This window comes from Nocardioides silvaticus, assembly GCF_003160695.1.
GTDB classification, from domain to species: Bacteria; Actinomycetota; Actinomycetes; order Propionibacteriales; family Nocardioidaceae; genus Nocardioides; species Nocardioides silvaticus.
This window is the reverse complement of record NZ_QGDD01000001.1, coordinates 57672-112221: the sequence shown is the minus strand read 5'-3', so window position 1 is coordinate 112221 and position 54550 is coordinate 57672. Positions and strand designations below refer to the sequence as shown.

General features: G+C 72.4%; 61 protein-coding genes (1 of these 61 running past the window's edge). 33 read left to right on the top strand and 28 right to left on the bottom strand.

Features of this window, described 5'->3' with window-relative positions; all coding sequences use genetic code 11:
- Positions 1–551, top strand: the 3' end of a protein-coding gene (locus DJ010_RS00565) for a pyridoxal phosphate-dependent decarboxylase family protein (protein ID WP_211318593.1). Its footprint begins 862 nt before the window's first position; the window shows 551 of its 1413 coding nt (coding positions 863–1413); its start codon lies off the left edge, out of view; it ends in the stop codon at positions 549–551.
- Here the strand turns inward: DJ010_RS00565 and DJ010_RS00560 are convergent, their stop codons facing one another.
- The 4 genes from DJ010_RS00560 to DJ010_RS00545 all read right to left on the bottom strand — a co-directional run bounded on the left by DJ010_RS00560 (position 552) and on the right by DJ010_RS00545 (position 5532).
- A complete protein-coding gene (locus DJ010_RS00560; RefSeq protein WP_109691691.1) occupies positions 552–827 on the bottom strand; it encodes a DUF3253 domain-containing protein in 276 nt (91 codons plus the stop codon).
- 5 nt (positions 828–832) lie between these two features.
- Positions 833–1756 carry a glutathione S-transferase family protein gene (locus DJ010_RS00555; protein WP_109692447.1) on the bottom strand — a complete coding sequence of 308 codons (924 nt, stop codon included), beginning with the start codon at positions 1754–1756 and terminating at the stop codon, positions 833–835.
- Between the two features lie 47 nt (positions 1757–1803).
- Positions 1804–3483 carry a PP2C family protein-serine/threonine phosphatase gene (locus DJ010_RS00550; protein WP_146207204.1) on the bottom strand — a complete coding sequence of 560 codons (1680 nt, stop codon included), beginning with the start codon at positions 3481–3483 and terminating at the stop codon, positions 1804–1806.
- Positions 3484–3555: 72 nt separating this feature from the next.
- Positions 3556–5532 (bottom strand): FAD-dependent oxidoreductase, encoded by a 1977-nt coding sequence (locus DJ010_RS00545; RefSeq protein ID WP_109691689.1) that lies wholly within the window; start codon positions 5530–5532, stop codon positions 3556–3558.
- 34 nt (positions 5533–5566) lie between these two features.
- Here DJ010_RS00545 and DJ010_RS00540 point away from each other — a divergent pair, with 34 nt between their 5' ends.
- Positions 5567–6451: a TIGR03619 family F420-dependent LLM class oxidoreductase gene (locus DJ010_RS00540; protein ID WP_211318592.1), complete on the top strand. Its 885-nt coding sequence runs from the start codon at positions 5567–5569 to the stop codon at positions 6449–6451.
- On the opposite strand, the gene DJ010_RS00535 is transcribed toward DJ010_RS00540, so the two are convergent.
- Positions 6417–7271, bottom strand: a complete 855-nt coding sequence (locus DJ010_RS00535; protein ID WP_109691688.1) for an SDR family oxidoreductase — start codon at positions 7269–7271, stop codon at positions 6417–6419. The genes DJ010_RS00540 and DJ010_RS00535 overlap by 35 nt on opposite strands.
- Before the next feature lie 83 nt (positions 7272–7354).
- Here DJ010_RS00535 and DJ010_RS00530 point away from each other — a divergent pair, with 83 nt between their 5' ends.
- The 6 genes from DJ010_RS00530 (at position 7355) to DJ010_RS00505 (ending at position 12180) form a co-directional block, all read left to right on the top strand.
- Positions 7355–7558: a (2Fe-2S)-binding protein gene (locus DJ010_RS00530; RefSeq protein WP_109691687.1), complete on the top strand. Its 204-nt coding sequence runs from the start codon at positions 7355–7357 to the stop codon at positions 7556–7558.
- A 52-nt stretch (positions 7559–7610) separates the two neighbouring features.
- Positions 7611–8096, top strand: a complete 486-nt coding sequence (gene bfr, locus DJ010_RS00525; RefSeq protein ID WP_109691686.1) for a bacterioferritin — start codon at positions 7611–7613, stop codon at positions 8094–8096.
- Positions 8097–8100: 4 nt separating this feature from the next.
- Positions 8101–8742, top strand: a complete 642-nt coding sequence (locus tag DJ010_RS00520) for a LysE family translocator (protein ID WP_109691685.1) — start codon at positions 8101–8103, stop codon at positions 8740–8742.
- Positions 8739–9143 carry an MmcQ/YjbR family DNA-binding protein gene (locus DJ010_RS00515; protein ID WP_109691684.1) on the top strand — a complete coding sequence of 135 codons (405 nt, stop codon included), beginning with the start codon at positions 8739–8741 and terminating at the stop codon, positions 9141–9143. The genes DJ010_RS00520 and DJ010_RS00515 overlap by 4 nt, the downstream gene beginning before the upstream one ends.
- Positions 9144–9275: 132 nt before the next feature.
- Positions 9276–11423, top strand: coding sequence for a DEAD/DEAH box helicase (locus DJ010_RS00510; RefSeq protein WP_342769455.1), 2148 nt, complete (start codon positions 9276–9278; stop codon positions 11421–11423).
- 22 nt (positions 11424–11445) lie between these two features.
- On the top strand, positions 11446–12180 hold the full coding sequence (locus DJ010_RS00505; RefSeq protein WP_109691683.1) for an acyltransferase: 735 nt from the start codon (positions 11446–11448) through the stop codon (positions 12178–12180).
- Between the two features lie 4 nt (positions 12181–12184).
- On the opposite strand, the gene DJ010_RS00500 is transcribed toward DJ010_RS00505, so the two are convergent.
- A complete protein-coding gene (locus tag DJ010_RS00500) occupies positions 12185–12658 on the bottom strand; it encodes a MarR family winged helix-turn-helix transcriptional regulator (protein ID WP_158282871.1) in 474 nt (157 codons plus the stop codon).
- Positions 12659–12721: 63 nt separating this feature from the next.
- Here DJ010_RS00500 and DJ010_RS00495 point away from each other — a divergent pair, with 63 nt between their 5' ends.
- Positions 12722–14212: an MFS transporter gene (locus DJ010_RS00495; RefSeq protein WP_211318591.1), complete on the top strand. Its 1491-nt coding sequence runs from the start codon at positions 12722–12724 to the stop codon at positions 14210–14212.
- Between the two features lie 8 nt (positions 14213–14220).
- On the opposite strand, the gene egtD is transcribed toward DJ010_RS00495, so the two are convergent.
- Together egtD and egtB are read right to left on the bottom strand one after the other, a co-directional pair.
- On the bottom strand, positions 14221–15195 hold the full coding sequence (egtD, locus tag DJ010_RS00490) for an L-histidine N(alpha)-methyltransferase (protein ID WP_109691681.1): 975 nt from the start codon (positions 15193–15195) through the stop codon (positions 14221–14223).
- Entirely contained in the window at positions 15192–16571 is a 1380-nt protein-coding gene (gene egtB, locus DJ010_RS00485; RefSeq protein ID WP_109691680.1) for an ergothioneine biosynthesis protein EgtB, read from the bottom strand. The genes egtD and egtB overlap by 4 nt, the downstream gene beginning before the upstream one ends.
- A 128-nt stretch (positions 16572–16699) precedes the next feature.
- Here egtB and DJ010_RS00480 point away from each other — a divergent pair, with 128 nt between their 5' ends.
- Both DJ010_RS00480 and DJ010_RS00475 read left to right on the top strand, forming a co-directional pair.
- Complete coding sequence (locus DJ010_RS00480; protein ID WP_109691679.1) at positions 16700–17281, top strand: DUF4396 domain-containing protein; 582 nt, start codon at positions 16700–16702, stop codon at positions 17279–17281.
- A gap of 26 nt (positions 17282–17307) precedes the next feature.
- Positions 17308–18063 carry an SDR family oxidoreductase gene (locus DJ010_RS00475; RefSeq protein WP_211318590.1) on the top strand — a complete coding sequence of 252 codons (756 nt, stop codon included), beginning with the start codon at positions 17308–17310 and terminating at the stop codon, positions 18061–18063.
- Positions 18064–18158: 95 nt separating this feature from the next.
- Here the strand turns inward: DJ010_RS00475 and DJ010_RS22345 are convergent, their stop codons facing one another.
- Both DJ010_RS22345 and DJ010_RS00460 read right to left on the bottom strand, forming a co-directional pair.
- Positions 18159–18707 carry an MmcQ/YjbR family DNA-binding protein gene (locus DJ010_RS22345; protein ID WP_211318589.1) on the bottom strand — a complete coding sequence of 183 codons (549 nt, stop codon included), beginning with the start codon at positions 18705–18707 and terminating at the stop codon, positions 18159–18161.
- Between the two features lie 36 nt (positions 18708–18743).
- Entirely contained in the window at positions 18744–19580 is an 837-nt protein-coding gene (locus tag DJ010_RS00460; RefSeq protein WP_109691678.1) for an aldo/keto reductase, read from the bottom strand.
- Between the two features lie 50 nt (positions 19581–19630).
- Here DJ010_RS00460 and DJ010_RS00455 point away from each other — a divergent pair, with 50 nt between their 5' ends.
- Positions 19631–20281: a class II aldolase/adducin family protein gene (locus DJ010_RS00455; protein WP_211318588.1), complete on the top strand. Its 651-nt coding sequence runs from the start codon at positions 19631–19633 to the stop codon at positions 20279–20281.
- Between the two features lie 5 nt (positions 20282–20286).
- Positions 20287–21213 carry a carbohydrate kinase family protein gene (locus DJ010_RS00450; RefSeq protein WP_109692440.1) on the top strand — a complete coding sequence of 309 codons (927 nt, stop codon included), beginning with the start codon at positions 20287–20289 and terminating at the stop codon, positions 21211–21213.
- A gap of 3 nt (positions 21214–21216) precedes the next feature.
- Here the strand turns inward: DJ010_RS00450 and DJ010_RS00445 are convergent, their stop codons facing one another.
- On the bottom strand, positions 21217–22854 hold the full coding sequence (locus DJ010_RS00445) for an MXAN_6640 family putative metalloprotease (RefSeq protein WP_146207203.1): 1638 nt from the start codon (positions 22852–22854) through the stop codon (positions 21217–21219).
- Positions 22855–22967: 113 nt separating this feature from the next.
- On the opposite strand from DJ010_RS00445, the gene DJ010_RS00440 reads away from it, so the two are divergent.
- Positions 22968–24080, top strand: coding sequence for a baeRF2 domain-containing protein (locus DJ010_RS00440; protein ID WP_109691675.1), 1113 nt, complete (start codon positions 22968–22970; stop codon positions 24078–24080).
- Position 24081: 1 nt separating this feature from the next.
- On the opposite strand, the gene DJ010_RS00435 is transcribed toward DJ010_RS00440, so the two are convergent.
- A complete protein-coding gene (locus tag DJ010_RS00435; protein ID WP_146207202.1) occupies positions 24082–25530 on the bottom strand; it encodes an MXAN_6640 family putative metalloprotease in 1449 nt (482 codons plus the stop codon).
- Positions 25531–25598: 68 nt separating this feature from the next.
- Between DJ010_RS00435 and DJ010_RS00430 the strand changes: the two genes are divergently transcribed.
- Both DJ010_RS00430 and DJ010_RS00425 read left to right on the top strand, forming a co-directional pair.
- Complete coding sequence (locus DJ010_RS00430; RefSeq protein ID WP_245927113.1) at positions 25599–26870, top strand: DUF445 domain-containing protein; 1272 nt, start codon at positions 25599–25601, stop codon at positions 26868–26870.
- A gap of 9 nt (positions 26871–26879) precedes the next feature.
- Complete coding sequence (locus DJ010_RS00425; RefSeq protein WP_109691672.1) at positions 26880–27125, top strand: RNA-binding S4 domain-containing protein; 246 nt, start codon at positions 26880–26882, stop codon at positions 27123–27125.
- Between the two features lie 12 nt (positions 27126–27137).
- On the opposite strand, the gene DJ010_RS00420 is transcribed toward DJ010_RS00425, so the two are convergent.
- On the bottom strand, positions 27138–28265 hold the full coding sequence (locus DJ010_RS00420) for a helix-turn-helix transcriptional regulator (RefSeq protein ID WP_109691671.1): 1128 nt from the start codon (positions 28263–28265) through the stop codon (positions 27138–27140).
- Positions 28266–28405: 140 nt separating this feature from the next.
- On the opposite strand from DJ010_RS00420, the gene DJ010_RS00415 reads away from it, so the two are divergent.
- Complete coding sequence (locus DJ010_RS00415; RefSeq protein ID WP_109691670.1) at positions 28406–29800, top strand: FAD-binding oxidoreductase; 1395 nt, start codon at positions 28406–28408, stop codon at positions 29798–29800.
- A gap of 43 nt (positions 29801–29843) precedes the next feature.
- Here the strand turns inward: DJ010_RS00415 and DJ010_RS00410 are convergent, their stop codons facing one another.
- Genes DJ010_RS00410 through DJ010_RS00400 form a run of 3 tightly spaced genes read right to left on the bottom strand, consistent with a single transcriptional unit; the run spans position 29844 to position 31571 of the window.
- Positions 29844–30212 carry an FKBP-type peptidyl-prolyl cis-trans isomerase gene (locus DJ010_RS00410; RefSeq protein WP_109691669.1) on the bottom strand — a complete coding sequence of 123 codons (369 nt, stop codon included), beginning with the start codon at positions 30210–30212 and terminating at the stop codon, positions 29844–29846.
- Between the two features lie 44 nt (positions 30213–30256).
- Positions 30257–30688, bottom strand: a complete 432-nt coding sequence (locus DJ010_RS00405; RefSeq protein WP_109691668.1) for a CBS domain-containing protein — start codon at positions 30686–30688, stop codon at positions 30257–30259.
- 10 nt (positions 30689–30698) lie between these two features.
- Complete coding sequence (locus DJ010_RS00400) at positions 30699–31571, bottom strand: inositol monophosphatase family protein (protein ID WP_109691667.1); 873 nt, start codon at positions 31569–31571, stop codon at positions 30699–30701.
- Positions 31572–31672: 101 nt separating this feature from the next.
- Between DJ010_RS00400 and DJ010_RS00395 the strand changes: the two genes are divergently transcribed.
- Positions 31673–32122 (top strand): DUF2231 domain-containing protein, encoded by a 450-nt coding sequence (locus tag DJ010_RS00395; protein ID WP_146207201.1) that lies wholly within the window; start codon positions 31673–31675, stop codon positions 32120–32122.
- Positions 32123–32136: 14 nt separating this feature from the next.
- Here DJ010_RS00395 and rsgA read toward each other — a convergent pair whose 3' ends face one another.
- From rsgA to DJ010_RS00380, 3 genes are all read right to left on the bottom strand, one after another.
- Positions 32137–33156, bottom strand: coding sequence for a ribosome small subunit-dependent GTPase A (gene rsgA / locus DJ010_RS00390; RefSeq protein WP_109691665.1), 1020 nt, complete (start codon positions 33154–33156; stop codon positions 32137–32139).
- Positions 33156–34460, bottom strand: a complete 1305-nt coding sequence (aroA, locus tag DJ010_RS00385) for a 3-phosphoshikimate 1-carboxyvinyltransferase (protein ID WP_109691664.1) — start codon at positions 34458–34460, stop codon at positions 33156–33158. Before aroA ends, rsgA begins: the two co-directional genes overlap by 1 nt.
- 75 nt (positions 34461–34535) lie before the next feature.
- A complete protein-coding gene (locus tag DJ010_RS00380; protein WP_109691663.1) occupies positions 34536–35660 on the bottom strand; it encodes an Ig-like domain-containing protein in 1125 nt (374 codons plus the stop codon).
- Positions 35661–35893: 233 nt separating this feature from the next.
- On the opposite strand from DJ010_RS00380, the gene DJ010_RS00375 reads away from it, so the two are divergent.
- From DJ010_RS00375 to DJ010_RS00350, 7 genes are read left to right on the top strand one after another with little or no spacing between them, the layout of a single operon-like run.
- Positions 35894–38899 (top strand): AAA family ATPase, encoded by a 3006-nt coding sequence (locus DJ010_RS00375; RefSeq protein ID WP_158282870.1) that lies wholly within the window; start codon positions 35894–35896, stop codon positions 38897–38899.
- 57 nt (positions 38900–38956) lie between these two features.
- Positions 38957–39079 (top strand): hypothetical protein, encoded by a 123-nt coding sequence (locus DJ010_RS22840; RefSeq protein ID WP_281271103.1) that lies wholly within the window; start codon positions 38957–38959, stop codon positions 39077–39079.
- Complete coding sequence (locus DJ010_RS00370) at positions 39076–39759, top strand: hypothetical protein (protein ID WP_109691661.1); 684 nt, start codon at positions 39076–39078, stop codon at positions 39757–39759. Before DJ010_RS22840 ends, DJ010_RS00370 begins: the two co-directional genes overlap by 4 nt.
- The gene (locus DJ010_RS00365) at positions 39756–40685 is read left to right on the top strand and encodes an ATP-grasp domain-containing protein (RefSeq protein WP_211318587.1); all 930 of its coding nucleotides are present in this window, start codon (positions 39756–39758) and stop codon (positions 40683–40685) included. Before DJ010_RS00370 ends, DJ010_RS00365 begins: the two co-directional genes overlap by 4 nt.
- Positions 40682–41074 carry an MAPEG family protein gene (locus tag DJ010_RS00360; protein ID WP_109691660.1) on the top strand — a complete coding sequence of 131 codons (393 nt, stop codon included), beginning with the start codon at positions 40682–40684 and terminating at the stop codon, positions 41072–41074. The genes DJ010_RS00365 and DJ010_RS00360 overlap by 4 nt, the downstream gene beginning before the upstream one ends.
- 1 nt (position 41075) lies before the next feature.
- Positions 41076–42155 (top strand): glutamate-cysteine ligase family protein, encoded by a 1080-nt coding sequence (locus DJ010_RS00355; RefSeq protein ID WP_109691659.1) that lies wholly within the window; start codon positions 41076–41078, stop codon positions 42153–42155.
- The gene (locus tag DJ010_RS00350) at positions 42152–42844 is read left to right on the top strand and encodes a gamma-glutamyl-gamma-aminobutyrate hydrolase family protein (RefSeq protein WP_158282869.1); all 693 of its coding nucleotides are present in this window, start codon (positions 42152–42154) and stop codon (positions 42842–42844) included. The genes DJ010_RS00355 and DJ010_RS00350 overlap by 4 nt, the downstream gene beginning before the upstream one ends.
- Here the strand turns inward: DJ010_RS00350 and DJ010_RS00345 are convergent.
- Positions 42825–43358 carry a DoxX family membrane protein gene (locus tag DJ010_RS00345; protein WP_109691657.1) on the bottom strand — a complete coding sequence of 178 codons (534 nt, stop codon included), beginning with the start codon at positions 43356–43358 and terminating at the stop codon, positions 42825–42827. The genes DJ010_RS00350 and DJ010_RS00345 overlap by 20 nt on opposite strands.
- A 63-nt stretch (positions 43359–43421) precedes the next feature.
- On the opposite strand from DJ010_RS00345, the gene DJ010_RS00340 reads away from it, so the two are divergent.
- The 5 genes from DJ010_RS00340 to DJ010_RS00320 are packed head-to-tail and all read left to right on the top strand — an operon-like array spanning position 43422 to position 46765.
- Positions 43422–44225: an SOS response-associated peptidase gene (locus tag DJ010_RS00340; protein ID WP_109691656.1), complete on the top strand. Its 804-nt coding sequence runs from the start codon at positions 43422–43424 to the stop codon at positions 44223–44225.
- Positions 44222–44884: an alpha/beta hydrolase family protein gene (locus DJ010_RS00335; RefSeq protein WP_109691655.1), complete on the top strand. Its 663-nt coding sequence runs from the start codon at positions 44222–44224 to the stop codon at positions 44882–44884. Before DJ010_RS00340 ends, DJ010_RS00335 begins: the two co-directional genes overlap by 4 nt.
- Positions 44885–44899: 15 nt before the next feature.
- Entirely contained in the window at positions 44900–45610 is a 711-nt protein-coding gene (locus DJ010_RS00330; RefSeq protein WP_109691654.1) for a sigma-70 family RNA polymerase sigma factor, read from the top strand.
- The gene (gene rsrA / locus DJ010_RS00325; RefSeq protein ID WP_109691653.1) at positions 45610–45885 is read left to right on the top strand and encodes a mycothiol system anti-sigma-R factor; all 276 of its coding nucleotides are present in this window, start codon (positions 45610–45612) and stop codon (positions 45883–45885) included. Before DJ010_RS00330 ends, rsrA begins: the two co-directional genes overlap by 1 nt.
- Before the next feature lie 34 nt (positions 45886–45919).
- Positions 45920–46765, top strand: a complete 846-nt coding sequence (locus DJ010_RS00320) for an oxidoreductase (RefSeq protein ID WP_109691652.1) — start codon at positions 45920–45922, stop codon at positions 46763–46765.
- Positions 46766–46828: 63 nt separating this feature from the next.
- Here DJ010_RS00320 and DJ010_RS23055 read toward each other — a convergent pair whose 3' ends face one another.
- From DJ010_RS23055 to DJ010_RS00305, 4 genes are read right to left on the bottom strand one after another with little or no spacing between them, the layout of a single operon-like run.
- Positions 46829–46903, bottom strand: coding sequence for a 50S ribosomal protein bL37 (locus DJ010_RS23055; RefSeq protein ID WP_369797015.1), 75 nt, complete (start codon positions 46901–46903; stop codon positions 46829–46831).
- Between the two features lie 44 nt (positions 46904–46947).
- A complete protein-coding gene (locus DJ010_RS00315; RefSeq protein ID WP_109691651.1) occupies positions 46948–47346 on the bottom strand; it encodes a thioesterase family protein in 399 nt (132 codons plus the stop codon).
- Positions 47346–49016, bottom strand: coding sequence for an acetolactate synthase (locus DJ010_RS00310; RefSeq protein ID WP_109691650.1), 1671 nt, complete (start codon positions 49014–49016; stop codon positions 47346–47348). Before DJ010_RS00310 ends, DJ010_RS00315 begins: the two co-directional genes overlap by 1 nt.
- 47 nt (positions 49017–49063) lie before the next feature.
- Positions 49064–49930, bottom strand: a complete 867-nt coding sequence (locus DJ010_RS00305; protein ID WP_109691649.1) for a DUF2785 domain-containing protein — start codon at positions 49928–49930, stop codon at positions 49064–49066.
- 92 nt (positions 49931–50022) lie between these two features.
- Between DJ010_RS00305 and DJ010_RS00300 the strand changes: the two genes are divergently transcribed.
- Positions 50023–51513: a PAS domain-containing sensor histidine kinase gene (locus tag DJ010_RS00300; protein WP_109691648.1), complete on the top strand. Its 1491-nt coding sequence runs from the start codon at positions 50023–50025 to the stop codon at positions 51511–51513.
- Between the two features lie 14 nt (positions 51514–51527).
- On the opposite strand, the gene DJ010_RS00295 is transcribed toward DJ010_RS00300, so the two are convergent.
- Positions 51528–51782 carry a WhiB family transcriptional regulator gene (locus DJ010_RS00295; RefSeq protein WP_109691647.1) on the bottom strand — a complete coding sequence of 85 codons (255 nt, stop codon included), beginning with the start codon at positions 51780–51782 and terminating at the stop codon, positions 51528–51530.
- 213 nt (positions 51783–51995) lie between these two features.
- On the opposite strand from DJ010_RS00295, the gene DJ010_RS00290 reads away from it, so the two are divergent.
- Positions 51996–52400, top strand: a complete 405-nt coding sequence (locus tag DJ010_RS00290) for a hypothetical protein (RefSeq protein WP_109691646.1) — start codon at positions 51996–51998, stop codon at positions 52398–52400.
- Between the two features lie 45 nt (positions 52401–52445).
- Here DJ010_RS00290 and DJ010_RS00285 read toward each other — a convergent pair whose 3' ends face one another.
- The 3 genes from DJ010_RS00285 to sodN are packed head-to-tail and all read right to left on the bottom strand — an operon-like array spanning position 52446 to position 54039.
- Positions 52446–53246, bottom strand: a complete 801-nt coding sequence (locus DJ010_RS00285) for an RNA polymerase sigma factor SigF (protein ID WP_109691645.1) — start codon at positions 53244–53246, stop codon at positions 52446–52448.
- Positions 53243–53641, bottom strand: coding sequence for an ATP-binding protein (locus DJ010_RS00280; protein WP_109691644.1), 399 nt, complete (start codon positions 53639–53641; stop codon positions 53243–53245). The genes DJ010_RS00285 and DJ010_RS00280 overlap by 4 nt, the downstream gene beginning before the upstream one ends.
- Positions 53638–54039, bottom strand: coding sequence for a superoxide dismutase, Ni (sodN, locus tag DJ010_RS00275; protein ID WP_109691643.1), 402 nt, complete (start codon positions 54037–54039; stop codon positions 53638–53640). Before sodN ends, DJ010_RS00280 begins: the two co-directional genes overlap by 4 nt.
- On the opposite strand from sodN, the gene DJ010_RS00270 reads away from it, so the two are divergent.
- Complete coding sequence (locus DJ010_RS00270; RefSeq protein ID WP_439331680.1) at positions 53995–54438, top strand: S24 family peptidase; 444 nt, start codon at positions 53995–53997, stop codon at positions 54436–54438. The genes sodN and DJ010_RS00270 overlap by 45 nt on opposite strands.
- The last annotated feature ends 112 nt before the right edge of the window (positions 54439–54550 follow it).

Sequence of the window (54550 nt, the reverse complement as noted above, 5' to 3'; positions counted from 1 at the left end):
GCGGGGCGGTGCTGTTCCGCGACCCGGCGGTGGCGCGGCACTACCTGCACGACTCGCCCTACACCTACTTCACCTCCGAGGACCTCCACCTCGGCGAGATCTCGCTCGAGTGCTCGCGCGCCGGCGCCGCGGCCGCCGCGCTGTGGCTGACCCTGCGGCTGCTGCCGCTGACGCCCGACGGACTCGGTGCGGTGCTGCGCCCGGGTCGGCAGGCGGCGCTGGACTGGGCGGCGCTCATCGAGCAGAGCGAGGAGCTGCGGCTCTACCAGCCGCCCCAGCTCGACATCCTGACCTGCTACCCGGTCCGGCCTCGGCTGTCCGAGGTCGACGCCGTCAGCGCCACGGCGATGACGGCCGGCATGACCCGGCCACCCGCCGAGTCGGTCCACCTCGCGACCTACACCGTCGACGCCGCTGACCTCGCCGCTCGCGGCCATGCCGTCGAGGCGGACGTCCCGACCGGCCGGATCCTGCGCAGCGTGCTGATGAAGCCGGAGCACCAGGCAGCCGTCCCCTGGCTGCACGAGCAGGTGCTCGGGCTGGTGCGCTGACTAGTCGTCGCCAGGCCGCAGCCGCAGCCGGATCGGCCCTCTCGCCGCGGCCAGGTCCACGACCTCGCCGCCCTGCGTCACGTCGAGCCGGCCGGCGGCGACCAGCCGCCGGGCGGCTTCCCGCGCCGGCTCCATGAGGTCGCGCCAGCCCTCGTCGTCCTCGCCGCGCACGGAGCGAGCCGCCTCGGACGGGCAGATCGTCCGGCCCGTGTCGCGCTGCGCGAGCAGCTCGAGGATGCGCTCCTCGAGCGCGCGGACGCGGTCGTCGCGAGCCACCGGCGTCAGAGCCGGTCGCGTCCGTGCGCCGTGAGCCAGACGGACGGATCGGGCCCCTTCGGGACGATGCCGGTCGGATTGATGTCCTCGTGGACGACGTAGTAGTGCCGCTTGATCTGGTCGAAGTCGATGGTGTCGCCGAAGCCGGGGGTCTGGAACAGGTCGCGGGCATAGCCCCACAGCGCGGGCATCTCGGTCAGCTTGTTGCGGTTGCACTTGAAGTGGTTGTGGTAGACCGCGTCGAACCGCGCGAGCGTGGTGAAGAGACGCACGTCGGCCTCCGTGATCCGGTCGCCCATCAGGTAGCGGCGGTCGGTCAGCCGCTCCTCGAGCCAGTCCATGGTCGACCAGAGCACGTCGTAGGCCTCGTCGTACGCCTCCTGGGAGCCGGAGAACCCGCACCGGTAGACGCCGTTGTTGACGTCGGTGAAGACCCGCTTCATCACCGCCTCCATCTCCTCCCGGCAGTCGTCGGGCCAGAGGTCGGGCGCGTCCGGGCGGTGGTGGTCGCGCCACTCGAAGAACAGGTCGTGGGTGATCGAGGGGAAGTCGCTGGTGACGACCGCCCCCGACGGGACGTCGACGATCGCGGGGACGGTGATGCCCTTGTCCCAGCCCGGGTCGCGCGCGAGGTAGGCCTGCTGCAGCCGCTCGTAGCCGAGCACCGGGTCGACGCCGCCGGGATCGAGGTCGAAGGTCCAGCTGCGCTCGTCGTGCGTGGGACCGGCCAGCCCCATCGAGAGCACGTCCTCGAGCCCGAGCAGGCCGCGCACGATGATCGCCCGGTTGGCCCACGGGCACGCCCGCGCGGCGACCAGCCGGTAGCGGTCGGGCTCCACCGGCCAGGTCGGTACGTCGAGCTCGTGCCCGCCGTACCCGTCCTGGGTGTGGCCCGGCTTGCTCGTGATCCGGTCGGGGACGTAGGTCATGTCCCGCTCGTAGGACTTGCCCTGCTCGCTGTAGGTCGGCACCCGGGTCAGGTACCCGAACCTCCCGGGGCGGAACCGGGGGCGCCGAGAGTGCTGCGACGCAGGGCGAGCACGGCGGTGTCGTCGGCCACCTCCTTGTCGTGCAGCGCGGCCAGGACCGACGTCACCAGGTCGGCCAGCGGCTCGTCGCGGTGCTCCTCCACGGCGTCGACCAGACGCTCCATGCCGACGTCGATGTCCTCGCCGCGGCGCTCGACAAGCCCGTCGGTGAACGCGAACAGCGTCGACCCGGGCGGCATGGTGACGGTGACGGACTCGTAGGTCGACTCGCCGACCCCGAGCGGCGGGCCGACCGGCATCGTGACGTAGTCGCTGCCGGCCTCCGTCATCAGCAGCGGCAGCGGGTGGCCGGCGTTGGCGACGACGACCTCGCCGGTGGCCCAGGTCCCGAGGCCGACGATGACGGTGACGATGTGCTCGTCGACCGCGATGTCGAACTGCGAGGAGCACTTCTCCAGAGCCTCGGCCGGTGTCTTGCCGTCGAGCAGGTAGGCGCGCAGGGTGAACCGGGCCCGCGCCATCTCGGCGACGGTGTCGACGCCCTTGCCGGAGACGTCGCCGACGACGAAGCCGAAGTGGTCCTCGCCGACGTCGACGATGCTGTACCAGTCGCCCCCGATCTCGATGCCCTTGGTGCCGGCGACGTACGACGAGGCGATCTCCAGCTCCGGGATGGTCGGGATCACGTGAGGAAGCAGGGCGCGCTGCAGCCGCAGGAACAGGGCCCGCTGCTCCTCGTAGAGCTCGTTGTTCTTCTCGTAGAGCCGGGTGATCGTCGCTGCGTCCTCCTCGGCGCGATTCCCTCGGTTGGACAGCGTGCGCGTGATGAGGGCGCTGGCAGCCGTCAGGACCAGGCCGCTCAGCAGCAGGATCAGCGGGAGCCACTTGCTCAGGCCGCTCCCGAGGTGCCGGTTGGGACGGGTGACCAGAGTCAGCACGGTGTCGCCGAACGCGATCGTCGTCCGCGCGGTCGATCCCTCGAGCGGTAGGTCGTCGAGCTCCACGCTGGTCGTCGTCAGGTCGTCGAGCCGGGTCTGGTCCCCGATGTAGATGGCGTAGTCGAGGTTCGAGAACGCCGAGTCGTCGTCCACCACGGAACGACGATCAGCCGGCAGCTCGCGCTCGATCTTGATGACGAAGCCCGTGTCCGGATCAGCTTGGGCGTAGACGAGCCGGACCCGGTCGCCGACCTCGACCTTCTCCACGACCGGCGTCGTCACGGCAAGAGCACGCAGGACGAGCTCCTCGGCCCGGGCGCCGTCGGGGTCGAGGGCGGGCTCGGAGCCCACGGTGCTGAGGCGGGTGAGCTCCTCTTCGCCACCTTCCTCGGCGCGCCACAGGGAGGCCGACGCGAACAGCGGGTCCTCGCTGATGTTGGCGGCGAACGTCCGACGGAAGACAGCGGGGTTCCCGTCCATGCCGGCGTTGGCCTGGACCTGCAGGCCTGTCGTCAGCGGCAGCTGGATGATCGCGATTGCGGTCGAGAGCACGGCCGCCGCCTGCTCGGTCTGCGTCTCGAGGAGTCGCTCTTCTGTCGAGCGGTCGACGCGATGGGCGACCACGGAGGACGCCGCGGTCAGCACCAGGCCGATCACCACCACCAGCGCGACCGCTCGGGTCGTCCGGTTGGCGCTGGCTCTCGAGGAGCCTGGGAACGACCGAGTCACGAGACCCCCTTCTTCGACGGCCGGTGGCTTGGCCGAACCGTAGACCGCCGGGACAGGGTGAGTCCCGCGATCTTAGAAAAGACTCTGCAGCACCCGCGCCGCCCCGCCGGTGGCTCCGCGGATCAGTCCGGGCCCGAGGTCGGCGTCGCCGACGGTGTGGACGGCGACGCCCGCCAGCCGCGCGACGATCGCGTCAGCCAGCGCGGGGGAGGGGACGACGGTGCCGGCGAGCACGACGGCGTCCGCGGGGAGCAGCCGGCTGGTGCCCCGGGCGGGGACGTAGCGCACGCCGTCGGAGCTGATCCTCTCGACGACGCACCCGACATGGACGGTGATGCCCAACCGGTCGATCCGGTCGAAGTGCTCCGTGCGCCGCTTCAGCCCGACCTCCGGGGCGATCTCGGAGCCGGCCTCCAACATCGCGACCAGCCGGCCGGCGCGGGCCAGCATCTCGGCGTACTCGAGAGCAGCCAACCGGCCGCCGACGACCACGACCCGCCGCCCGGAGGGCACGCGGTCGGGGTCGAGACCGCGCGACACGTGCGGCAGGTCGTCGCCGGGCACGGCCGGCAGGACGACCTCGCCGCCGGAGGCGACCACGACGGCGTCGGGCGCGAGTCCGGCGACGACCTCGGGAGTCGCCTCCGTCCCCGTCCGTACGTCGACCGCGGACCGGTCGACCTCGGCGAGCAGCCAGTCGAGGTAGGGCCGGTTCTCGGGGTGCACAGCCGAGGCCGCGACCAGCGCCCCGCCGAGGGCGGGCGATCGCTCGAGGAGCACGACCTGGTGGCCGGCGGCGGCGGCCCGCCACGCCGTCTCCATCCCGGCCGGACCACCACCGACGACGACCACGCGTCGCCCCGGCGCGTTCGGACGAGCCGGGTCGACGAGGTACGGCGCCGGCGAGGTCGGGACCACGAGCTCGCGCTCGTGCCCGGTCAGCGGGTTGACGGCGCACTCGGCGGCGAGCTTCTCCTCGAGCGTGTCGATGCAGTTCTCGCAGGAGATGCAGCGACGCACCCGCTCGGCCTCGCCCGCGGCGAGCTTGCGCGGGAGCTCGGGATCGGCCAGCAGCGGGCGTCCGAGCGCCACGAAGTCGGCCCGGCCGTCGGCGAGCACGGACTCGGCGAGGACGGGGTCGTGCAGACGGCCGACCGCGATCACCGGCACGTCGACGGCTTCCTTGACCGCGGCCGCGGCGCCGACGTTGAGGCCGTCGCCGTCGTCGGCGGCGTTGACCATCCGGGTGACGAGCCGGTCGATGACGCCGCCGCTGACGTGGAACGCGTCGACCCCGGCTTCGACGAGCAGCGGCGCGATCGAGGCGGTGTCGTGGACCGGCCGGCCGGCAGCCACCCGCTCGTAGCCGGAGATCCGCAGCGTGATCGGGAAGTCGGTACCGACCTCCGCCCGGATCGCGGCGAGCGCCTCGAGCACGACCCGGGCCCGCCCCTCGACCGACGTGCCGCGGTAGCGGTCGCCGCGCCGGTTGCGCTGGGGCGCCAGGAACGACCCGAGGAACATGTAGCCGTGCGCGGCGTGCAGCTCGATGCCGTCGTACCCGGCATCCCGCACCCGCACCGCCGCGGCCCGGAACTGGTCGAGGACGGTCGCGATCTGCTCCTTGGTGACCTCCGCCGACGGTCGCCCGGTGAGGTACGACGGGATCACGCTCGGGCCCAGCGACGTCACACCGTGCAGCTCGGGCCCGAGCCCGTCGGGACCGGCGTGCACGACCTGCGGCTGGATCCGGGCACCGTGCTCGTGCACCGCGGTGACCAGCTCCCGGTGCGCGGCGATGGCGTCGTCGGTGCCGATCTGGAGGCCGCCCGGAGTTTCGGGGTGCAGGGGGTCGATGCCGGTGGCCCCGACGGTGACCAGGCCGACGCCGCCGGCGGCGCGAGCTGCGAAGTAGGCGATCGTGCGCTCCGAGGGATGTCCTTCCGGGGTGCCGTACATCGTCTCCATCGGTGACATGACGATCCGGTTGCGGGTGGTCATGGCGCCGATCCGGCCGGGGGAGAGCAGGTGGCCGAACGGAGCAGACATAGAACATGTTCTACTCCACCCCTACGCTGGGCGCGTGGACTTCGCCATGGTGGCCGCCTACCAGCCCGTCGACCAGCTCGTCCCGCTCGCCCGCGCCGCGGAGCAGGCCGGCTTCCGCGCGTTCAGCCTCGCCGACCACGTCGTCGACCTCGAGGAGATCACCACGCCGTACCCCTACACACCCGACGGGCGGCGCCGGTGGAAGCCCGACGTGGACTGGCCGGACCCGTGGGTGACCGTCGGCGCGCTCGCCCAGGTCACCACCCGGCTGCAGTTCTTCACCTCCATCTACGTCGCGGCGATGCGCAACCCCTACGTGGTCGCCAAGGCGGTCGGCACGGCCGCGGCCCTGTCCGGCGGTCGGGTCGCGCTGGGTGTCGGCGTGGGGTGGAGCCGTGACGAGTTCGACCTGCTGGAGCAGGACTTCGGCACCCGCGGCCGGCGCACCGACGAGGCCCTCACGCTGATGAAGGAACTGTGGAGCCCGGGCTGGACCGAGTTCGACGGCGAGTTCTACTCCTGCCAGCGGCTGGTGATGAAGCCCGACCCGCCGGCGCCGATCCCGGTGTGGGTGGGTGGCATCTCCGACGTCGCCTACCGCCGGGCCGCGCGCCACGACGGCTGGGTCAGCGACATGTGCACCGTGGACGAGGCCGCGGAGGTGGCCACGAGGTTGGCCGCGCTGCGCGCGGACGCCGGCCGCGACCCGGAGGCGCCGTACGACGTCGTGGTCGCGCTGACCGACGCGCTCACGGTCGACGACTTCGCCCGCGCCGCGGCGGGCGGGGTGACGCTGGTGATGACGATGCCGTGGCTCTACTACTTCGGGCCCGGCGCGTCCCTTGAGCAGAAGCTCGAGGGGATCGCCCGGTTCCGGGAGGACGTCATGGTGCCGCTCGGAACTCCTTCATCCGCCTGAGGTAGCCGCGCAGCCGGCGCGCCGGGACCCCGCGCGGCCAGTCGTCGGCTCGGAACCACGCGTCGGAGCCGCCGTCGACGAACACCACGCTCCCGCACAGGAAGTCGGCGGCGTCCGACAGCATGAAGACCACCCAGTCGGCCAGCTGTCCGGGGTCGCCGAAGCCGCCGATCGGCACCGGGAACCGCCTGATCTGCTTGGCCTCGGCCGGTGTCGCGAGCTGCTGCTCCAGCAGCGGCGTCAGCACGGCGCCGGGCGCGATCGCGTTGAGACGGATCCCGGCACCCGCCCACTCCTTCGTGACCGCCGTACGACGGACCCAGCGGCTGATCGCGATCTTGCTGGCTGCGTAGGCGAAGGTCGGCGCCTGCTTGCCGAAGACGCGGAGCGTCCTGAGCACCCGCTCGATGTCGCCCTCGAGGAACCCGCGCACGGCGCGTCCCGGCACCATCGGGACGGTCGAGCTGGAGTTGCTCGAGAACACGACGACCTTCGCCGCGTCGGCAGCCGCGAGGGCCGGGCGCCAGGCCTCGAGGAGGTCGACCACGCCGAAGTAGTTGACCTCGGCGATGAGGCGCGGCCGGTCGCGACCGGGCGCCGGGCCGAGTCCGGCGGCGAGGACCGCCCCGTCGAGCCTGCCTCCGCAGCGCTCGAGCACCGCCGTCGCCGCGGCCCGCCTCCCGGCGGGGGTCGACAGGTCCGCGCGGACCGTCGCCTCGGCGATGTCGACGGTGATGACGGTGTGTCCGCCGGCGGCCAGCTTGTCGGCGACGGCGCGGCCCATCCCGCTGGCGGCGCCGGTCACGGCGTAGGTGCTCACGACCGTGAGACTAGAACACGTTCCTGTTCGTGTGACGGGACCCACCTTCCCGCAACAGGGAAGGTGAGGTTAACCTTACTTTCGTGATCGTCTGCCAGTGCCGGGTCGTCAGCGACAGCGCGGTCGACCGCGCCCTCGCTGATGGAGCGCGCACGGTCGGCGCGGTCTGCCGGACGACCGGTGCCGCCCAGGACTGCGGGTCGTGCATCTTCACCGTCAAGGCGCTCGTGTGCCAGCACCACGAGCGGGAGGACGCGCTCCTGGCCGCCGACGGGGCAGCCAGCTGATTCGCTGCTGAGTCTGGCCTTAGCCGGGGGGCCGGATGACACGATCGGGGCCATGCAGCCAGCCAGCCCCCGGATCGTCGAGCTCTTCAACGACGCGCTCACCTTCGAGCTGACCGTCACCAACACCTACTTCCTGCACGCCCGCATGCTCGACAACTGGGGGCTGACCAGGCTCGGCAAGGTCTTCTACGACCTCTCCATCGACGAGATGAAGGACGCCGACGACCTGATCAACCGGATCCTGATGTTCGACGGCCACCCGAACGTGCAGAAGCTCAACGCCATCACCGTCGGCGAGACCGCCGAGGAGATGCTGAGGCTGGCGCTCGAGAGCGAGAAGGCTGCGGTCGCCCAGTTCAACGCGTCCGCCAAGGAGTGTCACGACCTCGGCGACCACGGTTCCGCCGCCGTCTTCGAGGAGATGGTCCGCGACGAGGAGAAGCACGCCGACTGGTTCGAGAGCCAGCTCGACGCGATCGAGCGGGTCGGCGTGCAGCAATATCTCGCTACCCAGATCGAGGCCGGTCAGGCACCCTAGTCGGGTGCCGTCGTCCAGCCAGTGGCTCGCGTTCGTCGTCGCCTCGATCCTCTTCATCCAGGTGCCGGGACCGAGCCTGCTCTTCACGATCGGACGCGCGTTGACCGTCGGCCGGCGTGACGCCCTGCTCTCCGTGGTCGGCAACGGGCTCGGGCTGATGGCCCAGGTGCTCCTCGTCGCCGTCGGCCTCGGCGCGGTCGTGGCCGCCTCGGCGACGGCCTACACCGTCATCAAGCTCGTCGGCGCCGCCTACGTCATCTACCTCGGCGTGCAGGCGATCCGGCACCGCAAGGACGCCCGGCTCGCGCTCGAGCGCGCCGCCGACGACCTCCCGGTCCGGTCCACCGCGTTGGCCTCCGTGCGCACCGGCGTCATCGTCGGCGCCACCAACCCCAAGACGATCGTGTTCTTCGTGGCGTTCCTGCCGCAGTTCACCAACGAGGCGGCCGGCAGCGCGGGCGTCGCGCTCGCCCTGCTCGGCCTGGTGTTCGGCGCGATGGCGATCGCGAGCGACAGCGTCTGGGCGCTGGCGGCGGGGAAGGCACGCGACTGGTTCTCGCGACGCCCGCACCGGCTCGACCGGCTCGGCACCGCCGGGGGAGTGATGATGGTCGGCCTCGGCACGACGATGGCGGTCGCCGAGTGACCCACCCGCCGATGTTCAGCGACGACGATCCGGTGCTGGTGCGGCTGCGCGACGTCTGCCGGGCGCTGCCGGGCGTCGAGGAGCGGGTCTCCCACGGCCGGCCGACGTTCCGGGCCGGCAAGATCTTCGCGGTCTACGGCGGCTCGGAGAAGCTGAGCCCGGGCAACCACCGGCAGGTCCCCAGCGCGCTCATCTTCACCCCCGACCCGGTCGACCTGCCCGCGATCGAGGAGGACGAGCGGTTCTTCGTGCCGGCCTACTACGGGCCGTACGGCGGCCGCGCGCTCGACCTGGCCGACCCCGGGGTCGACTGGGCAGAGGTCGCCGAGCTGGTCGACGCGTCGTACCGGCGGGTGGCGCCGAAGCGCCTGCTCGCCGAGCTCGACGCCCGCGACGGCTGAGCCCGGGCGCTGCTAAGATTGACCTGCCGCAGGACACCGGCCCTCTGAGTGCCCGGCCCGCGGCCCTGCGGACCGCAGTCCGCGACCTCACCTGTCGATCGACAGACGATCGGCACGAACGTAGGGACATCAGTGGCTCGAGGAAGCCAGCGCAGACCTGCGCAGAACAACCGCCGCGGCGGCACCAAGACCGCACGACGCGACGAGACCGGGATCATCCCTGTCCTCGCACGGGTCGTGCGTGAGGTCGAGGCGGCCGTCGCCCGCCGCTCCGCGATGCCGGACGTGCGCACCAAGTACCAGGTCGTCGCCCTGCTCGCCCGCGAGGAGCGGATCCGGGTCAAGGCCGACGAGTCGATCTCCGACGCCAAGCGCGGCGAGGAGCTGAAGCGGCTCGACGGGATCGCGACGATCCTCGCCCAGACCGCCGCCGCCGACCCGCGGCTGTTCGACCTGCTCGCCGAGGACGCCGAGGTCTCGGAGTCGGCCGAGGAGCTCAAGCGCGAGCTCCAGCGCCGGGCCGGCTACGACGTACCGGATCCCGAGCCCGAGCCGGCCCTCGACCCCGATGCCGTGCTCGCCGAGCGGCGCGCGATCCCACAGTCGGTGATCGCTCGCCAGCTGGCCAACCCCTTCCTCGTGCCGGACTTCGACGCCGCGACCCCGGCCCGCAAGCCCAGCGGCCGGCTCGCGACGTGGGAGCTCCTCGGGCCGCTGTTCCGGTCCTTCGAGGACACCACGCCCGGGGCACCGGTGTGCATGGAGCTGCCCGAGCCGGAGGAAGCGGGCCTCATCATGCTGCCCCCGGGACGCGAGCTGATGGCCCACCAGGCGCGGATGGTCGAGGCGGCCGCCGAAGGCCACCGCACGTTCCTGCTCGCCGACGAGCCCGGTCTCGGCAAGACCGCCCAGGCGCTGCTCGCCGCCCAGGTCGCCGGCGCCTACCCGCTGCTGGTGGCGGTGCCCAACGTCGTCAAGACCAACTGGGCCCGTGAGGTCGAGATCTGGACGCCCAGCCGGCGCGCCACCGTGCTCCACGGCGACGCGATGGACGTCGACGGCTTCGCCGACGTGTTCGTGGTCAACTACGAGATCCTCGACCGCCACCTCGGCTGGCTCGGCCAGCACGGCTTCCGCGGGATGATCGTCGACGAGGCGCACTACATCAAGAACAAGACCTCCCAGCGCTCGCAGAACGTGCTCGAGCTCGCCGAGCGGATCCGCAAGCGGGTGCCGCGGCCGCTGCTGATGGCGCTGACCGGCACCCCGCTCATCAACGACATCGAGGACTTCCGCGCGATCTGGCAGTTCCTCGGCTGGATCGACGACAAGAAGCCGCTCGGCGAGCTGATGGCCGAGCTCGACGAGACCGGGCTGACCCCGGCAGACCGCTCCTTCTACCCGGTCGCGCGGCAGATCGTCGTCGACATGGGCATCGTGCGTCGGCGCAAGGTCGACGTGGCCTCCGACATCCCGGCCCGCCGGATCGCCGACGTGCCGGTCGAGCTCGAGGGCGAGGCCGGCCGGTCGATCCGCAAGGCGGAGGAGGACCTGGCCCGCCGTCTCGTCGAGCGCTACGACCGCGCCCTGGAGACCCGGCGCAACCAGTCGTTGGTCGAGGGCATCGACCACGACCTGGTGCGTCTGGTCGCCATCTGGGAGCGCGAGGACATCTCGACGGAGTCGGGGGAGAACGTCTTCGGGATGCTGCGCCGGATCGGTCAGGCCAAGGCCGGGCTGGCCGCCGACTACGCCGCCCAGCTCGCCCGCAACGCCGGCAAGGTCGTGTTCTTCGCCAAGCACATCGACGTCATGGACATCGCGGAGGAGACGTTCGCGGCCCGCGGCATCGGCTCGGTCTCGATCCGCGGCGACCAGAGCAAGTCGGCACGGGAGAAGGCCATCGACTCCTTCACCAACGACCCGGACGTGCAGATCATCGTCTGCTCGCTGACCGCCGCGGGTGTCGGCATCAACCTGCAGGTGGCCTCCAACCTGGTGCTCGCCGAGCTGTCGTGGACCGACGCCGAGCAGACCCAGGCGATCGACCGGGTGCACCGGATCGGCCAGACCGAACCGGTCACCGCGTGGCGGGTCATCGCGACCCAGACCATCGACACCCGGGTCGCCGAGCTCATCGGCAGCAAGGCCGGGCTGGCCGCGCGCGCCCTCGACGCCGAGGTCCAGGAGGGTGACGGCGGCTTCGACCTGCAGCTGGAGGCGCTGGTGGGCCTGCTCACCGCCGCGCTCGAGAAGCGGGAAGCCGCCGCCCTCTTCTGACGATTGGTGCACACTGTCCGGCATGCCGTGGACCCGTTCGTCGGCGCTCGCCGACGAGCACCGCGCCCGCCTGGTCGCCGCAGGGGTCGACGCCGACATCCTCGCGGACACGCCGGTGCGCCTGGTCACCGGACCGCTGCCCGCCTGGTGGCACGAGCGGGGCAACGCGCTCTACCTCGGTGACGGCGTCGCCTCCGTCGACCTGCCGGGCAAGCTCGTCGACACGCTGACCTACTACGAGTTCTCCGACGTGCTCATCGTCGCCGCCAGCCCGTGCAACAACATGGCCTCGCTGCTGGTGGGCGGGGACGGCGCAACGGTGTTCCTCGGCCCGCGCAGCGCGTTCACCGGGTCCGAGATCTACTGCGGCGCCCACTCGACGATCGTCCTCAACGCCGAGACCATCGCGACCCGGTGCGCGATCGTCGATGCCCGCAACGGCGGGACGATCATCGCGGGCGCCGACCAGCTGTGGGCGGCGAACGTCTATGTCGCGACCGACGACATGCACCGGCTCGAGGACGCGGCGACCGGCATGCGGATCAACCCGTACGGCGCGCACGTCCGGCTCGGCAGCCACGTCTGGCTCGGGCGCGAGGCGATCGTCACGGGCCACTGCGAGATCGGCGACGGCGCCGTGGTCGGGACCCGGGCGATGGTGCGCGGCCAGAAGGTGCCCCCGAGCACGGCGGTGGCCGGCTGCCCGGCCCGGGTGATCCGCGAGGACGTCCGCTGGTCCGCCGAGGACACCCCCTAGCGCGCTAGCGGGTGCTGTCGACCGCCGGCCGGTCGGCGTTCGCCTGCGCCCGGTCGAAGGCGTCGTTGAGCGCACGGAGGTCGGCCACCACCCGGCCGGCGACGTCCGCCCCGAGCTCGGCCAGCGCCGCGCGCATCACCGCGGCCCGGAGCCCGGCGTCGTGCCGGTAGGCCTCCTCGCCTTCCGGCGTGGCCCGCACCAGCAGGGCCGTCCGCTCCTCGCTCGGGAAGCGCTCGACCAGGCCGCGATCGATCGCGGCGTGCACCTGCCGGTTGATCGTCGACTGCTCGAGCTGGAGCTGCTCGGCGATCTCCTTGAGCGTCGAGGGGCCGGACTCGACGAGCAGCCAGAGGATCTTGAACGCCGAGTTCTCCAGCTGGGCGTCGCGGTAGGTCGTCAGCCGGCGGCGACCGAGCCGGATCAGCTCGTCACCGAGCGCGCGCAGGAGCGCGTCGTCGATGTCGTCGGGAGCGGCCACGATCTCGAGGATAGAGCCCAGCGATTAGTTGTCGAAGACAAGCATATGTAGGATGCACAGGCCGTGGACCAGGAGGAGCAGACCGTGCAGCAGAGCGCCGAACCCGTCGAGATCGCCCGCAACCCGTTGCTGGCGGTCGCCGCGCTCTGCTTCGGGGGCCTCGCGGCCGCGACCACGCAGACGATGGTGATCCCGATCCAGAGCGAGCTGCCGAGGCTGCTCGACGCTGCGCCGAGCGACACCGCCTGGGTGATCACGGTGACGTTGCTCGCGGGGGCGGTGTCGATGCCGGTGGCGGGCCGGGTGGCCGACCTGGTCGGCAAGCAGCGGGTGCTCGTGGCCAACGCCGCCACCCTCCTCGTCGGATCCCTGGTCTGCGCCCTGTCGGACTCGCTGGTGCCCATGCTCGCCGGCCGTACGCTCCAGGGGCTGGCGATGGGCTTCATCCCGGTCGCGATCTCGCTGATCCGCGAGATCGTGCCGCCGAAGATGGCCGCGACCTCGGTCGCGGCGATGAGCGCGACCCTCGGTGTCGGCGGTGCGATCGGCCTTCCGCTGGCCGCCTGGATCGCCGACAGCGGCCACTGGCACGGGCTGTTCTGGATCGCCGCCGGTCTCGCCGCCGCCGTGGTGGTGCTGATCGGGATCGCCGTCCCCCACGTGCACGACGGTCATCCCGGCCGCCTCGACCTGGCCGGCACGCTCGGGCTCGCCGTCGGCCTGGTGAGCCTGCTGGTCGGCGTCTCGAAGGGCAACTCGTGGGGCTGGACCGACCCTCGCACCCTCGGTGCCGTCGCTGCAGGCCTGCTCGTGCTGGTCGTGTGGGGGGCGTTCGAGCTGCGCTGCAGCGACCCGCTGGTCGACCTGCGCACGACCGCTCAGCGGCCGGTCCTGCTCACCAACATCGCGGCGGTCGCGATCGGCTTCGGCATGATGGCGCAGGCGATCGTCCTGCCGCAGCTGCTGCAGGCCCCGCCCGAGACCGGCTACGGCCTCGGCCAGACGATCCTCGAGGCCGGGCTCTGGATGGCGCCGGGCGGCATCGTCATGATGCTGCTCTCGCCGGTGTCCGGTGCCTTGATCGGCCGGGTGGGCGCCAAGGCGACCCTGATGGCCGGCGGGGCCGTGCTCGGTGCCGCCTACCTCGTCAGCCTGCTGCTCATGGGTGCGGCGTGGCAGCTGACGCTCGCCGGCTGCCTGGCGTCGGCCGGCGTCGGCATCGGGTACGCCGCGATGCCGACGCTGATCCTCGACGCCGCCCCGCCCCGGGAGGCCGCGGCGGCCGTCGGACTGAACGCGCTGATGCGCTCGGTCGGAACCACGCTGGCGGCCGCCGTCATGGGCACCGTGCTGACCAGCGACACGATCGCCCTCGGCCCCGTCGAGCTGCCGAGCGAGCACGCGTTCCAGATGTGCTTCGTCGTCGCCGCGTTCGCGGCGTTCGTGGGGGTCGCGATCGCCGCCACGATCCCGCGCCGCGTGTCGGACCCGGACGGCGCGGGCCCGCTCGCCGCGGCGGGTGCCACGGTCGAGGGCTCCGGCGCCGCACGCTGACCGGGTCGCTAGCTCGTCTTCCGGGCCAGCGTGACCGCGAAGCTGTCGGTGGGATCGGTCCACGTCCGGGCGACGCGGAGGCCGACCGCCTCGAGCTCCTTGCGCAGCCCCTCCGGGGTGAACTTCGTCGAGATCTCGACCCGGATCTCCTCGCCCGAGGCCAGGTCGAGCTCGATGCCGGCGCCGGGGAGGGCGACGTGCTGTGGCATCTCGGCGCGAAGCCGCAGGTCCATCCGCTGCATCCGGCGGTCCCAGAACGGCACGTAGGAGAACGCGTCCGGGTCGAAGTCGGCGCCGAGCTCGCGGTTGAGGACGTGCAGGCTGTTCTTCACGAAGGCCTCGGTGACGCCCCCGGGGTCGTCGTACGCGGTGATCAGCCGGTCCGCCTCCTTGACCAGGTCGGTGCCGAGCAGGAGCTCGTCGTCGTCGGCCATGGAGTCGGCGAGCGCGCCGAGGAACGCGGCACGCTCCTCGACGTAGAGGTTGCCGATCGTGCCGCCGAGGAACGCGATGAGCTTGCGCCCGTAGCGTGCGAGATGCCCCAGGTGCAGCGTGAAGTCGCCGACGACGGCCTCCACCGACGTCGTCGGGTAGCGCGCTGCCAGCATGTCGGCCGCCTCCCGGAGCGTCTCCTCGGAGACGTCCACCGGCACGAACCGCTCGAGGTGCCCGGCATCCGCGTAGGCGTCCAGCAGCAGGCGGGTCTTGTCGCTGGTGCCGCTGCCGAGCTCGACGACCGTCGTCGCGTGCGACGTGGCGGCGATCTCCGCGGCCGCCTCGCGGAGGATGGTCCGCTCGCACTCGGTGGGGTAGTACTCCGGCAACCGGGTGATCTCGTCGAAGAGCCGGGAGCCGGCCTCGTCGTACAGCCATTTCGGCGGCAGTGTGCGCGGCTGGGACCCGAGCCCGCGGCGGACGTCCTGCACCAGTCCGCTCGCCGCCCAGTCGGCGGCGAGCAGGATGTCGACCTTGGGGGCGTTCACGCGGCCGCCCCCGCTCCGTCGTCGGCGAGCCGGACCCCGGAGAGCGCCCAGCGCGACTGGTGCGGGAAGAAGTTGCGGTACGTCGCCCGCGCGTGGCCGGCCGGCGTCAGGGCGCAGCCGCCCCGCAGCACCATCTGGTTGCTCATGAACTTTCCGTTGTACTCGCCGATCGCGCCTGCGGGCGGGTGGAAGCCGGGGTAGGGGTGGTAGGCCGAGGACGTCCACTCCCAGCAGTCGCCGAACACCTGCCGCAGCCCGCCGTCAGCGGGCCCTGCGGCCTCGGGGTGCCAGCTCGTGCTGTTGGCGAGGTTGCCGGTGACGCTGCTGCTGGTCGAGCCGTCCCCGGTGGTCGAGCCGTCCCCGGTGGTCGAGCCGTCCCCGGTGGTCGAGCCGTCCCCGGTGGTCGAGCCTGTCGAGACCACTGCGTGCTCCCACTCCGCCTCGCTGGGCAGCCGCTTTCCGGCCCAGGTGGCATAGGCCTCTGCCTCGTAGAAGCTGACGTGGCTGACCGGGAGGCCCGGGTTGACCGGCCAGGTGCCGTGGAGGGTGTGCTCGAACCACACGCCGTCGACCTCGGTCCAGTAGAACGGCGCCGCCCAGCCCTCCGTCTGGATCCTGGTCCAGCCGTCGGAGAGCCAGAGCTCGTGACGGCGGTAGCCGCCGTCGGCCATGAAGTCGAGCCACTCGCCGTTGGTCACGAGCCGGTCGGCGATCCGGAACGGCCGCAGCCACTGCTCGTGACGGGGCAGCTCGTTGTCGAAGCAGAACCCGTCGCCCTCGTGGCCGACCTCGACCAGGCCGCCGTCGACCTCGACCCATCCCATCGTGTCGGGCGTCGACTGCGGGGGCGGGCTGCCGGCGTAGGCGGGCTGGAGGGGGTTGCGGGACAGGACGTGCTTGATATCCATCAGCAGCAGCTCCTGGTGCTGCTGCTCGTGGTGGAAGCCGAGCTCGATGGTGTCCGCCAGCTTCGTCAGCGTGCCCTCGTCGAGCCGGTCGATCAGGTCACGCATCCGGTCGTCGACGTTGCTGCGGTAGCAGCCGACGTCGTGGGCGCCCGGTCGGCTGACCAGTCCGCGGTCGGGGCGGCTGTAGCGCGGGCCGATGCCCTCGTAGTAGCTGTTGAAGAGGAACCAGTACTTGTCCTGGAAGGGCGCGAACTCCGGTTCGTTGTCCGCGAGCACGAAGGTCTCGAAGAACCACGTCACGTGCGCGCGGTGCCACTTGGTGGGAGAGACGTCGGGCATCGACTGGACCGTCTGGTCCTCGGGTGAGAGCGGCGCGGCCAGCGTCTCGGTGTAGGCGCGCACCTCGTCGTACCTCTGGTGGAGGGTGGTGGGGTCCCAGCCAAGCCCCGGTTCGATCGTGCTGGTCATGCGAGCACCTCGCTTCTCGTCGGTCCAGCCACCGTAGAGGTCGTCACCGACACCCCACGAGTGTCAGCCGGCGAATTGCGATCCAGACCTGGGAATATACCCCACCGGGGTATACGTTGGAGGTCGACATGGACCACTCACGGCACCACGCACACCACGACCAGAGCACCCGGATCCTCGCGCTCGGGGCGACCCTCCACTGCCTCACCGGCTGCGCCATCGGCGAGATCCTCGGACTCGTCATCGGCACGGCGGTCGGGCTGGCGACCGGCTGGACGATCGCGCTGTCCGTCTCGCTCGCCTTCCTCTTCGGGTACCTCCTCTCGACGCTGCCGGTCCTCAAGGCCGGGCTGGGGGTCGGCGCGGCGCTCTCGGTCGTGCTGGCCGCCGACACCCTGTCGATCGCGATCATGGAGCTGGTCGACAACACCGTCATCGCGCTGATCCCCGGCGCGATGAACGCGGGACTGGTGAACGCGACGTTCTGGGTCGGTCTGGTGATCGCCCTCTCGGCGGCCTTCGTCGCGGCGTACCCGGTCAACCTCTGGCTGCTGGGGCGCGGCAAGGGGCACGCGCTGACGCACGGGTACCACGGCGCGGGCGAGGCGTCGGGCTGGCGGCGACTGATCCCGACGATCGCCACGTCCACGCTCGTCGTCGGCCTCCTGGCGTTCGCCGGTGGTGGCCTGCTGGTCTCGCTCGCCGCATGAGCTGTGTGCTCCTCTAGCCTGGGACCGTGACCAGCATCGCCGTCGCCGGCGGCACCGGCGTCCTCGGGGCCCGGATCGTCGAAGCCGTCCGCAACCACGGCGCGACGCCTGTGGTCATCGCCCGGTCGCAGGGCGTCGACCTGACCACCGGAGCCGGGCTCGACCGCGCCCTCGACGGCGTCGACGTCGTGGTCGACGCCAGCAACGTGACCACGCTGCGGACCAAGCCCGCGATCGCGTTCTTCGAGGCAGCCTGCGGCCAGCTGCTGGCCGCGGAGCAGCGGGCCGGGGTCCGGCACCACCTCGCCGTGTCGATCGTCGGCTGCGACCGGGTCGACGTCCCCTACTACCTCGGGAAGCGTCGGCAGGAGGAGCTGGTCCGCGCCGGCGGAATGCCGTGGACGATCGTCCGGGCCACACAGTTCCACGAGTTCGCCGGGCAGCTGCTGGAGCGCGCTCGCGGTCCGGTCGCCCTAGTGCCGAAGATGCTGACCCAGCCGGTCGCCGCGCACCAGCTGGCGGAGCTCCTCGTCCGCGTCGCCCTCGGTGAGCCGCAGGGGCTCGCGCCCGACGTGGGCGGTCCCGAGCAGCACCAGCTCCCGGACCTCGCTCGTCGGGTGCTCGACCGCGACGGCAGTCGCCGCAGGGTCCTCGCCGTGCCCGTCCCCGGCAGGACTGGACGCCAGATCGGCGACGGAGGGCTGCTGACCGGCGAGGGAGCGACCATCCTCGACGAGACCTTCGACACATGGCTCGGCGTGGGCCGGCAGACAGGGGCGTAGGAACCGCTCGGACTCGGGTACTTCCTCCTGCAGCGCTGCCGGCGGTGTGTGGGGCACTGTCGGCGGCGCGCCCTCCCCAGGGCTGGTTGACCCGGCTAGCGGACCCAGCGGTAGACCTGGCCGTCCCGCACCTCGACCTCGCGCGGCGGCCGCGGCCTGGGGTGGTGCCGCAGGTGCTGCAGCACGTTGTTGCGGCCACGGAGCGCCGTGCCGCGATCGGTCCAGTGCAGGTAGGGGTGGAGCAGCGGCGCGGCTGCCGCGTGGTCGTCCGCGTCGAGCAGCGCCCACGCCTCGGCCGTCGGCGGGGGCAGCTCGGGGAGGTCGTGGAGCATCGCAGGCACGCACATCCGCCATGCGTCGGTGACCAGCTCGCGCACCTCGTCGGCGCCGAGCGCGGCCAGGTTGCCGCACACCCACGGGTAGCGCAGGTCGCCGGCGGACGGCAGGAAGAACACGTCCGGAGCGGACGCGACCAGCGCGTCCCGCTCCTCCTTGGGGAAGCCGAACCCGATCTGCTGCTCGTCCTCCGAGAACGCCACGAAGACGATCTGACCGACGCGGAACTTCCACCGGCCGCGCACCTGCACCTCGTAGGCGCGGGGGAGCGCGGACGCCACCCGGCGGACGACTTCCGCGTCGGTCATGCCGGTCAGGCTAGGGCCGGGCGCCGACAGCCCCGGCTACATCTCCTCGTGCACGTCGGGGTCGCCACCGAACAGCCGCCCGTCGCTGCGCCCCAGGGCCGAGATCGCGTCGACCTCCTCGGGCTGCAGCGAGAACCCGAAGACGTCGAGGTTCGCGGCCTGCCGCTCCGCGGAGGACGACTTCGGGATCGGGAGCGAGCCGAGCTCGAGGTGCCAGCGCAGGATCACCTGGGCCGGCGTCACACCGAGTCGTTCCGCGGGACCGGCCACCGCCGGCTCGTCGTACGGCGCCGCGCGCTTGCCGAGCGGGCTCCACGCCTCGGTCAGCACGCCCAGCTCCGCGTGCGCAGCGCGCATCTCCGCCTGCGGGAAGGCGGGGTGCAGCTCGACCTGGTTGACCGCGGGGACCACGCCGGTGTCCGCGATGACCCGGTCGAGGTGGGCGCGGGTGAAGTTCGAGACCCCGATCGACCGCACCAGGCCGCGGGACCGGAGCTCGACGAGGGCCCGCCACGCCTCGGGGTAGAGCCCGACCGACGGGTTCGGCCAGTGGATGAGGTGCAGGTCGAGGTAGTCGAGACCGAGCCGGTCGAGGGACGCCTCGGTGGACGAGATCGCCTCGTCGTACGCGTGGTGACGGCCGGGCAGCTTGCTGGTGACGAACAGCTCCTCGCGCGGCACGCCGGACCGGCGGAGGCCTTCGCCCACCGACTCCTCGTTCTCGTAGTTCACCGCGGTGTCGATCAGCCGGTAGCCGACCTCGATGGCGCTCACCACCGCATCGACCGCCTCGGAGCCGCGCAGCGGGTAGGTGCCGAAGCCGATCGCGGGGATCGACCGGCCGTCGTTGAGCTCGTGGGTCGGGATGCTCATCTTCTCGAGGGTAGGCGATGGCCGATGCCGAACAGGTCTACTGTCCTGCTGTGACTGAAGCCCAGCAGCAGGTGGTGGCGGCCTGCCACCGACTGGCCGCGGAGGGCCTGCTCATCGGCACCGCCGGCAACGTCAGTGTGCGGGCCGGCGACCGGGTCGCCGTGACGGCGACCGGCGCCGTCCTCGGCGGGCTGACCGAGGAGCAGGTCGTCGAGGTCGACCTGGCCGGCCGCCAGGTGGGCGGCACCCTCGTGCCGACGTCGGAGGTCCACCTCCACCTCTCGATCTACGAGAAGTACGACGTCGCCGCGGTCGTCCACACGCACGCGCCGGTCAGCACCGCGGCCTCCATCTCCGTGTCCTCGATCCCGGTCATCCACTACCAACAGCTGCTGCTGGGCGGTGAGGTCCGGGTGGCGCCGTACGCCACCTTCGGGACGCCGCGACTGGCCGAGCGGGTCGTCGCCGCGCTGGAGGACCGGGCGGCGGCGCTGATGGCCAACCACGGAGCGGTCGCGATCGGCCCGACGCTCGACAAGGCGGTCGAGAACGCGTTGCTCCTCGAGTGGCTGTGCGGCGTCTACCGCGACGCCACGCTGATGGGGAAGCCGGCGACCCTCACCCGTCAACAGCAGGAGGACGTGATCGCGGCCGCGATCGCGCGGAACTACGGCACCGTCCAGGGGACAGAAGCGGAGTGACGAGCGTGACCAAGGTGATCTGCATCGGCGTGCACGTGCTCGACGTCCACGTGGCGACCGTCGACAGCATCCCGGAGGGCTCGAGCGGCGCCCTCGTCGACACCATCCGGATGTCGCCCGCCGGGACGGCCGGCGGCACCGCCGTCGTGCTCAGCAAGCTCGGGGCCGAGGTGGCCAGCATCGCCGCCGTCGGCGACGACCCGATCGGCGCGACGCTGCTCGGCCTGCTGCAGGCCAACGGCGTCGACACCGCGCGGGTCGTCACCAAGGGCGGCGTCCAGACCTCGGCGAGCGTGCTGCCGATCAACGGGAACGGCGATCGACCGGCCTGGCACTGCATCGGAGCCAACGGCAGCCTCACCCTCGACGACATCGACCTCGACGCCGTGCGCGCGGCAGACCACGTGCACGTCGGCGGCCCGGAGTTCCTGGGCGACGCCGCGGTCGCCGTCCTGGAGGCGGCGCGGAGCGCCGGCGTCACCACGTCGGTCGACATGCTCGCGCCGGGGGAGCCGATGTGGCTCGACGCGATCGCCGCCTGCCTGCCGCTCGTCGACCTGTTCCTCCCCAACGACGAGCAGCTGCTCGGCCTGACCGCGACAACCACGCTCGAGGACGGTGCGCAGGCGCTGCTCGACCGGGGCGTCGGCTGCGTCGCCGTGACCGCGGGCGCCCGGGGCGCCTACGTCGCCACCGCGGACCAGACCGCGTGGGTGCCGGCGTTCGAGATCGAGGTCGTCGACACCACCGGCTGCGGTGACTCGTTCTCCGCCGGCTTCCTCCTCGGTCGGGCTCTCGGCCGCGACCTCCTCGCCTCCGCCACGCTCGGCTGCGCGACCGCCGCCCAGGTGGCCCAAAACCTGTCGACCGACGCCGGGTCGTATGACCTGGCGTCGGTCGACGAGTTCGCGACGGCTACGCCGACGCGGTGAGGATCACTTGACGGTGCGTCCGGTGACCTTGTACTTCAGGCCGTCGTCCTTGGGGTTGCCGAAGCACGAGTACGGCGACTCGTTGCTCGCCCAGCACGTGAAGCGGGTGCTGGTGTTGACGAGCACCGCGTCGACGCCCTTCACGGTCTTCGAGCTGAACGGCACCGTCTTGGTCGCGTTGCCCTTCTTGTCCAGCTTGACGGTCGTCTGGTCGATCTTCCCGTTCTTCCGGTAGACGACGACGACCGCAGCGGCGCCGCGGGCCTTCGGCGGCAGGTCGAACGTCAAGCGCAGCTTCCACGCCTTCTGCGAGAGATTCTTCGGGTTGAACCGAGCGGTCGCCGACGCCATGTGGTTGATCGGCCCCTCGGCGTAGGCGGCCCTGTTGGCGGCCAGCCCGATGATGGCCGCCGCCGGCGCCGGCGTGTAGGCGTTGCCCTCGTCGTAGAACGACTTGGCGCGCCGGTTGCCGACCTGGAACTTGATGATCTCGGCGCTGATGTTGGTGCCGCGGTTCTTGAGGACGTCAGCAAGACCCTGGGTGGAGTAGCGGTCGGGGCCCGCGCCGTTGGCGGCGTCGAGCCGCTTCCAGACGTCGAGCACGAGCTTCGGCAGCTTGCCCGTCTTGGCCGGGAACTTCTCGGTCAGGTAGCGCCACCAGATCCAGGTGCCGTAGTGGAACCCGGAGAGCTCCTCGGGGTCGCCCGACCCGTAGTAGTCGATCGGGACGTTGGGGAAGGCGAGCGGGCCGGTGCCGAGGTAGTTCCGGTTGTCGTTGACGTCGTCGAACATCTCGTCCTCGACCCAGGTGGCGGTCGACTCGATGATCCAGCCGTCCTCGTAGGCGTCGTAGGCGTACTGCACCGCGTGGAAGAACTCGTGCGCCGCGGTGACCTGCATGTTCTCGAACGGCGTGTTCGTGGGGAACTCGCTGGAGTCGTAGTCGTTGTCGAGTGCGCAGTAGGCCCAGAAGCTGAAGTCCTGGTAGCCGGGGTCGCTCTCGTCGAACGGGTCGTGGGGGTCGTCGGAGGTGCAGAAGCCGTAGAGGCCCTGCGGACCGATGTCGCCGAGGTAGATGTCGACCTTGTTGTTGCTCCCGCCGAGGGCGCCGTCACGCTCGGGCGTGCGGTAGCCCGCCGCGATGTAGTCGGTGTTGATCTGCTCGATCGTGTTGAGCACGTCGGTGACGTACTGCGGGATCGTGCCCTGCACGCCGTCCGAGCCGTCGGGCGCGTTCGCGCCGGACTCGGTGTAGTGGACACAGATCTGCGGACCGCAGGTGGACCAGGGGAGAGCGCCGGGGATGTAGGGGTCGCCCCCCTCACCCGGGCGCATCAGGAAGCGCTGCGCCTGCTTGTTGTCCTCGCCCTTGAGGTACTTCATGTCGCGCTTGAGGTCGCGCAGCGCGACCGTGAGGCTGCGGCCGTCGGTCGTGCGACCACCGCGCCCGACGGCGTCGCCATCGAGGATGGCCTGGACCTCGTCCAGGGTGTCGGCGGCCGCGTCGGCCTTGCTCGACGTGGCGTCGAGGGTGAGGCCCGGGCCACCGAAGTCGTCGTCCGCGACGGCGGTCGGACCGGCCAGGGTGAGGCCGAGTGCCAGGGCAATGGGGATCGTGAGCAATGACTTGGATTTCAGCACAGCGCAGCATTGCATCCGAGCCCGTCGCGAGCCAGTCGATTCGCCCAACTTGCAGTCTCAAGGTCGTCTCGCGGCGCCCGGATCAGATCGGGTGCGGCGGGTACGGCACCTGTATGCGTCTCGACAAGATCCGATCAGTCCTGGACCGCCCCGGCCCCTACGTCACGCTCCACCTCGACGTCGGTCGCGCCAGCGAGGATGCCCGCCAGCAGCTCGACGCCCGCTGGACCACCGCTCGACACCAGCTCGAGCACGAGGGCGTCGGTGCCGACGTGATCAACGAGCTCGAACGGCGGTTCCGCGAGCCCACCGGCCTGCCCGGCGACGTACGACGGACGCTGGTGTCCAACACCGACGAGGTCCTGCTCGACGACGCCCGGGCCGGCAGCACGCCGTGGCCGGAGACCGTCGCCGTCGGGCCGCTGCCGGACCTGGCGGGCTGGATCGCGCAGTCGGACGGCGACGTGCGGTTCGCACTGGTCCGCACCGACCGGACCGGCGCCGACATCGAGCTGTACCTCGCGCCCGGCACCCGGGCGGCCACCTCGACCTCGGTGGAGGGCGACACCTTCGACATCACCAAGCTTCCCGAGGGCGACTGGGCGCAGGACAAGTACCAGCAGCGCGCCGAGAACACCTGGCACGCCAACGCCCAGCTGGTCGCCGACCGGATCGCCGCCCTGGACCAGCAGTACCGCCCGGAGCTGATCGTCGTCTGCGGCGACGTGCGGGCGCGCTCGGACCTCGCCGACCTGCTGTCCGGCTCTGCTGCCACCGTCGCCGTCGTCGAGTCCGGCGGCCGCGCGGCCGGCACCTCTGACGAAGCGCTGTGGTCCGACGTGCGCCGCCTCGTCGACGAGTGCAGCGCACGGGCGACCGACGCGCTGCTGCAGGAGCTGCAGCGAGGCACGGCCACCGGGCGCGGCGTGCTCGCCGGGCCGGACCGGGTCGCGGACGCCCTCGTCAAGGGCGAGGTCGAGCGGCTCCTCCTCGACCTCGGCGACGCGCGCGAGGTCACCGTCGACCCGGCCGACCACCCCGGCCTGGCCCTTCCCGAGGCCGTGGGTGCCGGGCCGTTGCCGGCCGACCAGGTGCTCGTCGCCGCTGCCGCGCTGACCGGCGCGAGCGTGTCGGTGCTGCCGCACGAGGTGCCGCTGCCGCAGGAGCTCGCGCTGGCCTCCGGGGTCGCAGCCACGCTGCGCTGGGACGACCGCGCTGCCGGCTGAGTCAGCGGCGGACGACCTCGGCGCGGACGGCGAACCGGGCGCCGTCGTCGAGCGGCTCGCCGCCGCAGGCGTACATCGTGTTCCGGTCGCAGCGGTAGCGCGCGGACGTGTTGACCATGGTGACGAGCACCCGGGCCACGGCGCGGACGTCGAAGCGCACGGTCGCGCCGCCCTTCCCGCGGTCGAGCCGGACGACGCGGCGCACCAGCTGCCCGTCGGTGCGGACGACGGTCACCCGCACGGCCGACCGGCGACGGGGAGCGTCGACCCGTACCCGCAGCCGCCACCCGCCGCCGCGCAGCTCTCGGGTGGGCGTGAACGCGACGTGTCGGGCGGCGAGGTGGTCGATGCGGACCCGGACCGTCTCGTCGGTCCGCGTCGGGCTCATCCGGGCCACGCTGCTGACCTTCGCCGACGGCCACGTCCTCCCCTCGGGGTAGGCGTCGGCGGGGGAGAGGTTGGCGACGGCGTACGACGTCAGCGTGGCGCGCAGCCCGCGCCGGCGCTCGAGCACGGCCTCGACCGCGTCGATCGACGACAGGTCCGGCGCCCTCCCGACCGTGTCGGCCTTGCCCCAGACGGCGCGCACGATGCGGTCGCCGTACCGCCCGGTGAGGAACTCCCACCACGCCCAGCTGCCGTAGTGCGCGTAGCGGTCGTTGGAGAAGTCGTCGAGCGGGACGGCCGGGCGACGGACGGTGCCGAACCGCAGGTAGCGGCGGTTGTCGTCGACCTTGTCGGCGAACGTCTCCTCGATCCAGGTCGCCGTCGACTCCAGCAGCCAGGGGTCCTCGCGGAAGTCGTAGCCGAACTGGACCGCGTGGAAGAACTCGTGCGCCGCCGTCACCCGGAGGCTGTCGCCCGGCGCCGCCCCGAACTGCTGGCGCGAGAAGTCGTCGTCGAGCACGCAGTAGCTCGACGCGGCGAACCGCTCGCCCCGGACGCGCCGCTCCGGCGTGCAGTAGCCGAACAGGCCGCGAGCCCCGAGGTCGGCGAGGTAGACGTCGAACCGGGCGTCCCCGCCACGGCGCCCGTCGGGGGGCGGCGGGCGGTAGCCGAGCCGGCCCACCTCGTGGTCCCACACCCGGCCGAGGGCTCGCAGGGTCCGGAGCACCCACCGCCGCGAGGGTGGGGCGTCGGTGCCGCGGACGGCGTGGTGCACGCAGATCCGGGGACCGCACGCCTTGCGGCTCGGGCCGCGGTAGCCGTCGCCGCCGGGGTCCTTCCTGCCGTCCGTCGGCCGAGCCAGCATCGCCGTCGCCAGCAGGGCGTCGAACGGACCGAGGGTCGGCCGGGCGACGAAGAGGTCGCGCATCGCGAGCGTGGAGAACGGGGTGTCCGTGCTCTGCCGTGCCGACGGCTGCTGCGGGTCCGCCCCCGCCGGACCGCCCAGGACGCTCAGCGCACCTGCGAGCAGGCAGGCAGCAGCAAGGCGTGCGGGGAAGGACACGCCCACCAGCGTCGCGGACGGACCCACCGGATCCCGGGACGACGCGCCGGGTGGGAGAGGATGGGGAGGTGACTGCGCCGATGCTGCCTGCCGACCCGCTCGTGGGAGAGGCCTCCGACGAGGTACGACGCAGCGCGCTGCGTCGGATGCGCACCGTCGCGGTGTCGCTGCTCCTGTTCGCGGCCGCCGTCTACGTGCTCACCCTCGACCAGGACGGCTTCCTCGGCTTCGTCAACGCGGGCGCCGAGGCCTCGATGGTCGGCGCGATCGCGGACTGGTTCGCGGTGACGGCGCTCTTCAAGCACCCGCTGGGGCTGCCGATCCCGCACACCGCGCTGGTCCCGAAGCGCAAGGACGACCTGGGCAAGGGGCTCGAGCAGTTCGTCGGGGAGAACTTCCTGCAGGAGGACATCATCCGCGAGCGGATCCTGTCGGTCGGGATCTCCCAGCGTGTGGCCACCTGGCTCGCCGTGCCCGCCAACGGGACCCGGGTCGTCGAGGAGGCGGCCGACCTGGCTGCGATCGGCCTGTCCAAGGTGCGGCCGGACCACATCGAGTCGCTCGTCAACGACGCGCTGACACCGCGGTTCCGCGAGGAGCCGGTCGCCCCGCTGCTCGGTGGCCTGCTGCAGGAGGCGCTCGCGGACGACCTCCACCACGGACTGGTCGACCTGGCGCTGACGGAGCTGCACGACTGGCTGATCGCCAACCCCGAGACCGTGCACGAGGTGATCGGCGAGCGAGCGCCGTGGTGGGCGCCGGACAGCGTCAACACCTACGTCATCAACCGGCTGCACCTGGAGATGGTGCGGTGGCTCTCGGAGATCCGGGCCCAACCGGAGCACCGCGCCCGCCGCGCCCTCGACTCGATGCTCACGCAGCTCGCCGACGACCTGCTCTCCGACCCGGCCACCCAGGAGCGCGCCGAGCGGCTCAAGGAGCGGCTGCTCGACCACCCCGCGGTCACCCGGACGGCCATCGCCGTCTGGAACGCCCTGCGCGAGGCGCTGGTGAAGTCGCTCGACGACCCGGAGGGCGCCGTGCACAAGCGGTTGCTGCTCGAGGTCGAGCTGTTCGCGACCCGGCTGAACGAGGACGCCGACCTCCGCGAGCGGCTCGACCACTGGGCGGCCGACCTCGCCGTCTTCGCCGTCGACCGCTACGGCAGCGAGGTCACCGCGATCATCACCCACACCATCGAGCGCTGGGACGGCAAGGAGGCGTCGCAGCGGATCGAGCTGCACGTGGGACGCGACCTCCAGTTCATCCGCATCAACGGCACCATCGTCGGTGGTCTCGTGGGCGTCGTCATCCACGCCGCCTCGCTGGCCGTTCACTAGGGTTGGAGCATGCCCGACCCCTTCGACGTGGCGATCTCCGACGAGTCGATCAAGCTCGGTCAGTTCCTCAAGCTGGCGAACCTGGTCGACACCGGCGCGGAGGCCAAGCCCCTCCTCGCGGCCGGCATGGTGCGGGTCAACGGCGACGTCGAGACCCGCCGCGGGCGCCAGCTGCAGGACGGCGACGTCGTCGCCGTGGCCGCCCAGTCCGCTCGCGTCGTCACCGGCGAGGTGAAGGACGACCTGCCCTGGTAGGTGGGCGGGGACTCAGGCGAACCATCCCGACGGCGTGAGCTCGGCGCCCATCCGCGGCACGTACTGGTCGAAGTAGATCCGCGATATCAGCTCGCGCCGCGACCGGACGCCGGCCTTCTCGAAGACCGACTTGAGGTGGTCCTGGACGGTGTAGGCCGAGAGGTGGAGGGTCGCGCCGATCTCCTTGGTGTCGACCCCCTGGAGCACCAGCTGGGTCACGTCCCGCTCGCGCGGGGTGAGGCCGAACGCGGCGACGACGAGCGCCACGATCTCCGGGGGCCGGGCCTCCTCGATCGTGATGACGACCTCGCCCTGGCGGTCGTCGCGCGACATCAAGGGGCCGGCGTGCAGCACCAGCCACATGCCGCTGCGGGTGCGGACCCGGCTGCGCGGCGGCGTGCTCGTCTCGCCCCGTCCGTAGCGCCGGGCAGCGCCCACCAGCGCACCGATCGTGGCGATCGGGTCGCCCGCGGCCTCGCCGTCCACGAGCTCGGCCAGCCGCTGCTCGGCGCCGAGGCTCATCGAGGCGATCTCGTCGTTGCTGTCGACGACGACCACGGCCGGCCCGCTGCTGTCGACGGGCGGCGGGGCGTCGGAGAGCCGGGACAGCACGCCGGTGCGGACGCCGTGGGCGAACGGCGCCGACAGCGAGGCGAGGAACTCGATCTCCGAGCGGTCGAACGGGCGGTCGTCGTCGCCACGGAAGAGCGCCATCGCGCCCCAGACCTGGCGGCCGTCCCGGAACGCCAGCCGCGCCTCGTCGCCGAAGTCGAACCGGGGGCGCATGAACGAGCTCATCCGGTGCGAGCGGTCGACCTCGCCCTCGGTGACCAGGTGGACGCCGGCCGCGGGGAAGTCCGCGGCCGCCAGCTCGGTGAACGCGGTGGCCTCGACGTGGCCGTACTCGACCAGTCCGAACTCGTGGTCGTGGTCGTTGCGGTCGCGCAGGTAGCCGTACTTCCGGGCGCTGGTCAGCAGGTGCGTGCTCGGGTCGTGGGTCGCGATGCACGCGGCGACCCACGGCAGCGCCCGCGCGATCGAGGTGACCGACTCCTCGAGGAAGGTCTCCAGGTCGAGCCCGGCGCGCGCCACCACGTCGATGTCCTGGCGGACACGAGCGGCAGTCAGGTCGCGGGTCACGGTAGTGAAGTGTCCGGGACGAGCGCCGTTCGCACCATCCCAGAAGTCTGGGTGGTCTGGACCACCCAGGTCCGCAGGCGCGGAACTACCCGAACGACAGGGATGGTCGGCGCCGGGGCGTAGACCCGACCGTTGTGGACATGAACAGCATCGATCTCGACCAGACCGCCACCTCCGTCCGCGCCGCGACCCTCGACGACCTCGAGGCCACCGGCGCCCTCCTCCGCCCCGGTTCCGAGGGGTACGACGCCGCACGCGCCGCCTGGAACCTCGCCGTCGACCTGCGGCCCGCCGCCGTCGCCGTACCGACCTCCGTCGAGGACGTCGTCGCCGTCGTCCGGGCCGCCGCCGCGGCCGGGCTGCGCGTCGTCACGATGAGCACCGGACACGGCATGGGCCCGCTGGCGGAGGCGTCCCTCGACGACGTCGTGCTGGTCCGGCTCATTGCGCTGACCGGCACGACCGTCGACCCCGAGACCCGCACCGCCCGGGTGCTCGGCGGGACCCAGTGGGGGGAGGTCGTCACCGCGGCCTCCGCCCACGGACTCACCGCTCTCCACGGCAGCGCGCCCGACGTGGGCGTCGCCGGCTACGTGCTCGGGGGCGGACTCTCCTTCTTCGGCCGGCAGCACGGCATCGCCGCCAACAGCGTGACCGCCGTGGAGGTCGTCACCGCCGACGGCTCCGTCGTCCGGGCGACCGCCGACGAGCAGCCCGACCTGTTCTGGGCGGTCCGCGGTGGTGGGGGCGGCGTCGGCGTCGTGGTGGCGCTGGAGCTGGCGCTGCTGCCGTACGCCGACGTCTTCGCCGGCATGCTGCTGTGGGACCGCGAGCGGGCGCCCGAGGTGGTCCGCGCCTGGACCGAGTGGACCCGCACCGCTCCCGAGTCGGTGACCACCTCGCTGCGGGTGATGAGCTTCCCGCCGCTGCCCGAGCTGCCGCCGTTCCTCTCCGGCCGCCACGTGGTCGTGATCGACGGCGCCGTGCTCGAGGACGACGACACGGCCGCGGCCGTGCTCGCCCCACTGCGGGCCCTGGAGCCGGAGGTCGACACGTTCGCCCGGATCCCGTCCGGGCAGCTGCTGCACGTCCACATGGACCCGCCGGCCCCGGTGCCGGCCGTCAGCGACCACGCCGTCCTCGGCGAGCTCGACGACGACGCCGTCGCCGCGTTCCTCGAGCAGGTCGGTCCGGGCACGACGAGCGGCCTGATGTTCGCCGAGCTCCGCCACCTCGGCGGGGCGCTGGCGCGCGACGCCGGGGCCGCGGGTGCGCTGCGCCGGTTCGAGGGCGACTACGCGCTCTACTGCATCGCGGTCGCCCCGACCCCGCAGGCAGCCGTCGCCGGCAAGGCCGCCGCCTACCAGGTGGTTCGCGCGATGGCGCGGTGGAGCCGGGTGGCCCTGCTCCCGACGTTCACCGAGGCGCGGGTCGACGGCAGCCGTTTCCACGACGGCGAGGACTGGGCCCGTCTGTGCGAGGTCCGCGCTGCGCTCGACCCGCAGGGGACGTTCACGACCGGCGTCGGGGGATGAAGTCCCGGCACGACGCCGGGCCCGGTGGCTGTCGAGCCAGGCGTCAGCTGACGCCGAGCAGGTCGACGACGAAGATCAGCGTCTCGCCCGGCTTGATCACGCCACCGGCCCCGCGGTCGCCGTACCCCAGGTGCGGCGGGATGACCAGCTGCCGCCGGCCGCCGACCTTCATGCCCTGCACGCCGGTGTCCCAGCCCTGGATGACCTGGCCGACGCCGAGCCGGAACTGGAGCGGCGCGCCGCGGTTGTAGGACGCGTCGAACTCCTCGCCGCTCGAGTGGGCGACGCCCACGTAGTGCACCGACACGGTGCTGCCGGGCGTCGCCTCGGCGCCGTCGCCGACGGTGACGTCAGTGATCACCAGGTCCGCGGGCGGCTCGGGGTCGAAGAACTCGATCTCAGGCTTCTCCATGCGTCCACCCTAGGTGCCTCGGTGGTCGAGCCTGTCGAGACCCTCTACGACTGGTGCACGTACGAGTCGAGCTGGTCCCGCTCGAACTGGAGCTGGTCGATCTTGTGCTTCACCAGGTCGCCGATGCTCACGATGCCGACCAGGTCGGCACCTGCGCAGACGGGGATGTGGCGAAACCGGCCCTCGGTCATCACCTTCATCACGTCGTCGAGGTCGTCGTCGGGGGAGCAGGTCTGCACGACCTCGGTCATGATCGCGCCGACCGTGTTGTCGATGACGGTGCCGTCGCTGTGCATCCGGCGCACCACGTCGCGCTCGCTGACGATGCCGTCCATCGTGCTGCCGTCGGAACTGACGATGAGGGCACCGATGTTGTGCTCGGCGAGCGTCGCGACCAGCTCCCGCACCCCTGCCTCGGGGCGGATCGTGACGACGTCCCGGTGCTGCTTGGCTTGGAGAACATCCTTGATGCGCATGTGACGCAGGCTACTCGCGGCGCGGGCTCCGGGACCAGATGTCCGAAACCGTGCCGGGCCCGCTGCCGGGCCAGTCGGGGTCGTCCTCGCCGTCGGGCATCGTGCCGAGGAACGACATCGCCGCGTCGTGGAGGTGGCCGTTGGAGGCGAGGGCGTTGCCGCCCCACGGACCGTCGGTCCCGTCGAGGGAGGTGAACCGGCCGCCGGCCTCGCGCACGATGATGTCGAGGGCCGCCATGTCGTAGACCTCGAGCTCCGGCTCGGCCGCCACGTCGACCGCGCCCTCGGCGAGCAGCATGTAGGACCAGAAGTCGCCGTACGCGCGCGTCCGCCAGACCCGCCGCATCAGGGCCAGCATGTCCTCGCCGAGCCCGCGGTCCTCCCAGCCGCTGAGGGAGGCGTAGGAGAGCGAAGCGTCCTCGAGGCGGCGGACGTCGGACACCTGGCACCGGGTGGCCTTGAGCAGCGACTTGCCGGTCCACGCGCCCTGCCCGGTCGAGGCCCACCAACGGCGCTGCAGCTGCGGTGCCGACACCACGCCCAGCACGACCTCGCCGTCGACGGCGAGGGCGATGAGGGTGGCCCAGACGGGGACGCCGCGGACGAAGTTCTTGGTGCCGTCGATCGGGTCGACGATCCAGCGCCGCTGCGAGTGGCCCGAGCTGCCCTGCTCCTCGCCGGTGATGGCGTCGCGGCTCCGCGCCTTGGAGAGAGTACGGCGGATCGACTCCTCGACGGCCTGGTCGGCATCGGTCACCGGGGTCAGGTCCGGCTTGCTCATCACGTGCAGGTCGATCGCCTTGAACCGGGCCTGGGTGAGCGAGTCCGCGTCGTCCGCCAGCAGGTGCGCCAGCCGGAGGTCGTCGGTGTAGTCGGTGCTCACGGGCTCACCCTAGCCAGACCTCGCCCGCCGTCGCCGCGGTGCGAGGGATGAACCGGTCGAGCCTCCGCTCCGTGATGCCTCACGTGATGCACTCTTTCGTCATGGAGATCAACGGTCTGCCACTGCATGCTCTCGTGGTCCACGGCGCTGTCGTCCTGACACCTCTGGCAGCCCTCGCCGCGATCGTCTACGCGGTGCCGGGTCGCTGGCGGGACTGGCTGCGGTGGCCGGTGCTGGTGGGCGCGCTGATCGCGGTCGGTGCTGTGTGGACGGCCTACCTCTCGGGGGAGGACCTCGTCGACGGGAACCCGTACGGCGGCCCGCTCGCCGAGCTCCTCGAGACCCACGAGGACCGCGCCGACATCTTCCGCTGGGCCGCCACCGGCTTCGCTGCCGCCGCCCTCGCCGCGACCGGTTTGCACCGCCGTGAGGGGGCAGTCCGCATCGTGCTCGGCGTCGTCCTCGCTGCTCTCGCGGTCCTGACGCTGGTCTACGCGATCCTGACGGGCGACGCCGGTGCCCAGATCGCCTGGTACGGCGTCGGCGACTGATCCCACGCCACTGCTCAGTAGTCGGTCACCGACCGCGCGGCGAGCAGCCGACGGAACGAGGCGACCCGCTCGGGATCGGCCTCGCCGGCGTCGATCGCCTCGTCCAGACCGCACTCGGGCTCGTCCTCGCCGTGGGTGCAGCCGCGCGGGCAGTCCTCGGTCATCTCGTCGAGGTCGGGAAAGGCCTCGATCAGGTGCTCGGGCTGCACGTGGGCGAGGCCGAACGAGCGGATGCCCGGGGTGTCGACGATCCAGCCGCGCTCCGAACCGTCCCCGGGCAGCTCGAGCATGATCGCCGAGGTCGACGTGTGGCGTCCCTGGCCGGTCACCGCGTTGACGTGGCCGGTCTCCCGCTGCGCTTCGGGCACCAGTGCGTTGACCAGCGTCGACTTGCCGACGCCGCTCTGACCGATCAGCACGCTGCTGCGACCGGCCAGCCGCTCCCGCAGGTCCTCGAGCCCGACGATCGCGCCGTCGGTCCCGCGACGGGTGACGACCCACGGCACGCCGAGCGAGCGGTAGGTCGACAGCAGGGTCTCGGGGTCCTCGAGGTCGGCCTTGGTGAGGCAGAGGAGCGGCGCCATGCCGGCGTCGTACGCCGCCACCAGCGCCCGGTCGATCCACCGCGACCGAGGCTCGGGGTCGGCCAGCGCGGTCACGACGACGAGCTGGCTCGCGTTGGCGACGATCACGCGCTCGACGGGGTCGTCGTCGTCGGCGGTACGACGCAGCACGGTCTCGCGCTCGCCCACCTCGACGATGCGGGCGAGGGTGCCGTCCTTGCCCGAGACGTCACCGACGACGCGGACCCGGTCGCCCACGACCACGCCCTTCCGGCCCAGGGGCCGGGCCTTCATCGCCAGCACCCGCCGGCCCTCGACGAGGAGGGTGTAGCGACCGCGGTCCACCGTGACGACGGTGCCGTCGACGGCGTCGGCGTAGGACGGACGCTCCTTGGTGCGGGGACGGGTGCGGCGGCGGGGACGCTCGTAGTGCTCGACGTCGTGCTCGCCGTACCGGCCCGGGCCCGCCATCAGAGCAGCGCGGCCCAGAACGAGGCGAAGTCGGGGAAGGTCTTGCTCGTGGTCGCGACGTCCTCGACGAGGGTGCCGGGCACGACGGCGCCGATGACGACCCCGGCGTGCGCCATCCGGTGGTCGGCGTAGGTGTGGAACACGCCGCCCGTCAGCCGTGCCGGACGGAACGACAGCCCGTCGGGATGCTCGGTCACGTCGGCGCCGAGCGCGCCGAGCTCCTGGGCCAGTGCGGCGAGCCGGTCGGTCTCGTGGCCCCGGATGTGGGCGATGCCGCGCAGGTGCGAGGGGGTGGAGGCCAGGGCGCAGAGAGCGGCCATCGCGGGGGCGAGCTCGCCCGCCTCGTGCAGGTCGACGTCGAGGCCCCGGAGGCCGCGGTGCCCGTCGCCCGGTCCGGCCACGGTGAGGCCGTCGTCGGCAGTCCACGACACCCGGCACCCCATCGCCCCGAGCAGGTCGCGCAGCAGGTCGCCGGGCTGGGTGGTGCGCTCGGGCCAGTGGCGCACGGTCACCGTGCCGCCGGTGACCGCGGCGAGGGCGAGGAACGGGGCGGCGTTCGAGAGGTCGGGCTCGATGGCCTCGTCGCGACCGGCGACCGGTCCCGGTGCGACGGCCCAGCGGTTGGCGTCGGCGTCGTCGACCACGACGCCGCGGTCGCGCAGCATCGCGACGGTCATCTCGATGTGGGGGAGGGACGGGACCGGCTTGCCGTCGTGTCGCACGTCGACCCCGTGCTCGTAGCGGGCGCCGGCGAGCAGCAGCGCCGAGACGAACTGCGACGACGCCGACGCGTCGATGACGACGGTCCCGCCCGGCACCGCTCCGGTGCCGACGACGGTGAACGGCAGCGAGCCGCGGCCGTCGTCGTCGACGCGGACGCCGAGTGCGGTCAGCGCGGTCAGCACCTCGCCGACCGGACGGTTGCGCATGTGCGGGTCGCCGTCGAACGCGACCGTGCCGTCGACCAAGCCGGCGACCGGCGGCACGAACCGCATCACCGTGCCGGCCAGCCCGCAGTCGACCTCGGCTGCGACGGACCCGGCCGACGCCGACAGGGGCGTGACCGCCCAGTCCTCGGTGGAGGTGTCGACGGGCGCGCCGAGCGCGGTGAGGGCCTGCGCCATCAGCATGGTGTCGCGCGACCGCAACGCACGTCGTACGACGGACGGCCGGTCGGCCAGCGCCGCCAGCACCAGCGCGCGGTTGGTGAGCGACTTGCTGCCGGGGAGCGAGACCACGGCCTCGACCGGACCGGTCGCCACGGGCGCGGGCCAGGGGTCGGCGAGCGTGGCGGAAGAGGTCATGACCGGCTCATCCTAGTGAGACGCGAACGGCCCCGCGTGCCCGGAGCACGCGGGGCCGTCCCCAGCCGTGACTGCTTACCGGACGGTCAGCGTGACCGAACCGGACGCCGGGTCGGCCTGGGCCGACCCGCCGAAGACCACGTCGTAGGTGTGCTGACCCGGCGAGACCGAGCCGGGGACCCGGATCCGGAAGTAGTTGCCGGTCGCGACGATGGACTTGAGCTCCACGCCACCTTCGCTGATCGTGATCGTGCCGCCCTTGGCCCGACCCTTGGAGATCACCTGGCCGGAGACGAACGCGGTGTTCTTCTGGTAGGTGTTCTGCGGGTTGAGCTTCAGCGAGCTGGTCGCCTTGTCGACCGTCACGGTCACGGTGCCGGTCGTGCTGAGGCCCGTCGCGTCGGTGGCCGTGAAGGTGAAGGTGGCGACCCCGGTGAACCCGCCCTTGGGGCGGTAGATCGCGGTGTCACCCTGCACGCGCGCGAACCCGGAGCTCGGCTTGCCGACCTTGTAGGTGAGCGCACCGCCCTCGGGGTCATAGGCCTCGAGCGGGATGTCGGCCACCGTGTTGAACGGGGTCTCGGCGCTCGCGTCCACCACGACGGGAGCGCCGACGTTGGTGAACTTGTAGGTCGTGTCGCCGAGCGTCATCGAGCGGATGGTGTCGTCGCCCTTGACCCCCGACCCGAGCGACCAGCCGAACGCGTAGACGTGCGCGTCGGGGAAGGCCGCCCGCCACTGGTCGAGCGTCCCGTTGTTGGGCGAGCCGAACCCGCCGGCGTGCGAGGGCGCGCCGTCCTTCACGAACTGCTTCGAGTCGTTCGAGAGCCACCAGTTGTCGCCGTACAGCGGGGCGCCGCTGGCGTAGGTCGGCTCGCCGACCAGGATGCCGTCGAGGGATCCGTTGCCGTCGAAGTCGGTCACGAGCTGCATGCCCGGTCGCAGCGTGGTCGTCATGTCGTTGCGCACCGAGTCCATCGCCGGCTCGCCGACGTCGGCGAGGTCGGCGGACACCTCGAAGTAGCCGGCCGCCTTGTCGGTGGACGTGGTGCCCTCGGTCCAGACCCGCACGCCGTCGGCGGTGAAGTCGTTGTGACCGGTGGTCCGGGTCAGGCTGGTGTCGAGCTGGGCCGGGGTGATGTAGACCGTTGCCGCATGGGCGGGAGCCGGGGCGAGGGCGACGAGAGTCGCTGCGCCCAAGGCGCCGGCCGCTGCCAGAGCTGGAAGTCGACGTCCGCGCGACGCCGTGAGTGAACCCATGATGGTGCTGCCTTCCTGGAGAGAGCTGGGGTGACGCCCACCCCGAGAAGTGTGTGACCCGGGTCACGGAAGCACGAATGTCGACATTCGGCGGCAGATTGCAGAATTTGCAGGACGTCACAGCCGCAGGCGCGCGGCAGCGGCGGGCCTCTGTCTCTGGCACCCTGTGGGGCATGACAGCGACCGGGCCACGCCCGGATCCGGGCTTCGTGGGGCGCACGGAGGAGGTCGCCCGGCTGTCCGCTGCTCTGGAGCTGGCGCTCGAGAGCAGCTCCGCTCCGTTGTGCCTGGTGGTCGGCGAGGCCGGCATCGGCAAGTCCCGGTTGACCGCTCGGGTGGCGGCGCACGCCCGCGAGCTCGGTCTCGACGTCGGCTGGACCGAGGCGGAGGAGGGGGCCGGACCGTTCTCCGCGCTGGCCGGCCTCAGGGCCCGGGGCGACGACGCGCGATCCGGTGACGACGCTCGCTGGGACCGGCTCGAAGCCGTGGCTGCGGCGATCGCGGCGCGGGCACCGGTGCTCGTCGCCATCGAGGACTTCCACTGGGCCGACGACTCCTCCGCCTGGGTCGTCGAGCGGCTCGGACGTCAGCTGCAGGGTGTCACCGCTCCGCTCCTCGTCACCGCGCGCTCGGACGAGCCGGGCACGACCAAGGTCGCCGGCCTGCTCGCGTCGGCCGACCACGTCGTCCGGCTGAGGGGGATGACGCTGGAGGAGACCACCCGGCTCGCCGAGCTCACCGCTCCGGGGACCGACGTCGACGGCGCCCGGCTCTGGGAACGTACCGGGGGCGTCCCGCTGTTCGTCCGCGAGGCCGCCGTCCTCGCGGAGGAGGGCGGGGGGCCCGAGGGCGGCACGCCCTCGCTGGCGACGGAGGTGCTCCGCCGCAGGTTCGAGCGCCTCGGCCCCGAGACCGCCCGCGTCCTCGCGGCCCTCGCGCTCGCGCCGGGCGCCACCTCGCTGCTCGTCCTGGCCCGCGCGCTGGACCGCCCGGTCGATGCGGTCGCCGCAGCCATCGACGTGGGCCGCGCCGAGGAGCTCGTGGTGGACGAGCACGGCGGTGGCATCCGGTTCCGGCACGCCCTGCTGGCCGAGGCGTCGGCCGACCAGCTGCCGCCCGCCGAGCAGCGCGAGCTCCGGCTCCACCTCGCCACCGCGCTGGAGCTCGAGGGCGACGACCCGGCCCTGTCCCGTGCCGCAGAGCTCCGGCTGCGCGCGCTGCCGGCCGGGGACGTCGACGCGGCCGCGACGGCTGCGCTGGAAGCCGTCGTGGTGCTGCGAGCCGCGGGCGACGACTCCGCGGCGTCGGCCCTGGCCCAGACGGCGGTCGAGGTGCTGACGACGTACGGCGCTGCCGCTGAGGTGATGGCGGCGCTGCACGTCGAGCGGGGTGAGTCCCTGTTCGAGCTGGGGGACGCGGCGAGCGCCGGCATCGCCTTCGCGGCTGCAGTCGAGCTCGCGCCGGGCGACCCGACGCTGCGTGCCCGCGCCGAGACCGGCGCCGCCTGGTTCGCGAACCCGCTCGTCCCGGACACGGCCACCTTCGACCGACTGGCCGCCGCGGCCGCGGCCCTGGACCCTGCGGACTCGGCCCTCCGGGTCCGCCTCCTCGGGCGGTTGTCGGCGGCGAGCATCTCCCATCCCGCCGCGCGCGAGCAGGGTCGGCGGCACGGGGAGGAGGCGGTGGCGATGGCGCGCCGGCTCCGCGATCCGGCACTGCTCAGCCAGGCGCTGGCCGACCTGCACCTGGCACCGGCCACTCCTGAGGAATCGGTGGTCCGCGAGCGGGCCGCCGATGAGATCGTCACGCTGGGTGAGCGGCTGGGCCGTCCGGAGGTCGCTCTCCTCGGCTACGAGTGGCAGTTCGGCGAGCGGTTGGCCCGCGCGGACCTGCCGGGGGCCCAGGACGCTCTCGCGCGGCTCGAGCTGTACGCCCGGCTGTCCTCCTCGCCGCGATGGCGGTTCGCCGCCGGTCTCCGCCGCGCGACCATGGTGTGCCTGTCAGGTGATCGGGAACGGTGTCTCGAGGTGCTCGAGTCCGAGTTCGAGAACGCCGGGCAGTGGATCCATCCCGAGGAGCTGATCGGGATCGGGATGACGTTCCGCGCAGCGACGGCCTTCATCTACGGCATCCCGGACCCGGTCCTCGCCGATCGGGTGATCGCCAACCAGGACGCGGCAGACCTGCTGGCCGCGCCGTTCGTGCAGGCCAGCCTCGCTCTCGGCGTCCTCGCACTTGCCGACCACGAGGCGGCACGGGTCCACCTCGGTCTCGCGGTCGCCGGACTGGACGTGCTGGCCACCGGGCTGGAGTCGGTGTTCGCCCTCAACGCCTGCGGCGTGGTCGCCGGCGTGACCGGCGACGTCGCGGCGGCCCGCGCGCTGCGCCCACGGTTGGAGCCGTTCGCCGACCGGCTCTCGTCGGGCAGCGGGTCGGTCGTGGTCCCGGTCGCCACCACGATCGGTCTCTTGTCCGATCTCGAGGGCGACCACGACGCTGCCGTCCGGTACCACGAGCGGGGGGTCGCGATCGCGGAACGCGTGCAGTCGGCGGTGCTGGCCGACCGCTGCCGCGAGCTCGCCGGGCGCACGGCGCCGTCGGTCGCGGCGGCAATTCCCACCGGGCGCGGTGCCATCACCCGCCAGGAGGACGGTTGGTCGTTCTCCTCCCCGTTCGGGACCGCGCTGGTCGAGGAGTCGCGCGGACTGCTCCAGCTGGTCGAGGTGCTGCGGGCGAACGGGCGCGAGGTCACCGCGCTCGACCTGGCAGGCTCGGGATCGGGCCCGGCCGTCGCCGTGCAGCACGACCTGGGGCCGGCGCTCGACAGCCGGGCGAAACGGGAGTACCGGGCCCGGATCGCCGACCTCCGCGAGGAGATCGACGACGCGGAGGACATGAACGACCCCGACCGGGCCAGCCGGGCGCGGTGGGAGCTCGACACCCTGCTGGAGGAGCTCGGACGGGCCGTCGGCCTGGGCGGCCGGGACCGACCGCAGGGCGCGACCGACGAGCGGGCCCGGGTCAACGTCACCCGCAGCATCAAGCGGGCCATCAGCGCCGTCGGCGCGGTCGCGCCGGAGCTAGGGGCGCACCTGGAGGCGTCCGTGCGCACCGGCCGACAGTGCCGTTACCAGCCCGACCCGGCCGCGGCGCTGACCTGGGAGGTCACCGCCTCCTGACCGGCGGGGGACCTGGCGACGGAACGATGTTCCGCCGCGACGGAACGCCCTCGGGGCATGAACGCCATCATCCAGTTCCTCGCAGCCGACCCCCGTTTCCGCATCCTCGCCCAGCTGACCTGCGCGCCGTACCGACCCGGCACGGGCTCCGCCGTGACCGACGAGCGGGCCGCGTCATGAGCGCGCTCACGTCCGTGCGCCCTGTCGTCGGCCAGGCCTCCCGGCGCAGCGTGGCCTACGCCTTCCTCGCGGCCGCGGGCTCCTGGCTCGTCTACGTCGCGCTCATCGCGACCCTGACCGCCGACTACGAGCAGGCGCTCGAGAAGGCTGCCGACGCGTCCGGCACCGCCGTCAACCGGTTGCCGGCCGAGACGCTGGCCGAGCTCGCCGCCGAGCACCCGGCCAGCAACGTCACCGGCGTGTTCCTGCTCCTGGTGCCGGCCCTCCTCCTCATCGCCACCCGGCGCTTAGCCACGATCACCGGCGACCGCTGGGGTGTGCGGTTCGGGTGGGCCGGCGCCGTGGTCCTGTGGTCCTACCTGGGGCTGACCTTCGGCCTGCTCGCCGACCCGGACTCGTTGCCGCCCCTGACCCGCGACCTCGACGTCCTGACGGTGCCTCTCGTCTCGGCCGGCTCCGTCCTCGGCATCGCGGCCTTCGTGGCCTCGGTGCTCGCCCTGCGCCGCCACGGCTGCAGGCGGGTGGCGTGCACGGTCGCCGTCGTCCTCGTCGTCGCCGACCTGGTGATCAGCACGGTGCTGCTGGTGACCTCGGGGTTCGACGAGCCGATCGCCCCCATCGCGCTGCTGCCCGCCGAGCTGATCGTCGGCATCGCCCTGCTGATCGGCAGCCGGCGATGACCACGTCCCCGGCACTGGACCTCGTCGTGGTCGCCGACCCGCTCGACCGGCTCGACCCGGCCGTCGACACGACGCTCGGCGTCGTGTCCGCCGCGCTGGCCCGCGGGCACCACGTCCGCGCCTGCGGTCCGGCCGACCTCGCGATCGTCGACGGCGCCGCGGTTGCCAGGACCTACGACGTCCGCCGCGGCGATACCCGCTGGACCCGGCTCGACGACGCCGACGCCGTGCTCCTGCGGACCGACCCGCCGGTCGACCGCGCCTACCTGGACGCGACCCTCGTGCTCGACCGGGTGGACCCCGCCCGCACGCTGCTCGTCAACGACCCCCGCGGGGTGCGGATCGCCAACGAGAAGCTGTGGGCGCTCGAGCACGCCGACCTCGGCCCGCCGACGCTGGTGACGGCGTCGGCCGACCAGATCGCCGACTTCGTCCGGCAGCACCGGACCTGCGTGGTCAAGCCGATCGACGGGTTCAGCGGTCACGGGGTGCTGCGCCTCGGTGACGACGACACCAACGCGGCGTCGATCATCGAGCTCTCCACCCACGGCGGCCGGCGCCAGGTCGTCGTCCAACCCTGGCTGGAGCGGGTCCGTGAGGGCAACAAGCGGCTCTTCGTGCACGACGGGGAGCCGGTCGCCGCCGCCCTGCGCTTCCCCGTCGAGAACGGGGACTTCCGGATCGGACTGCCGGCCCGGATGGTCGAGGTCGACGACCGCGATCGCGAGATCTGCGACCGGCTGCGGCCGGGCCTCCGCGAGCTCGGCCTGTTCCTCGTCGGCCTCGACGTGATCGACGGCCTGCTCATCGAGGTCAACGTGACCAGCTCCGGCGCCCTCCGCAAGTGCGACCGGCTGCTCGGCAGCACCCTGTGCGCCGACTTCGTCCAGCTCATGGAAGAGACCATCCGAAGGAGAACGTCATGACCACCGCCATCATCTGCATCGCTCTGCTCGCCGCCCTCCTCTTCGTGCTGGGGTGGAACGTCTCCCGGATCCGCGGCTCGCGCGGCGATGACGGCGAGCAGTTCCCGACCGCGCCCGACGACGCGCTGTTCGTCGCGATCCGGGCCCACGGCAACGCGACCGAGTACGTGCCCACCCTCGCGCTCCTCATCCTCGTCATCGGGTCGCGCGACCCGGCGACCTGGATGCTCGTCGTGGCCGCGGTCGCGACGCTGTCGCGCTACCTGCACGCCGTGGGCGTGCTGTCCGCCGGCGACATGGGCAAGGAGAACCTGCTCCGCCTCGTCGGCGCGGTCGGCACCATCCTCAGCGGCGTGACGCTCGCCGTCGCCGCGGTCCTGGTGATCTGACATGCGCTCGCGGAGGCTCGTCCTCGAGCAGGCCGTCGAGTCCCTCTTCGCCGGGACGGACGACGGCAGCCGCCGGGTCGGCCTGGAGCGGGAGCTGATTGCCTACCGGCACGCGGACCTCGCGTCACCGGTGCCGCTCGCGGAGCTGCGGTCCGCCCTGGCCGGCGTGCCCGACGTGGGGTTCGAGCCGGGTGGACAGATCGAGCTGCACCCGGATCCGGCGGACACGGCGGCCGCCGCCGTCGCCCTGCTCGAGCAGCGGGAGCGGGCCGCCCGCGCGGCGCTGGCCGGCATCGGCGTCCACCTGGCGGCCGTCGGCCTCGACCCCTGGCGCAGCCCCGAGCGGCTGGGCCTCCAGCTGGGCGGGGACCGCTACGTCGACATGGACCGGCACTTCGACCGGATCGGCCCGGCGGGCCGCCGGTTCATGCGCCAGTCGGCGGGGCTCCAGGTCTGCGTCGACCTGCGGCCGGGCGCCGAGGGCCTGGTCCAGTGGCGGGCGGCGAACCTGGTCGCACCCGTCCTCGCCGCCCTCTTCGCCAACTCGCGGGTGTGCGAGGGCCGTCGGCTCGCCACCGACAGCGGTCGTACGGCGGTCTGCCTGGCCACCGACCCCGCCCGGATGGCCTACGGACGGCTCGGCCGGTCCGCGGGTGCGGTGGGGGAGTACCTGGGGTTCGCGGTCGGCGCGCCGCCGCTCAGCGACCGGTTCGCGGGCGTCGACGCACACCTCTCGACCCTGTTCCCCGCAGTCCGTCCCCGTGGGCGCTACCTGGAGATCCGCGCCCTCGACGCCGTCCCGGGTCGTGAGCTCGGGCCGGCGGTCGCGCTCACCAGCGCGCTGCTCGCCGTACCAGCGGCGGCGAACGAGGTGCTCAGGGACCTCGACGGGATCGACGTCCCGGAGCTGTGGCGGCTCGCTGCCGGTCCCGGGACCCGGCACCCGACCCTGCGCGGCCTGGCCGCCGGACTGGTGCGGATCGCCCGCGCCGCCGCAGGCGACCTCCCGGAGGACTACCTGCCGTCCGACGGCCTCGATCGCCTGGCGTGCCGGACGGACCTGGCCGGGTGGGCAGCGTGAGCACCGCCCGGCCGGTCGTCGGTGTCGTCGCCGGCCGGCACCAGGTGCCGCGGTCCTGGGGGACGCTGCCCGTGCAGGGCATGACCGCGTGGGTGCCCGGCCCGGTGGCCGCAGCCGGAGGGCTCCCGCTCGTCCTGCCCGTCCTGCCGACCGAGGCGCTGCCGGTCACGGAGCTGCTCGCACCGGTCGACGCGCTGCTTCTCGCCGGGGGTGGCGACCTCGACCCCGCGACGTACGGCGAACGTCCGCACCCCTCGACGGCCGACGTCGACCGGCTCCGGGACGAGATCGAGATCGCGCTGGCCCGGGAGGCGATCGAGCGCGGCGTGCCCCTGCTCGGGCTCTGCCGCGGGATGCAGGTCCTCAACGTCGCCCTGGGCGGACGGTTGCACCAGGACATCGCGGGGCACGCGCTACCACCGCCCGGGACGCATCCCGTGCGGACGGCTGCCGGGTCGCTCGCCCGCCACCTGCTCGGCGAGCAGGTGGACGTGAGCTCGCTGCACCACCAAGCCGTGTCCGGCCTCGGTGACGGCGTGCGGGCGACCGCCCGGGCCGGCGACGGCGTGGTCGAGGCGCTCGAGCTCCCGGGGAGACCGGTGCTCGGAGTCCAGTGGCACCCGGAGCTGCAGCCGGGCGAGGGTCAGAAGGCTCTCTTCGACTGGCTGGTCAGGTCAGCTCGGCCCTGACCCGCTTCGCCTCGCGCCGGGCGGATCGCGCGAGGTGGCGAGCCTCCCGGCGGGCGTCCTTGGCCGCCCGGCGGGCGCGCCAGGCCAGGCCGGGTCGGCCCTCGGTGTCGCCGGCAGCGATCAGCAGGCCACCGGTCAGCGAGACGTTCTTGAAGAAGTGCATCAGCTGCTCGCGGCGCTCGGAGGGGTCCGAGGCCTCCCAGAACCGGTAGCGCGCTGCGGTCGACGGGACCAGCGAGGCGGCGAGCACACCGGAGGCGACGCGGGGGAGCTTTCCGGTCGCGAACGCTGCAGCTGCGGTGATCTGGACCGCGCCGTTGACCCGGACCCAGGTCACGGCCTCGGTCGGGACCGGGGTGCCGTCGGGCGCTGCCTTCTCCACGAGCGGGACGAAGCGATCCGTCACCGGCTTCGCCTCGCGGGCGATCGCGTCGGCGTTGCGGAGCGAGTCGATGCCGTTCGCGACGAAGAAGGCGCCGACGAGAGGGCGGAGGAACACTCGGGAGATGGCCATGGCCGGTCGGTACCCGCACGTCGGTGCCGCATGCGTGTCCGCCGTCGGCGATAGGTTGGCCGCATGTGCGGTCGGTACGCGTCCAGCAGGAGTCCCGACGACCTGGCCGAGGAGTTCGAGGTGGTGGACCCCCGGCTCGACAAGGTGCTGCCGCCCGACTACAACGTCGCGCCGACCAAGGAGGTCTACGCGGTGCTGGACCGGGTGCCGCGCGAGGCCGACTCCGACGCCGCGAGCAAGGACGGCGGGAAGAGCCAGGACGCCGACCCCGTGCGCCAGCTCCGGGTCCTCAGGTGGGGCCTGGTGCCGTTCTGGGCCAAGGACCCCTCCATCGGCAGCCGGATGATCAACGCCCGGATGGAGACGGTCGCCGAGAAGCCTGCGTTCCGGCGGGCCTTCGCGGGACGCCGTTGCCTGCTGCCGGCCGACGGCTACTTCGAGTGGTACGAGACGCAGCAGGAGGGCGCTCCGTCGACGAAGGGGCGGGGCAAGCCGCCCAAGCAGCCGTTCTTCATCAGGCCGAAGGACGGCTCGGTCCTGGCGATGGCCGGCCTCTACGAGATCTGGAAGGACCCGACGCGCGACGACGACGACCCCGAGCGGTACCGGTGGACCTGCACAGTCCTGACCACCGAGGCCACCGACGAGGTGGGCCGGATCCACGATCGGATGCCGCTGCTGGTCACCCCCGACCGTCGTACGGCGTGGCTCGACCCGCTCACGCCGAAGGAGCAGCTCCCCGGGCTGCTCGTACCCGCCCAGCAGAACGGCCTCGAGGCGTTCCCGGTGTCGACCGCGGTCGGCAACGTGCGCAACAACGGCCCCGAGCTGGTCGAGCCGATCCCGCTCGAGGAGTCCCTTCTGTGAAGGGCACCGAGCGGGTCGTCGCGACCCCGGTGGGGGAGGGCCGGCTGATCACCCGCCGGGCGACGCGGCCGATCGCCACGCTGGTGCTCAGCCACGGAGCGGGCGGCGGCATCGACGCACCCGACCTGACCGCGCTGGCGACGTACCTTCCCCGCCAGGGCGTGAGCGTGATGCTGTTCGAGCAGCCCTGGCGGCGCGCCGGCGGGAAGGTCGCCGGCCCGCCACCGACGCTCGACACCGCACTGCGCGCGGCCGTCGACACCCTCCGGGTGCGGACGCCGATCATCCTGGGCGGCCGCTCCGCCGGAGGCCGGTCCGCCTGTCGCTCCGCGCGTGCGCTCGGCGCAGCGGGGTGTGTGGCGCTGTCGTTCCCGCTGCACCCTCCGGGCAAGCCCGAGAAGTCGAGGTTGCACGAGCTCGCCGGCGCCGGCGTGCCGACGCTGGTGATCCAGGGCGGCAACGACCCGTTCGGCCGACCCGAGGAGTTCCCCGACCCGCTGCCGGGCGGTGCCGACCTGGCCGTCGTGCCGGAGGCCGACCACAGCCTGAAGGTCCCCAAGCGGGCGGCGCTCAGCCAGGACGAGGCGCTGGGGATCGTCGTCGAGGCGGTGCTGGAGTGGGTGGTGCGCGAGATCGTCGGGAATGGAGTGACCCGCTGACCCGTTGCACCGGTCATGAACGCGGTCCTGGAACGCCCGATGGCGTACGTCCCCGTAGGCTGGGGGGTGATGACCGAGACCTCTGACGTCGACCACGTCGAAACCGCTGGGCCCGCCGGAGCCGACGAGCCCGTCGACCTCGCGACCGAGTCGCAGGCCGACCGCACCGCGCGCTTCGAGCGCGACGCGCTGCCGTACCTCGACCAGCTCTACTCCGCGGCGATGCGCATGACCCGCAACCCCGCGGACGCCGAGGACCTGGTGCAGGAGACCTTCGCGAAGGCCTACTCGGCCTTCCACCAGTTCAAGCCCGGCACCAACCTCAAGGCCTGGCTGTACCGGATCCTCACCAACACGTTCATCAACACCTACCGCAAGAAGCAGCGCCAGCCGCAGCAGTCGATGTCCGAGGACGTCGAGGACTGGCAGCTCGCCCGGGCGGAGTCCCACACCTCGAGCGGCCTGAAGTCCGCCGAGATGGAGGCGCTCGAGCACCTGCCCGACAGCCAGGTGAAGGACGCCCTCCAGCGGCTGCCGGAGGAGTTCCGGCTCGCCGTCTACCTCGCCGACGTGGAGGGCTTCGCCTACAAGGAGATCGCCGAGATCATGGACACGCCCATCGGGACGGTCATGTCCCGTCTGCACCGAGGCCGGCGACAGCTCCGCGACATGCTCTCCGACTACGTCCGCTCGGGCGGCGACGCACCGGTCCCGGGAGGCCGATGATGACGCACGACCACGGCACCGAGCCCACCAACGAGGAGTGTGTCGACTTCCTCGAGCGCATCATGCGCCTGATCGACAACGAGCTCGAGGAGGGCGACTGCGCAGTCGTCCGCGCCCACATCGACACCTGCAGCCCGTGCCTGGAGCGCTACGACCTCCAGCGCACCGTGAAGGCGATCGTCGCGCGCTCCTGCTCCGAGACCGCCCCGGTCGAGCTGCGGGAGCGGGTCCGGGTCCGGATCCAGCAGATCCAGGTGGAGATCACCGAGGAGTGAGGCCGCTCGGTCGGGGCTCTGCCATGATCCCGACATGAGCTCCACGAGGACCGTGCTGATCACCGGGTGCTCCTCGGGGATCGGCGAGGCGACCGCCGCCCGGCTGGTCCGCAACGGCTGGGACGTCCACGCGACCGCGCGCCGGCCCGAGACGCTCGCCGGCCTCGCTGACGCCGGCTGCACCACGCTGGCCCTCGACGTCACCGACGAGGCGTCGATGGCGAGCGCCGTGGACGCCGTGCTCGCGGCGTCGGGACGCATCGACGCGCTGGTCAACAACGCCGGCTACTCGCAGTCGGGGGCCCTGGAGTCGGTCGACGTCGACGACGTGCGCCGGCAGTTCGAGACCAACGTGTTCGGGCTGCTCCGGCTCACGCAGCTGGTGCTTCCCGCCATGCGTGCCCAGGGCTCCGGCCGGATCGTCAACATCGGCTCGATGGGCGGCCGGCTCACGTTCCCCGGTGGGGGTGCCTACCACGCGAGCAAGTACGCCCTCGAGGCCCTCTCCGACGCGCTGCGGTTCGAGGTCGCCGGCTTCGGCGTCCAAGTGGTGCTCGTCGAGCCCGGCCTCATCACCACGAACTTCGAGGGCGCCGCCGCGACCGCCATGGCCGACTACGTCGGCGGCGACGGCCCGTACGCCGACTTCAACGCCGCCGTGCTGAGGTCGACGACCGAGGTCTACGCCGGACCGATGGTCAAGCTCGGCGGACCGCCGGAGGCAGTCGCGAGGACCATCGAGAAGGCGCTCACCAAGAAGCGGCCCCGGCCGCGCTACCTGGTCACCCCGTCGGCGTACGGCGCCGTCGCGACCCGCCGGATGCTGCCGGACCGCATGTGGGACCTGGCGATGCGAGCGCAGTTCCCCCAGCCGAAGTAGGGACGACGAAGCCCCCGCGACCGGGACGGTCCGGGGGCTTGGTCTTGGCGTTGTTCAGCGCACTCAGGCGTTGGGGCGCTTGCCGTGGTTCGCGCCCTTCTTGCGGCGTGCGCGGCGCTTGCGGCCGGTCTTGCCCATGGTTCCTCCTGAAGTCGGTAACGCCCCAGTCTCTCAGAGGACGGTCACGCGTCCGAAATCCGGGCCAGGAAGCGTTCGCCGTCGACGACCACCCGGGTGACCTCGCCGCTGCCGACGAGCCCGCCGACGCCGTCGGGACCGACGTTGCGGGCGGCGACCGAGAACCGGCGGAGCCGGCCGTCGGCGTACGCCAGCCGCGCGGTCACCTCGACCGCCTGCCCGACCGGGCTGGGCGCCAGGTGCTCCAGCTGGACCCGCGTGCCGACGCTGGTCTCGCCGTCGGCCAGGGAGGGTTCGATGGCCGCGCAGGTCGCCGCCTCGCACCACGCCAGCAGGCGGGGCGTGCCGAGCACGGGCAGGCTGCCGGAGCCCACCGCGGCTGCGGTGTCGTCGTCGGTGACGGTGAAGCGGAGCGCGGCCTCCGCCGACGGCACCTCGGTCATCAGATGCCCAGGGTGTTGCGCGGGTAGGCGGCGTCGACGTCGGTGATGACGTTGACGAGGTACGGCGCGCCTGCGGCGAAGGCCCGGTCCAGCGCCGGACCGATCTGCTGGGGGTCGGTCACGGTCTCGCCCGCGCCACCGAGGGCCTTCACGACGCTGTCGTAGGCCGTCCGCGGGGCCAGGTCGGCGGCGACGTCGTAGCCGTAGAGCATCTGCATCGGGCCCTTCTCCAGGCCCCAGGCGGAGTTGTTGCCCATCACCATGACCACCGGCAGGTCGTGCCGCACCAGCGTGTCGACGTCCATCAGCGAGAAGCCGGCCGCGCCGTCACCGAGCAGCAGCACGACCTGCGAGGAGGGCCGGGCGACCCGCGCCGCGATCGCAGCGCCGAGCCCGGCGCCCAGGCAACCGTACGGGCCGGGGTCCAGCCAGCACCCGGGGCGCTTCGGCTCGACGAACTTGCCGGCGAACGACACGAAGTCGCCGCCGTCGCCGATGACGACCGCGTCGTCGGCCAGGCGGGGGACCAGCTCGCCGTAGATCCGCGCCGGGTGCACGGGGTCGGCCTCGGCGGAGAGCAGCTCGGCGTCGCGTGCGGCCGCGACGGCGACGGTGTCCTGGAGGCCGGAGACCCAGTCGCTCCAGTCGCCGCGCCGACGGCGCTCGAGAGCGCCCAGCAGCCCGTCGAAGACGGCGGTCAGGTCGCCGCTCGCCGACGCCGCGAGCGTGGCGTGGCCGGACACCTGGCCGGGGGAGTCGGCGATGTGGACGACCTGCGCGGGGGTTGCCCCGTCCTTGCCGCCGAACACGCCGAAGCCGAGCCGGAAGTCCAGGGGAGTGCCGACGACCACGACCAGGTCGGCGCCGCCGATCGCGGCGCCGCGGGCCTTCGTGACGAGCAGCGGGTGGCCGCCGGGCACCACGCCGCGGCCCATGCCGTTGGTGATCGTGGGGACGCCGACCGTCTCGACGAAGCGCAGTGCGGCCTCCTCGGCGCCGTCGGCCCAGACGTCGGTGCCGAGGATGAGCAGCGGCCGGTCGGCGGAGGCCAGCAGCCCTGCGATCCGGTCGATCGCGTCGCTGTCCGGGTCCGCGCCGCGGCCGGCGTCGGCGCCGACGCTCGGCACCGAGCCGCTGCCGACGTTGAAGAACTCGTCGAGCGGGACGTCGACGTACGTCGGGCCGCGGTGCGAGGACCGGGCGGCCAGGAACGCGTCGTGGAACCCGCCGGCGACGTCGCCGGCCGTCATCAGCGTCGCGGCGTGCTTGGTGACCGGGCCGACGATCGGCAGGTGGTCGATCTCCTGGAGGGCGCCGGTGCCCCACCTGTTGTTGGGCGCGCGACCGCCGACCACCACCATCGGCGACCCGGCGAACTGCGCCTGGGCCATCGCGCTGACGCCGTTGGTGACGCCGGGGCCGGCCGTCAGCACGGCGAGGCCCGGGACCCGGGTGAGCTTGCCGGTGGCCTCGGCGGCGAACGCCGCCGTCTGCTCGTGCCGGACGTCGAGCAGCCGCATCGGCCGCCCCTCCTCGGCCGCCTTGACCGCCCCGTCGTACATCGGGAACACGTGGGCGCCCGACAGGGTGAACATGGTCTCGACACCGTGGGCCTGGGCGACGGCGACGGCGAGCTGCCCGGAGTGGCCGGTGAGCGGGGTCTCGGTCATGGACGGCAACCTATCCACTGGGTCAAGCGACCAACTCAGGGACCGGCTCAGCTGCCGGCCCGGTGCTGGGACGGGCCGAGGTAAGCGGGGTGGGTGCGGCGCAGGTGCTCGACCAGCAGGAGGACGAGGTCCGAGCGTCGAGGCGGGGCGGCGGGCCCGAGAGCGAGCTGCAGGTAGAGCGCGCGGAGGAAGGCCGCCGCGTTGCCGGTCCTGAGGTAGACGTCGGACTTGGTCGACTCGTCGCGACGGGGCCGGGCGGCGGTCGCGATCCGCTGGAGCCAGGCCTCGACCAGCTCGTCGGGCACCAGCCCCCGGCGCAACACGTGGAGAGTGGTCATCGCCAGCCGGTCGGGCTCGCCGGAGTACCAGACGTTGCCGGGGGTCCGGGTCACCCGGTCGCCGATCACGTCGAGCACCACCAGCAGCTCGCCCGGTCCGCAGTGCGGTGACCGGGCGAGTGCCCCGAACGCGTCGGCGCCGTGCGCGATGGCATGGGCCCAGCCGTGACCGTCGACCCATCCCCGCTCGTCGCGCTCCATGAGGAACCAGGTCGCGAGCCGGTCACCCCACTCGTGGATCTTCGTGCGCGAGACGCGCGGCCGGCGCGAGTCCCGGTCGATCACCTCGGCGACCACGAGTGCGGAGAAGCTGCGGCGGAACACCGTGTCCGTCCCGCTCTCGCCGATGCCGGCCATCAGCCCGGTGGCGATCCCGTCGCCGAGACCGGGCAGCAGGTCGTCGTACACCCCGCGCTCGATCCACGTGCAGATCACGTCGAGCGCCAGCTCGCGGAGCTCGGAGTCGGGAGTGCCGAGGAGCTCGGTCAGCTCGGCGGTGAGGTCGGAGAGCCGGTGGTCGGCGGGCACTCTGAAGTCGGCTGCAGACACGTGTCGCCAGTCGACAATGGGGGGCATAGCGCACATCCTGCCAAACGTCGGCGACCGGTCCAGACCGGGGAGGTGACCTGCGACACGTGACGGGCCCCTGGTGGCACTAACGTGAGGCCGTGCCGTCCCTCCCCGTCATCGCCCGACGCCACACCGATCTCGACGACGACGACATCGAGTGGCTCCAGCGGATCCTCGCGGACTGGCAGATCATCGCGGACCTCTCCTTCGCCGACCTGGTCATGTGGCTGCCTGCACGGGACGGGACCGGCTACTGGGCCGGAGGCCAGATGCGGCCCACCACCGGCCCCACGGCCTACGTCGACGACGTGGTCGGCACCTTCACGGCGATCGGCCGCCGCCCCCTCGTCGACAACGCCTTCGCGCTCGGCCGGATCGCCCGCGAGGGTGATCCCGAGTGGCGCGACGAGGTCCCGGTGCGGGTGGAGGCGATCCCGGTGCGACGCGAGGGCCGCGTGATCGCGGTGATCGCCCGCAACACCAACCTGCTCGGTGTCCGCACCCCGAGCCGGCTCGAGATCAACTACCTGCAGACGGCCGGCGACCTCACCAAGATGATCGCGGCGGGCCTGTTCCCCGCACCCGGCCAGCGCAGCGACCACGCGGACTCGCCACGGGTCGGCGACGGCTTCCTCCGGGTCGACGCCGCCGGACGGGTGGTCTACGCCAGCCCCAACGCACTGTCGGTCTACCGCAAGCTGGGGCTCACCGGTGATCTTGCCGGGCAGCTGCTCACCGACCTCACCCGCGAGCTCGTGCCGCCGCGCAAGCGGCCCGACGAGGAGACCCTCAGCGCGGTCCTCGGGGCGCGGGCGCACCGCGACACCGAGATCGGGTCGGGCACCGCCGACGGGGTCGCCCTCATCGTGCGGGCGGTTCCGCTGATGCCCGACGGCGAGCGCATCGGCGGGCTGATCCTGCTGCGCGACGTGACGGACCTGCGGCGCCGCGACCGCGAGCTGATCACCAAGGAGGCGACCATCCGGGAGATCCACCACCGGGTGAAGAACAACCTGCAGACGGTGGCCGCGCTGCTGCGGCTGCAGGCCCGGCGCATCGGCTCGGCCGAGGCCACCCTGGCCCTGGAGGAGGCGGTACGTCGGGTCGGGTCGATCGCGATCGTCCACGAGACCCTCAGCCAGGCGGTCGAGGAGACCGTGGACTTCGACGAGATCGCCGATCGGCTGGCGCGGCTGGTCACCGACGTCGGGCTCTCACCCGTGCAGGTGCGACGGGAGGGCCGGTTCGGCATGCTCGTCTCCGAGCAGGCCACGCCGCTCGCGATGGTCGTGACCGAGCTGCTGCAGAACGCGGTCGAGCACGGCTACCCGCCGGTTGAGCCGACCGCGGAGGAGCCGGGTGCGCCCGGGGAGATCGTGCTCTCGGCGCACCGACGCGCGCACCAGCTCGAGGTCAGCATCGACGACGACGGCCGGGGGCTGCCCGAGGGCTTCGACCTCGACGGCTCACCGAGCCTGGGCCTGTCGATCGTGAAGACGCTGGTCGAGTCCGAGCTCGGGGGCCACCTCACGCTCGGCGCGTCGCCGAGCGGGGGCACCAGGGCCGACCTCTCGATCCCGTTGGACTGAGCGCCAGCCGCGGATCAGGCAGGGGTACGGACGCGGGCGCGGGCGTTGCGGCGCTTCAGGGCGCGACGCTCGTCCTCGCTGAGGCCACCCCAGACGCCGTGGTCCTGTCCCGCCTCCAGCGCCCACGCGAGACACTGCTCGCGCACGTCGCAGCGTCGGCACACCTGCTTGGCCTCCTCGATCTGGAGGATGGCCGGACCGGTGTTGCCGATCGGGAAGAACAGCTCCGGATCCTCGTCGAGGCATGCGGAACGGTGACGCCAATCCATGAGTGGGGATTTCCTCGTTTCTAGGGTGTGCGAGCCGTGACCAAGCCCGACGTGGGCTCCGACCCGCGGGCGCGACGACAACCGCAAAAGTGAACGGCTTCACGATCGCTCTGCAAGCGTTCCAAGGAATGCCTCGCGAATCAAGGTCTGCGGACGGTTTGTTGGGTCACACCGCAGTGGGCTGTACCCACTCGGGTGGCCTAGAGTCCGTCCGTGTCCGACCCGCTGCCCGAGCCCCTCCCCGAGCCCGCCGCGCCCCCGCCGCTGACCGTGGCCGCCTCTCTGGTCGCCGTGCAGGGCATCGTGCTGGTGGCGCTGGCGGTCCTCGAGGTCGCCGACCTCGACGCCGACCGCCGCTCGATGGGGCTCTCGACGGCCGGGTTCTTCGCGGCGTACGGCGTGCTCCTGCTGGTGGCTGCCTGGGCGCTCTGGCGCCAGAAGCCCTGGTCGCGCGGGCCGGCGCTGATCACGCAGCTGATCTTCTTCGGGCTGGCCTGGAACCTGCGCGACCACGCTCTCGTGGCGGTGGTGCTGGCCGTCGTCGCGGCGATCGTGCTCGCCGGCGTGCTGCACCCGGACTCGATCCGCGCGCTGACCGGCGACCACCCCGACGACTGACGACGGAGCAGCCGCCGGGCCGCCGTGGGTTCGACCTCGTTCGTCCTAGTCGTGGTCGAGCGAGGCCCGCAGCTGCTCCAGCGTGCGCGTGAGCAGCCGCGACACGTGCATCTGGGAGACCCCGATCTCGGCCGCGATCTCCGACTGCGTCATGTTCTTGAAGAACCGCAGCAGCAGGATCTTCTTCTCGCGCGGCGGCAGGCTCTCGAGGAGCGGCTTGACCGACTCGCGGATCTCCACGTGCTCGAGCGCCTCGTCGTCGATGCCGATGGCGTCGAGCATGCTGGGCCCGCCGTCGTCGGAGTCGTCCGTGGCGTCGAGGGAGAGCGTCGCGTAGGCGTTGCTGGACTCCATCCCCTCGATGATCTCCTCGACCGAGCAGCCGATCGCGTCGGCGATCTCGCGCGGCGTGGGGGAGCGACCGAGCGTCTGCGTCAGCTCCGAGGTCGCTCCGCTGATCTGCATCCGCAGCTCCTGGAGCCGCCGCGGGACGCGGATCGCCCAGCCCTTGTCGCGGAAGTAGCGCTTGATCTCGCCGATGATCGTGGGCGTGGCGTAGGTGGAGAACTCCACGCCGCGCTCGGTGTCGAACCGGTCGACGGACTTGATGAGGCCGATCGTGCCGACCTGCACCAGGTCCTCGAAGGGCTCGCCGCGGTTGCGGAACCGACGCGCGCAGTGCTCGACGAGGGCGAGGTGGAGGTGGACGAGGTCCTCGCGGGCCGCGCTGCGCTCGCTCTCGGAAGCATCGGGGTCGCGGAAGATCGCGAACAGGCGGAGGTTCTCGCGTCGCGTCTGCTCCAGGGCAGCGGACCGGCCGCTGTCCTGGGTCGCCTCTTTGGTCATTGCGTGTCGAGCGTCGACCGCAGTGCGATCCGGACGGCGTAGTGGCCGGGCGTCGCCTCGACGCTCGCGTCGGTGGTCAGCGTGGTGAGCACCTGCCAGCCGAAGTTGTCGTAGTCGGGCTTCGTCGGAGCCGCGGACGTAGTGCTGCAGTCGAGCTGCAGCTCGCCCGGCTCGAGACGGAACCGGCAGACCAGGTCCGCGCCCTCGTCCGCCTCGTCCAGCACCATCGCGGCCGTCTCGCTGACCGCGATCCGGAGGTCCTCGATGTCGTCCATCGTGAAGTCCAGGCGCGCTGCGAGGCCGGCCGTGAGGGTGCGGAGGACAGCGGCGTAGGCGCCGTCAGCCGGCAGCCGCAGCTCGACGTCGTAACGGGCGCCCACGCCACTGGTGATCATGCCTGCTTCGTCTCCCAGAAGATCTTGGCGATCTCGTCGATCTTCGCCAGCAGCTCGTCGGCCTTCTCGACGTCGAGGGTGCCCTTGGTGCCGGTCGCGCCGGCGAGCTTGGTGGCTTCGTTCACGAGGACGTGCAGCTCCGGGTACTTCTCGAAGTGCGGGGGCTTGAAGTAGTCGGTCCACAGCACCCACAGGTGGTGCTTGACCAGCTCCGACCGCTGCTCCTTGATCAGGATCGCGCGGGTGCGGAAGTCGGCGTCGTCGCTGTCGAGAGCCTTCTGGATGATCGCCTTGACCGACTCGGCCTCGATCCGGGCCTGTGCCGGGTCGTAGACGCCGCACGGCAGGTCGCAGTGGGCCGACACCTCGATGGTGGGGGCGAAGAGACGCGAGAACATTCGGGTCCTCTCTCGTGGTCACTAGGTGGGTACGGGGATAGGTTCCCGTTCGCTGCGACACTACTCGTCGTGGTCAGGCGTGGAAACGAAGGTCGCCGGGTGGGCCGTCTGGGCTGGGCCCTCGTGCGCGGCGACTCGATGCGCCCGACCCTCGCGCCGGGGGACCGGCTGCTGGTGCGGCACGGCGCCAGGCCCCGGGCAGGACGGGTCGTGGTGGCCCGGTTCGCGGACGGCACCGTGGCGGTGAAGAGGGCCGCGGACCGGCGCGACGACGGCTGGTGGGTGCTCTCCGACAACCCGGCCGCCGGGGTCGACTCACGGCACCGCGGGGCGGTGCCGGACGGCGACGTGCTGGCCGTCGTCCTGGCGCGCGCCTGGCCGCGCCCACGCCTGCTGTGAGCGTCATCACGAGCGGCGCCGGTTGCCCGGACGTCGGTACGACGGACCGGTCGGCTGTGCCAGAATCGTGCTTCGTGGCCGCCGACGTCCCTGATCCCCATCCCCACGCGGG

Coding starts and splice junctions, on each gene's coding strand:
- DJ010_RS00555 (WP_109692447.1), bottom strand. CDS start 1,756: ATGACCTACGTCCCCGACCGGATCACGAGCAAGCCGGGCCACACCCAG.
- DJ010_RS00545 (WP_109691689.1), bottom strand. CDS start 5,532: ATGTCTGCTCCGTTCGGCCACCTGCTCTCCCCCGGCCGGATCGGCGCC.
- bfr (WP_109691686.1), top strand. CDS start 7,611: ATGCAGCCAGCCAGCCCCCGGATCGTCGAGCTCTTCAACGACGCGCTC.
- DJ010_RS00505 (WP_109691683.1), top strand. CDS start 11,446: ATGCCGTGGACCCGTTCGTCGGCGCTCGCCGACGAGCACCGCGCCCGC.
- egtB (WP_109691680.1), bottom strand. CDS start 16,571: ATGACCAGCACGATCGAACCGGGGCTTGGCTGGGACCCCACCACCCTC.
- DJ010_RS00480 (WP_109691679.1), top strand. CDS start 16,700: ATGGACCACTCACGGCACCACGCACACCACGACCAGAGCACCCGGATC.
- DJ010_RS22345 (WP_211318589.1), bottom strand. CDS start 18,707: ATGACCGACGCGGAAGTCGTCCGCCGGGTGGCGTCCGCGCTCCCCCGC.
- DJ010_RS00460 (WP_109691678.1), bottom strand. CDS start 19,580: ATGAGCATCCCGACCCACGAGCTCAACGACGGCCGGTCGATCCCCGCG.
- DJ010_RS00440 (WP_109691675.1), top strand. CDS start 22,968: ATGCGTCTCGACAAGATCCGATCAGTCCTGGACCGCCCCGGCCCCTAC.
- DJ010_RS00425 (WP_109691672.1), top strand. CDS start 26,880: ATGCCCGACCCCTTCGACGTGGCGATCTCCGACGAGTCGATCAAGCTC.
- DJ010_RS00415 (WP_109691670.1), top strand. CDS start 28,406: ATGAACAGCATCGATCTCGACCAGACCGCCACCTCCGTCCGCGCCGCG.
- DJ010_RS00410 (WP_109691669.1), bottom strand. CDS start 30,212: ATGGAGAAGCCTGAGATCGAGTTCTTCGACCCCGAGCCGCCCGCGGAC.
- DJ010_RS00405 (WP_109691668.1), bottom strand. CDS start 30,688: ATGCGCATCAAGGATGTTCTCCAAGCCAAGCAGCACCGGGACGTCGTC.
- DJ010_RS00395 (WP_146207201.1), top strand. CDS start 31,673: ATGGAGATCAACGGTCTGCCACTGCATGCTCTCGTGGTCCACGGCGCT.
- rsgA (WP_109691665.1), bottom strand. CDS start 33,156: ATGGCGGGCCCGGGCCGGTACGGCGAGCACGACGTCGAGCACTACGAG.
- aroA (WP_109691664.1), bottom strand. CDS start 34,460: ATGACCTCTTCCGCCACGCTCGCCGACCCCTGGCCCGCGCCCGTGGCG.
- DJ010_RS00375 (WP_158282870.1), top strand. CDS start 35,894: ATGACAGCGACCGGGCCACGCCCGGATCCGGGCTTCGTGGGGCGCACG.
- DJ010_RS22840 (WP_281271103.1), top strand. CDS start 38,957: ATGAACGCCATCATCCAGTTCCTCGCAGCCGACCCCCGTTTCCGCATC.
- DJ010_RS00370 (WP_109691661.1), top strand. CDS start 39,076: ATGAGCGCGCTCACGTCCGTGCGCCCTGTCGTCGGCCAGGCCTCCCGG.
- DJ010_RS00365 (WP_211318587.1), top strand. CDS start 39,756: ATGACCACGTCCCCGGCACTGGACCTCGTCGTGGTCGCCGACCCGCTC.
- DJ010_RS00360 (WP_109691660.1), top strand. CDS start 40,682: ATGACCACCGCCATCATCTGCATCGCTCTGCTCGCCGCCCTCCTCTTC.
- DJ010_RS00355 (WP_109691659.1), top strand. CDS start 41,076: ATGCGCTCGCGGAGGCTCGTCCTCGAGCAGGCCGTCGAGTCCCTCTTC.
- DJ010_RS00345 (WP_109691657.1), bottom strand. CDS start 43,358: ATGGCCATCTCCCGAGTGTTCCTCCGCCCTCTCGTCGGCGCCTTCTTC.
- DJ010_RS00340 (WP_109691656.1), top strand. CDS start 43,422: ATGTGCGGTCGGTACGCGTCCAGCAGGAGTCCCGACGACCTGGCCGAG.
- DJ010_RS00330 (WP_109691654.1), top strand. CDS start 44,900: ATGAACGCGGTCCTGGAACGCCCGATGGCGTACGTCCCCGTAGGCTGG.
- rsrA (WP_109691653.1), top strand. CDS start 45,610: ATGACGCACGACCACGGCACCGAGCCCACCAACGAGGAGTGTGTCGAC.
- DJ010_RS00320 (WP_109691652.1), top strand. CDS start 45,920: ATGAGCTCCACGAGGACCGTGCTGATCACCGGGTGCTCCTCGGGGATC.
- DJ010_RS00315 (WP_109691651.1), bottom strand. CDS start 47,346: ATGACCGAGGTGCCGTCGGCGGAGGCCGCGCTCCGCTTCACCGTCACC.
- DJ010_RS00310 (WP_109691650.1), bottom strand. CDS start 49,016: ATGACCGAGACCCCGCTCACCGGCCACTCCGGGCAGCTCGCCGTCGCC.
- DJ010_RS00305 (WP_109691649.1), bottom strand. CDS start 49,930: ATGCCCCCCATTGTCGACTGGCGACACGTGTCTGCAGCCGACTTCAGA.
- DJ010_RS00295 (WP_109691647.1), bottom strand. CDS start 51,782: ATGGATTGGCGTCACCGTTCCGCATGCCTCGACGAGGATCCGGAGCTG.
- DJ010_RS00285 (WP_109691645.1), bottom strand. CDS start 53,246: ATGACCAAAGAGGCGACCCAGGACAGCGGCCGGTCCGCTGCCCTGGAG.
- DJ010_RS00280 (WP_109691644.1), bottom strand. CDS start 53,641: ATGATCACCAGTGGCGTGGGCGCCCGTTACGACGTCGAGCTGCGGCTG.
- sodN (WP_109691643.1), bottom strand. CDS start 54,039: ATGTTCTCGCGTCTCTTCGCCCCCACCATCGAGGTGTCGGCCCACTGC.